We start from the raw sequence: 54,394 nt of genomic DNA on the forward strand, positions 1-54,394 counted from the left end.
ACCGCGCAGTGGATCGAGGTGTTCCGCCAGGCCCGCGCGCTGGGTGCCGCGCAGCTGGGCTTTTCCGGCGGCGAACCGCTGGTGCGCCAGGACCTGGAGGAGCTGATCCGCGCCGCCCGCGAGCTGGGTTACTACACTAACCTGATCAACTCCGGCATCGGCCTCACCGAGGCGCGCGTCAACGCCTTCAGGGACGCCGGGCTGGACCATATCCAGATCAGTTTCCAGGCCGCCGACGAGGCGGTGAACAACCTGCTGGCCGGCTCGCGCAAGGCCTTCGCGCAGAAGCTGGCGATGGCCCGCGCGGTGAAGGCGGCGGGCTACCCGATGGTGCTGAACTTCGTCACCCACCGGCACAACATCGACCAGATCGAACGGATCATCGAGCTGTGCCTGGAACTGGAGGCGGACTTCGTCGAACTCGCCACCTGCCAGTTCTACGGCTGGGCCGAGCTGAACCGCGCCGGGCTGCTGCCGACCCGCGAACAATTGCAGCGCGCCGAACGCATCACGAATGAGTACCGGGCCAAGCTGGCGGCGGAAAAGCACCCCTGCAAGCTGATCTTCGTCACCCCGGACTACTACGAGGAACGCCCCAAGGCCTGCATGAACGGCTGGGGCAACCTGTTCCTCGACATCACCCCGGACGGCACCGCCTTGCCCTGTCACAGCGCGCGGCAGCTACCGGTACGCTTCCCCAACGTCAAGGAGCATGACCTCAAGCACATCTGGTACGAGTCGTTCGGCTTCAACCGCTTCCGCGGCTACGACTGGATGCCCGAGCCCTGCCGCTCCTGCGACGAGAAGGAGAAGGACTTCGGCGGTTGCCGCTGCCAGGCCTTCCTGCTCACCGGCGATGCCAGCAACGCCGACCCGGTCTGCTCCAAGTCGCATCACCACGGCCAGATACTGGCGGCGCGGGAGGAAGCGGAGCACGCCGCCAAGGGCCCGGAACAACTGACCTTCCGCAATGAGAAGAATGCACGGCTCATCGCCTCGAGCCGCTGAATCCATGAACAGCCGACTCGCACCAGCCCCCTGCGGCGAGCCACTGGCGGCTGGTACTGCGTGGCGAACAGCGAGCCAGTGACACGCGAGCAGGGTTTCTCAAGCCATCAGCTCTCGATGGCTCGCTTCAGCGCTGCCAGGCCATCCTCATAGATGGTGGTGAAGAGCGCAGTGGCTTCCGCGTCGCTGATGCCCTCGGGGATGAAGGAACCGAACCATTCCACGCGGGCGCCCTCGCCGTCGCTGCCCGGCACCACACGCAGGGTCGACTGGTAGTCGCGCACCGGCGCCGGGCCCTGGAGGATGGTGTAGCTGTAGCTGCGCTCGGCTTCGTTGAAGTCCAGCAGGCGCTCGATGATGGTGTCGCCGGCGACGCTCTTCAGCGTGCGCACGCGGCCTCCCTCGCTCAGGCTGCTCTGCGGAATGAACGGCAGCCAGTCGGGCAGCGAGTCGAAGCCGCCGATCAGTTGCCAGACCTGGTCGATGTCGGTGTTGAGGTCGATGAAAGCAGTGGCCTTGGCCATGATGTTTCTCCCGGGGCATTGGCCCCAAATGATCCGATGATGGGTTGTGCTGCGCCGGGCCGCGAGGCCCGGCGACTGAAGGTTCACACTGTCGGGACAGGTGCTACGGCGCTGATCAGGCCCTGGGCGCGCAGGTCGTTCCAGAACGCGGCCGGGATGACGGCGCTAAGCGCTGCATGGTCTTCGTTGGCGTGCAGCGGGCGGGTCGAACCGGGAATCGCGGCGACCACGGCCGGGTTAGCCAGGGCGAACTGCAGGGCGGCGGCTTTCACGTCGACGCCGTGGTCGCGGGCGACCGAGCGGATGCGCTCCAGCTTCGCCAGCACGGCCGGGCTGGCCTTCTGGTACTCGAAGTGTTCACCGCCAGCAGTCACACCCGAGCTGTAAGGGCCGCCGACGACGATGCCGACGCCCTGCTCCAGCGCCTGCGGCATCACCCGTTGCAACGCGCGCTCATGGTCCAGCAGCGAGTAGCGGCCGGCGAGCAGGAAGCCGTCGGGGCGCGGCTCGTCCAGGTCCAGGGTCAGCTCGATGGGCTCGACGCGGTTCACGCCCAGGCCCCAGGCCTTGATCACGCCTTCTTCACGCAGGCGGGTGAGCACGCGGAAGGCGCCGGTGCGGGCGATCTCGAACTGGGTTAGCCATTCGTCACCGTAGAAGTCCTGGGCGATGTCGTGGATCCAGACGATATCGAGGCGGTCGGTGCCCAGGCGCTTCAGGCTGTCCTCGATGGAGCGCAGGGTGGCGTCGGCGCTGTAGTCGTTGACGATGCGGTTGCGGTTGCCGTGCTCGAACAGGCCGCTTTTCTCGCCCAGCTCGCGGGCGGCCGGGTCTTCCAGTTCGTCGAGGATGATGCGGCCGACCTTGGTGCTCAGTACGTATTCGTCACGCGGGCGGTTGGCCAGGGCGGCGCCCAGGCGGGTTTCGGACAGGCCGGCGCCGTAGAAGGGAGCGGTGTCGAAGTAACGCACGCCGTTGTTCCAGGCGGCATCGACGGTGGCCTGCACTTCCTCGGCGGGCACGGCACGGAACATGTTGCCCAGCGGCGCGGTGCCGAAACCAAGGCGGGAGGGGATCAGGGACTTCAGACTCATGGGGGTTCTCCGGTTGGGGGGAGTCGCTTGTGAACTCCAGTGGCGGCAATCCTATGCCCGCCCAACCGAGACCGTCCAAGTCATAATTCGACAGACTTGAGACCTAGAGCATCATCAAGTCTCTTCCACCTGTTGGTCAGACCTTGGCGCCCGCCAGCACCATTTCACGGAAGTCGCCCACTATCGGCCGCAGGTCGACGCGGTGCCAGGCGGCCCACAGACCGGTGCTCTGGCCCAGCCAGGGCAGCTCTCGCAGCACCACGTTGGGGTTGCGCTCGCCGCCGATGCTCTGCTGGATCAGCGCCAGCCCAAGGCCCGCCGACACCAGGCCGATAGCGCTCAGCGGCTCGGCGGCTTCCAGGCGGATCTGCGGGGTAAAACCGGCGGCCACACAGTTGGCGAGGAAGCGCTCGCGGCCATTGGGCTGCAACTGGCCTTCCACCATGATCCAGTCCTGCTCGTGCAGATCCGCCGGCTCGATCACCGGTTTGTCCGCCAGCGGGTGATCCAGCGGCAAGGCGAGGTGCAGTGGGTCGTCGAATACGGGAGCGGCGAGCAGATCCGGGTCGTCCTCCGCCGGCGGTTCGCACACCAGGGCGATATCCAGGCTGCGCTGGCGCAGGCCCTCGAACTGCTCCCGGGCCGAGAGGTTATAGAGCGCGATGTGGATGCCCGGACGCTCCTCGCGTACGTGGCGCAGCGCCTCGGGCAGCACGCCGGCATGGATGGCATGGCTGACGTAGCCGATACACAGCCCGCCCGTCTCGCCCCGGCCCAGGCGGCGGCCGAGGGACTCCAGGCGCTCGGCGTGCTTGAGCAGCGCCTTGGCCTCGTGCAGGAAGGTGCGCCCGTCGGAAGTCAGGCGAAGGCGCTGCTGGCTGCGTTCGAACAGCTGCAGGCCGAGGCGCTCCTCCAGCTGGGCGATCTGCCGGCTCAGCGGCGACTGGGAAATGTGCAACTGTTCCGCCGCCTTGCCGACGTGCTCGACTTCGGCCACGGCGACGAAATAACGGAGTTGTCTGAGATCGAGCATAGACCCTCAAGGACTCAAGTATGTCGAATTAAGTTATGTACGATCTTACAAGCCACTCCTAGCATGGCACCAGATCCAGACGATTACCGGCACATCCCGTGCCCCCTGGATGAGGATCAACGACATGCAGATCGATCTCGGCGGCAAGACCGCCATCATCAGTGGTTCCACCGGCGGCATCGGCCTGGGCATCGCCCGCCAATTGGCCGCATCCGGCGCCGACGTAGTCATAGTCGGGCGCAATGCTGCCTCCGTTAACGAAGCCGTGGACGGCATCCGTGCCACCAACGGCAAGGCCCGTGGCGTGGTCGCCGATCTCGGCAACGCCGAAGGCGCACAGGCGCTGTTCGCCGCCGAACCCCACGCCGACATCCTGGTGAACAACCTGGGTATCTATAACGACGTCGACTTCTATGAGACCAACGACCAGGAGTGGCTGGACTTCTACGAGATCAACGTGCTCTCCGGCGTGCGCCTGGCCCGCCACTACACCCCCGGCATGGTCGAGCGCGGCTGGGGCCGGGTGATCTTCCTGTCCTCCGAATCGGGCGTGGCCATTCCGGCGCAGATGATCAACTACGGCGTCACCAAGGCCGCCAACCTCGCCGTCTCCCACGGCCTGGCCAAGCGCCTGGCGGGCACCGGCGTCACCGTCAACGCCATTCTCCCCGGCCCGACCTTCACCGAAGGCGTGGCGAATCTCGTGGCCGACGCCGTACGCCAGTCCGGCCGCACCGCGCGCGAGGAAGCGGATGAGTTCGTGCGCCGCGAGCGCCCCAGTTCCATCATCCAGCGGGTGGCCGAGGTGGACGAAGTCGCCGCACTGGTGACCTACGTCGCCTCGCCCTACTCTTCCGCGACCACCGGCGCCGCCTTGCGCGTAGACGGTGGCGTGGTGGACAGCATGGCTATCTGAAGCCGATTGGAAAATCCCATCATGGCCAACGCCTGCGCCTCCCTGCCCAGACGTGCAAGGTCAGAAGGTGCCCGGGTAGGCTCCGCCGTCGATCAGCAGGTTCTGCCCGGTGATGTACCCGCCGTGGACGCTGCACAGAAACGCGCAGTACGCCCCGAACTCCTTGGCATCGCCGAACCGCGCCGCCGGGATCGCCTGGCGGCGTGCCTGGGTGGTCGCCTGCAGGTCGCCGCTGGCCTGGCTCGCGGCCTGCAGGGTCTTCTGCAGGCGGGCGGTGTCGAAGGCGCCCGGCAGCAGGTTGTTCAGGGTCACGTTGCGCCCGGCCAGGCGCTGCTGACGGGCGAGCCCGGCGATGAAACCGGTCAGCCCGCTGCGTGCACCATTGGACAGGCCCAGGATATCGATTGGCGCTTTCACGGCGCCCGAGGTGATGTTCACAACCCGCCCGAAGCCACGCTCGGCCATGCCATCGACCACTGCCTTGATCAACTCGATGGGCGTGAGCATGTTGGCGTCCAGGGCCTTGATCCAGTCTTCCCGGCCCCAGGCGCGAAAATCACCCGGGGGCGGACCGCCTGCGTTGTTGACCAGGATATCGACCTGCGGGCACGCGCCGAGCAGGGCTTGGCGTACCGCCGGGTCGGCCACATCGCCAGCGACCGTGCGGACTTCGATGGCCGGGAAGCGGCTGCGCAGTTCGGCGGCCGTCTGCTCCAGGGTGGTGGCGGTGCGGGCGTTGATCACCAGGTTGACGCCCTCGCCGCCCAGGGCCTCGGCGCAGCCTTTGCCCAACCCTTGGCTGGCAGCGCAGACGATGGCCCAGCGGCCCTTGATACCTAGATCCATGTTGGCTCCTCGCTGAATTGATGCCTTGGACGTTTTCACCTGCGGCAGAACACTGGCCCCTTGCGGGAGCGATGGTTCCGCTCCGATTTATCCGCAGAAGGGCCCGCGCAGGCAATACACGACAGTGGCCTCGCAGCCTGCGCCAGGCCCGGAGACGGCGCTTACAATGCGTCGCGGCTGAACACTCCATCCACCAGGCGATTGATGCCCAGCGGGTTGGCGTCCTTCAGCGCATCGGGCAACAGCGCATCGGGCAGGTTCTGGTAGCACACCGGCCGCAGGAAGCGGTCGATGGCCAGGGTGCCGACCGAGGTGCCACGGGCGTCCGAGGTGGCCGGGTACGGGCCGCCATGGACCATGGCGTCGCTGACTTCGACACCGGTCGGGTAGCCATTGACCAGCACCCGCCCGACCTTCTCCTCCAGCACGGCCAGCACATCACCCGCCTGCAACAGCTCGTCCGGCTCACCGATCAAGGTGGCGGTCAACTGCCCCCGCAGCCCGGCCAGGGCCCGGTGCAGTTCCTCGCGGTCGGCCACTTCCACCACCACGGTGGCCGGGCCGAACACCTCTTCCTGCAGCAACTCGTCGCCTTCAAGCAACAGGCGCACATCGGCCTTGAACAACTGGGCCGAGGCCTGCGGGCCATCCTGGCGGGCGGTGCTCAGGCGTTGTACGTGCGGATGCGCCTCCAGGGCGCGCACGCCTGCCGTGTAGCTGGCCAGAGTCCCGCGATTGAGCATGGCCTGGGCCGGCTGGTCGTCCAGTTGCAGGCGCAAGGCCTCGACAAACGCGCTGAACGCAGGCGAACGCAGACCAATGACCAAACCGGGATTGGTACAGAACTGCCCTGCCCCCAGCACCACCGACGCGCTCAGCTCACGGGCGATGAGCTCGCCCCGCTGGCGCAACGCCTCGGGCAGCACCAGCACCGGGTTGATGCTGCTCATTTCGGCGAACACCGGGATCGGCTGCGCACGCGCCGCAGCCAGGTCGCACAAAGCCCGGCCGCCCTTGAGCGAGCCGGTGAAGCCTACGGCCTGGATCGCCGGGTGGCGCACCAGGCGCTCGCCGACACCACTGCCGAAGATCATGTTGAACACCCCAGCCGGCGTTTGCGTGCGCAGTGCCGCGCGCTCGATCGCATCGGCCACCTGCTCGGCCGTGGCCATGTGTCCGCCATGGGCCTTGACCACCACCGGGCAGCCGGCGGCCAGTGCCGCAGCGGTATCGCCACCTGCGGTGGAGAACGCCAGCGGGAAGTTGCTGGCACCGAACACCGCCACCGGCCCCACGCCCAGGCGGCACTGGCGCAGGTCCGGACGCGGCAATGGCTGGCGCTCGGGCAGTGCGCGGTCGATGCGCGCACCGAGAAAATCGCCCCGGCGCAGCACCTGGGCGAATAGACGCAATTGCCCGCTGGTGCGCCCGCGCTCACCCTTGATGCGCGGTGCCGGCAAGGCGGTCTCGCGCCCTACCAAGGCGATGAACTCGTCACCCAGGGCGTCCAGTTCGTCAGCGATGGCCTCCAGAAAGCGCGCTCGGCGCTCCGGGGCCAGGGCGCGATAGACAGGGTAAGCCGTGGCCGCAGCCTGGGCCGCGGCATCCACTTCGGCGTCGGTAGCCTGGTGGAAGAAGCCTGGCAGGCGCTCGCCGCTGTGGGCATCGATGCTGCTCAGCAACACCGTGCCCAGGCCGCTGCGACGCCCACCGATGTAGTTGTATCCGTCGGACATGAACAATTCGCTCGCAAGAAAGGCAGGGGATTACTGGATTGGCGAGAACGCTGCCGGCATCAGCAGCTTGGACTCCATGCGGATCAGCATCGGGAACGCCTTGGGGATGAAGCGCTCGAGCCAGTCGCGGTCTTCGTAGAGCGCGGCGCGGCGGCGGATGCGGTCATCCAGGCTTTCATAGGCCCAGATGTGCACCACCTGGTTGAGCTCCCCGATTTCGGTGTACCACCAGCCCACCAGGGTGGCGTAGCGGGAGATCACGGGCAGGCCTTCTTTCTCGAAGTGCTCCAGGTACTCCTTCATCTTGCCGATGTGCAGGGTGTAGGTGCGCATTTCATAGAACATGGACAGGGCTTCCTAGGCAGGCATACCCGCAGACGGGTACGCGAAGGGGTAATGGGTTCAGAGATTGCCGTGGTAGGCGTCGGTGATCAGGCGCTCGACGTCGCGGGCCGTGGTCAGGCGCGGATTGACCCGCACATTGCCGCTGCGCATGGAGTCGCTGACCATCTGCGGCAGGAACTCCAGGTCCACGCCCAGCTCGCGGATGGTCGCGGGGATGCCGATGGCGCGGTTCAGCGCCACCACGCGCGCCACGGTGCAGGCCGCAGCCTGGTCCACGGAAAGGCCCGTGACATCGGCACCCAGGGCGACGGCGATGTCGCGGAATCGCTCCGGGCAGGCCGGCAGGTTGAACTGGATGACGTAAGGCAGCAGCGCGGCGTTGGCGATGCCGTGAGGGATGTTGAACACGCCACCGAAGGTGTGGGATATGGCGTGTACGTTGCCCAGCTTGGACTGGGAGAACGCCACCCCGGCCAGGAACGAGCCCAGCAGCATCTGCTCGCGGGCGGCCATGTCGCTGCCGACGAAGTAGCACTTCTCGAGGCTCCCGGCGATCAGGCGGATCGCGTGCAGGGCCAAGGCCTGGCTGATCGGGTTGGCCTGGCGCGACACATAGGACTCGATGGCATGCGTCAGTGCGTCCATGCCTGTGGCGGCTGTGATCGACGCAGGCAGGTTCAGGGTCAGCGCAGGGTCCAGGATGGCCATACGCGGGAACAGCTGCGGGCTGATGATGACGGTCTTGAACAGCGTCTGTGTGTTGGTGAACACCGTCGAGGCGGTGCACTCGCTGCCGGTGCCGGCTGTGGTGGGGATGGCGAAGATCGGCAGCGGCGGATTGACCAGGCGATCGTAGCCTTCGTAGTCGAGGATGCTGCCCGGGTTGGTGGCCATCGCCGCCACGCCCTTGGCGGTGTCGATACTGCTGCCGCCACCCACGCCGATCACCGCCCGGCAATCACGCTCACGCAGCAGGCGCACGGCCGCATCGAGCACGTCGGTACTGGGGTTGGCCTGCACCGCCGAGAACAGGTGGTAGTCGATACCGGCCTGCTCCAATGAGGCGAAGAACCCGCCCAGGATCCCGGCGTCGATCAGGCCCTGGTCGGTCACCACCAGCAAGGCGCCCTGGACATGGGGCTTGAGCAGCGCGCCGGCTTGGTTGGCCAGGCCTTCACCGCACTGGGTAAGGGTGGGGAAATGGAACTGGAAGTTGCTCATGGAAGATCCTCAGGCACGTAGAGCCGCGTTGTTCTTGTTGAACCCGCCGTGAGTTCGGCGAGCCGTGCCTGGCCAATCTAGGGGCGCCGCTGGCGGGCCCGATAATGAAAAGAGCTGATCCGGGAATAACCCCTGCTTATCGATAAGCCACGGTTATCCCTGGATCAGCTCTTTTCATTACCCGGTGAAAACCTGCGCCTCCAACAATCGAAGCGCACACGGCCCCGAGCGGTGTGCCTTCCGATAATCACAAGAACGGGCACTGCGATGAAGACGATCTCCTCCCCTGCTGTCCTGGCACTGGACACCGCCGCTCCCATGACCAACGTGCGCTGGCGCATCTTTCTGATCCTGTTGCTGCTCACCGCGATCAACTACATCGACCGCGCCTCGCTGTCGGTGGCCCTGCCGCTGATAGCCCCGGAATTCAACCTGACGCCGGCCATGGAAGGCCTGATGCTCAGCGCGTTCTTCTGGTCCTATGCGCTGATGCAGATCCCCGGTGGCCTGCTACTCGACCGCTTCCACACCCGCGGCATCATCGGCGCGGCCACCATCGCCTGGGGCGCGTTCCAGGCCCTGGGCGCCGCCTCGCACCACTGGCTGGTGCTGCTGTTCACACGCATCGGCCTGGGTGTGGCCGAATCACCGATCATGCCCGCAGGGGCCAAACTCAACAGCTCCTGGCTCACGCCCAACGAGCGTGGTCGCGGCGCCGTGCTTGTGGACGGTGGCGCACCGCTGGGTAGTGCCCTGGGCGCGATCCTCATCTCCGGGTTGATCGCCTGGCTCGGCTCGTGGCGCCTGGCCTTCGTGGTGGCCGGCGTGGGCACCATCCTGGCCGGCATCCTGGCCTGGAAGTACATCCGCAACCACCCGAGCGAACACACTGGAGTCAACGAGGCGGAGCTGCGCCACATCACCGAAGGCAACGCCAGCGCGCATGCAGCCGCCGCCAAAGCCCGCATCCCGTTGCGCGTGTTGCTCAAGGACCGCTCGATCTTTGCCATGTTCGCCGGTTACAGCTGCATCCTCGCGGTGTTCTACGGCCTGCTGACCTGGATGCCCAGCTACCTGCACAAAGCCCATGGCCTGGACATCTCGGCCATGGGGGGAGCGACCTTCCTGATCTTCATGTGCGGCTTCATCGGCGAGCTGGTCGGCGGCTGGATCGGTGACAAGTGGCGCGCCAGCGGCGCCTCGCCGAACCTGGTGATGCGCTCGATGTTCAGCGGCTCGGCACTGGTCGCGGCGGCGTGCATCCTCGCCGCGGCCTTCGTCGCCAGCACAGGGCCGGTGATCACCCTGCTGTGCGTGGCGATGTTCTTCATCCGCTGGTGCGGCATGTACTGGTGCCTGCCAGCGATCATCGGCGGCCCTTCGCGCACTGGCGTACTGGGCGGGACCATGAACTTCTGCGGCAACATGGCCGGCGTGCTGGTGCCGATCATCATTGGCTTGATCGTGCAGTTCACCGGCGAGTACTTCTTTGCGTTGATCTTCTTCGTGATCGCCGCGGTGCTGATTGCCCTGTTCTCCAGCCTGATCGATTACCGCGAGCGGCAGTTCTGAGCGGGTAAGGGGGCTGCTGCGAAGCCCGTCGCAGGCTTCGCCAGCTCCTACAGGTCTGGCGTAGTCCTTGAGCAGCGCGGTCCTGTAGGAGCGGGCTTGTCCCGCGAAAGGGCCGCGCAGCGGCCCCTTTGCGCTCAGGGTGCGATCAACTCGTCCACCAGCAGTTGCGCAGCATGGGACAGCGGCGAGCCGACGCGATGTACCACCCCGAACGGATCGCTCAGCGCCCGTAGCCGCACCGCCAGCGATACCAACAGCCCACGCTGCTCGGCAAAGGCCGCCACTGCGCTGGGAATCACCGCCACAAGGGTGGGGTCTTCTTCCAGCAGCATGAAGGTGGCGAAGGTGGACGAGGTTTCCAGCGGGTAGCGCGGCACCTCCACCCCCGCCTCGCTCAGCTCACGCTCCAGGGCCTGACGCATGGGCATGTTGGCCGGATACACGATCCATCGGTACTGGCTCAGATCGCCGATCTCCAGCGCCTGCGCGCCAGCCAGCGGATGCTGCGGGTGAGCCACCACCGCCAGCGGCTCCTGGGCCAACTCCAGGAAGACATAGTCCGCCGTGTTGCGCCCGACACCGGGGCGGCAGATCGCCAGATCCAGGCGCCCTTCATCCAGTTGCGCAAGCAGGTTGGCGCTGGTGTTCTCGGCGATCTCCACCGACAGCTGCGCCTGCTTGCGCCGCAACCGCCCCAGCGCGCCCACCAGCATCGGCATGGCCCCCATGATGCTGCCCACCGCCAGGTGCCCGCCCTGTCCCTGCACGATGCCCAGCATCTCATCGCGCAGATGGCCCAGGTCGCTGTGGATCAGCCGCGCATAACGCACCACGCAGCGCCCTGCATCGTTGGCCACCAGGCCACTGGGCTGGCGCACGAACAACGGCACGCCGAGGATCTCCTCGACCTCACGCAACACCTTGGTCGCGCCGGGTTGAGAGATGGCCATGGCCTCCGCGGCCTTGTGCAGCGAACCACAACGATCGAGCTCGATGAGCAGGCGCAACTGACGCAGGCGCAAGCGGGCAAAAATACTGTCCAGAGATGGAATCATGGGGTCCTTGGCGCTCCTCGCCAATCAATACGATTTGACGAAACTCGCTCACAATCGACCGCGGGTCAACGTGGCTGAAGTCGAACAAGTGAAGGCCCCGGGAGTTCTCCTCCCGGGGCCTTCTGCAATTCTGTCAGCAACAGGGTTCAATCACATACCGCCGCAGGATTGCTCGGCCAGATCGACCTCGGCGACCTTGCCAGCCCGCCCCAGCCACACCAGCAACAACCCCAGCGCAGCCAGCAGGCCACCGGCCACCGGCACGGCGACGTAGCCGAGGCCCAGGCCGATGACGCCGCCGCCAAGTGCCGCACCGAGCGCATTGCCGAGATTGAAGGCGCCGACGTTGATGGACGAGGCCAGTCCGGGCGCTTCGGCAGCAGCTTCCATCACCCGCATCTGCAGGGGCGGCACCAGGCCGAAGGTCGCGACACCCCAGACCAGCAGGCCCAGCGCCGCCGCCACGTGATGGGTCAGCGCCAACGGCAGGAGCAGCATGATGACGGTCAGCCCCGCGAGGAAAATCCGCGTCGAACCGTCGAGCGACCAGTCCGCGAGACGGCCGCCCAGGCTGTTGCCGAGGGTGAAACCAACGCCGATCAGCACCAGCGCCAGGGTGACGAAAGCGTCCGAAGCGCCGGTCAGTTCGGCGAGCACCGGTGCCACGTAGGTGTAAAGCGTGAACATCGCGCCGGCACCCAGCACCGTCGTAGCCATCGCCAGCAACACCCTCGGGCGAATGATCACGGCCAGCTCACGACGCACATCGGGAACGCTGCCCCGCTCGCCTCTGGGCAGGGCGAGCCAGAGCGCGGCCATTGCGATCAGCCCCAACACCGCAGTGCCGGCGAATGCCACGCGCCAGCCGACCTGTTGGCCCACCCAGGTCGCCGCTGGCACGCCACCGATATTGGCGATGGTCAGGCCCATGAACATGGTCGCCACTGCGCTGGCCTGCTTCTCCTTCGGCACTACGCTCGCCGCGACCACCGCCCCGAGGCCGAAGAAAGCGCCATGGTTGAGGCTGGTGACCAGGCGCGAAGCAAGCAGCGTGGCATAGTCGGGCGCCATCGCCGAAAGCAGGTTGCCAAGGGTGAAGATGGCCATCAGCGAGATCAGCGCGCCGCGCCGGCCGAAGCGGCTGAATAGCAGCGTCATCACCGGCGCGCCGAGCATCACGCCGATGGCATAGGCGGTGACCAGCATCCCCGCACTGGGAATGCTGACATCCACGCCCTCGGCAATGACCGGCAACAGCCCCATCGGCGTGAACTCGGTAGTGCCTATGCCGAACGCGCCGATGGCCAGCGCGAGCAGTACGTGACCGGACTTCATTGCCCGTCCTCCTGCGCGTCGATCTCCGTCAGCGGCCCCTGCATCCGGTAGAAGCTCAGGTCGGCGGCGGAAGCGACCTGCATGGCCAGCGGTAATGCGGTGGCCAGGGCAAGTCTGGTGAAGGTTTTCATCATGACGTTCCTGTATGCGTTCAGGCCGTCGACAGAGCGCAGGGCGCCCTCGCCTGACGGCATTCGGTGATCATCGGGATTCAGCGGCGCGCCGGAATCAGACGCGCCAGGGGAGCTGGCGTGGCCGTCAGTCCCAGACCGGAGCCAGGCCCTCGGGGCTGACTTCGCGGCCGTTGCGTTCCAGTGCGGCGATCTGCGCCATGTCCTCGGCGTCCAGGCGCAGCCCGCTGGCGAGCAGGTTGCTGGCCAGGTTCTCGCGGCGGGTCGACGACGGAATCACCGCATAGCCGAGCTGCAGCGCCCAGGCCAGCGCGACCTGCGCAACAGTGGCCTGGTGCCTGGCGGCGATTTCGGCCAGCACCGGGTCCTTCAGCACCTTGCCGTAGGCCAGGGTCATGTACGAGGTGACCGGGATGCCCTGCTCTTTCAGGAAAGCGGTCAGTGTCGTGTTCTGCAGGTAGGGGCTGAGTTCGATCTGGTTGGTGGCGATCTCGCCCTTGCCCACCGTCGCTACGGCCTGACGGGTCAGCTCGATGTTGAAGTTGGAGATGCCGATACGGCGGGTCAGACCCTGGGACTTGGCCTCCGCCAGCGCCTCCATGTACTCGGGCAGCTCGACGCCATTGCCCGGTGCCGGCCAGTGGATCAGCGTCAGGTCGACCTGATCGGTACGCAGCTTCTCCAGGCTCTCGCGCAGGCTGGCAATCAGCTTGCCGCTGGCGTAGTTCTCCACCCAGATCTTGGTGGTGAGGAACAGCTCGGAACGGGCGACACCGCTCTCGGCGATGGCCTGGCCGATGTCAGCCTCGTTGCCGTAGATCTGCGCGGTGTCGATGGCGCGATAACCCAGTTCCAGCGCGCTGCGCACCGAATCGATGACGGGTTGGCCGGTCAGGCGGAAGGTGCCGAGGCCGAAGGAAGGGATGTAAGTGGTGGACGACATGGCTGCACTCCGCGAGGTCAGTGACTCGAATGGCGCGCAGTGTGTCGGCTTTTCTTTTGTCGATTAAGCCGTCAATCAACCAAAGTTATTTGATTTTAAATCAAGAATCGGCGTGCAAGGCGGTCACTACCAGTTCTGCACGAGCAGTTGAATACCGGTGACCAGCAGCCCGGCCCAGGCGACGCGGTAGAACCAGGTGTGGTTGACCCGACTCTGCAGCCAGATGCCCAGCCACACCCCGGCGACCACGACAGGAGCCAGCGCCAGGCTGGCCGTCAGGCTGGCACGGGTGAACTGTCCCAACAGGGCGTAAGGCACCAGCTTGATGGCGTTGGTCAGCAGGAAGAAGCAGTTCACCGTGGCGACGTAGCGCACCTTGTCCATTCGCTGCGGCAGCAGATACATCAGCACGGGCGGCCCGCCGGCATGGGCGACGAAGCTGGTGAAGCCGGCGATGCCGGACAGCAGGCTGCCCTTGAGCAGCTTCGGCTCGGTGGGCGCCTGGGAATCGGCGGCATTCAGCACGTTGAGCAGGAAGAAGGCGATGGCGATGCCGCCGATCATCAGGCCGATCAGTCGTTCGCTGAGCAGGCCGAAGCTCAGTGTGCCGATCAGCACCCCCACCAGCGCACCCGGCAGCATGATCTTCAGGTTGTGCGGGTCCCATTTGCCGTAGAAGCGGCGCAGCCCGGTGATGTCCGCCATGCAGAGGATCGGCAGCATGATGGCCGCCGCCTGCGTCGGCGGCATCATCAGCGCCAGCAACGGCACCGCGATGCCACCCAGGGCGCCGCCGAAGCCGCCTTTGGAAATGCCCGTCAGCAGGACGGCGGGAATGCCCAGGAGAAAGAGCTCGGCGAATGACATCGGAAGAACGGCCTGTGCAGGTAGGGAGCGGATGAGGCGCCATTATGCGGGCTTTTCCACGGGCCTCTCCGTCCTCGCCGAGTGAATCGGGCGATCAGCGAACGCCCAGCCTTTTCACCGTTCTCAGGCCTTCGCCTTCTCCGGTACAAGCAGAACGCGCGAAATAGAGCGGACGCGATCCAATCGCGCACACCATTCAAGAAAGCACTCGCCAACCGTCCGTCTGGAAGGGCATCGGAGCGCTATTGACGTCATTTCGTCACTGCGCAAATATTACTACATCGCATGCGATTTGTTCGTATACGATCAACACCAATCAACTGCTCCAATCACCTTTTCAAACGAACGAATCCACGAGGAACACACCATGAGCCAGATCGAAAAAGTCCTGTTCACCGGCAAGACCCACACCACCGTCGCCCACCGCGAAGGCGCGTCGCGCAATGACCACGGCCGCGTCGACATCCAGCTTTCCGCACCCCGCGGTGCGAGCGAGAACCAGGATCTGCGCTTCGACGCCACCCTGCCCCACCCGACCGCCGAGCAACTGTTCGCCGGCGCCTGGTCGGCCTGCTACATCAGCGCCATCGGGCTGGTGGCCCAGCAACGGAAAGTTGCTCTGCCGAAGGATCTGGCCGTGGAAATCGAGGTGGACCTGGGCATGACCGGCAACGCCTATTTCCTCCAGGCGCGCTTCAACGTCAGCGTTCCGGGCGTAGAGCTGGAAGTCGCCGAAGCCATTGCACGGGAAGCCCATGAAGTCTGCCCGTACTCGAAGGCCACCCACGGCAACATCGACGTCGCCACGACCGTGACCGTGGGCTGATGCAACAGGAAGCCGGTTCGACCGCAAGGGTCGAACCGGTCCTGCCAACGGACTGAAAAGGAGATCCAGTGCCAGGGAGGCACCAACCGAGATGAGGGCGGCGCAAGCCTGCCCGATGAACGATCCGGGGCCTTACGCGCCCTCGGCTACCCGCGCTTCCGCCGCTTCGAAAATCGACAGGAAATCGCACAGCGTGCTTTCCAGATAGCGGCCCGCCCGATAGTCGGGCTTCACCGCATCACCGCCGGCGATCACGTCCTGCGGTCGTTCGATGAAGCGGCCCACCAGACGGAAATCCGCATCCAGCACCAGTACGACCGGAATCGGGATCCGGTCCAGCTCCAGGCGCTCGCGCAGGTCATCCTCGGCACGCCCCTTGGAGATAACGGCCACCTGAACGCGCGGCTGAATGCGCTGCAGGTAGTCGAGCACGGTGACGTTGATCTGGCAGTCCGGGCACCACATCTCGCCGGCCACCAGCAGGTGATAGCGGCCTTCGACCGCCTGCACGCGCTGCCGGCTGGCTTCGCTGATCGCGCCCGGTTCGGCCAGTTGCCGCTGCACGGACTGCACCGCAGCGATTTCCGCCGGCAGGCCGTGGCTGACGAAGGCGTCGAAGCCCTCGCCTATGGCGAAGAGTTCTTCGTAAGAAGCCATTGGCGTTCCTCTATTGCAGGGCCGGGAATGGCAATCCCGGCGGAAGTAATCTTTCAGGCTCGTAGAACATGGACTTGCTTTGGGGCGAGGGGCCTGGGGCCAGCTTCTGTAGGGTGCGCCATGCGCACCGATTCGGCGTCAGGTGAGCGATAGGCACAGCCGGATTACCAGCGGTGCGCACGGCGCACCCTACAGACCACGCACCAACCGCCTTGCCCGCAATTCACTGTTCCACTCAAAGCCTGAGTTCGAGAATCTCGTCGCCGAGGTCATCCAGCTCGCCGGTGAACACCCAGCCCAGATGGCGATAAAAGCCGTGGGAACGAACCGCGGGATCGCTCGAACAGCCGAGGAAGAGCCGCGTGAAGCCGGCAGCGCGGAAATCCTCCACCACCATCCGCAGGAGCTGCTTGCCGATGCCCTTGCCTTCGTACTCGGGCAACAGCGCCAATACGACGATCTCGCCGCTGTCCCTGTCGCCGAAGCAGTAGCCGACCACCTCGCCGTCTTCGCAATAGACGTGGCCGGGGCAGCTGTCGTCTTCGATGCCGGCGCCCCAGGAGTCGACCGTGATGCCCAACGCCCGCAGTTCCTCTGCGGAGAAGGCGTTCTCCCGCGTGCGGCCGCGAATCTCGATGCACCGGGCCGCGTCATCGGGAATGGCGTTGCGATAGGTTCTGTTCGTCATCTGCATGACCTGTTCATCCACTGAAACCGGTCGCACAGCCTACAGTAGTCACACTGCAAACGCCGATCCCGAACCAGGACGGCAAGCACCCAGCGATACAGCTCACAGCCCGGCGAACCACTGCACGGATTCCCCCGAGCACCAGCTTGGTGCAAAAATTGGCCGCCTGAGAACCTGGCCAGCCCAGGTCGTGAAGTACAGACCCTGCCGCCTGACGCAGGGAAACGAGGACCGATATGAGAGCCGATTCGAAGATGAGCGATTTCCTTGAGCCCAAGGTGCAGCGTGATGCAGACAGTCGCGGTATCACCCAACAACAGCCGGCGGTGACAGCATGATCGAAGTAACCGAAGTTTCCATCGCCAAACTGCGCGAAGCACTGGAGTCCGGCCGCACCACGTCGGTCGAACTGGTCAAGGCCTATCTCGCCCGTATCGACGCCTACGACGGCCCCGACACCGCTACCCGGCTCAATGCTGTGGTCGTGCGCAACCCCGACGCGCTCAAGGAAGCCGAGGCTTCCGACGCCCGCCGCGCCCGTGGCGAAACGCTCGGCCCGCTGGATGGCATCCCCTACACCGCCAAGGACAGCTACCTGGTGAAGGGCCTTACCGCCGCCTCCGGCAGCCCTGCCTTCAAGGACCTGGTCGCCTACCGCGACGCCTTTACCATCGAACGCCTGCGCGCCGCCGGCGCCGTGTGCCTGGGCAAGACCAACATGCCGCCCATGGCCAACGGCGGCATGCAACGCGGTGTGTACGGCCGCGCGGAAAGCCCCTACAACGCCAACTACCTCACCGCCCCCTTCGCCTCCGGCTCGTCCAACGGTGCGGGCACGGCGACCGCCGCCAGCTTCTCGGCCTTCGGCCTGGCGGAAGAAACCTGGTCCAGCGGTCGTGGCCCGGCCTCGAACAACGGCCTGTGCGCCTACACCCCGTCACGCGGCGTGATCTCGGTGCGCGGCAACTGGCCGCTGACCCCGACCATGGACGTGGTGGTGCCCTATGCCCGCACCATGGCCGACCTGCTGGAAATCCTGGACGTGGTGGTAGCCGAAGACGCGGACAAGCGCGGTGACCTGTGGCGCCTGCAACCCTGGGTGCCGATCCCCAGCGTCGCCTCGGTACGCCCGGCCTCCTACCTGGACCTGGCTGCCAAGGCCGATGCCCTGAAAGGCAAGCGCTTCGGCGTGCCGCGCATGTTCATCAACAAGGATGAAGAAGCCGGAACCAGCGAAAACCCCGGCATCGGCGGCCCGACCGGCCAGCGCATCAACACCCGCGCCTCGGTCATCGCGCTCTGGGAAGCAGCCCGCAAGGCCCTGGAAGCAGCCGGCGCCGAGGTCATCGAAACCGACTTCCCGCTGGTGTCCAACTGCGAGGGCGACCGTCCCGGCGCGCCGACCGTGTTTAACCGCGGCATCGTCTCCAAGGAGTTCCTCAACGATGAATTGTGGGAACTGTCGGGCTGGGGCTTCGACGACTTCCTGCGAGCCAACGGCGATCCCAAGCTGAACAAACTGGCCGATGTCGACGGCCCGCAGATCTTCCCCCACGACCCCGGCACCCTGCCGAACCGCGAGGGCGACCTCGTCGCCGGCATGGACGAGTACGTGAACATGGCCAAGCGCGGCCTGAAGACCTGGGACCAGATCGAAACCCTGCCGGACGGCCTGCGCGGCCTGGAGAAGACCCGCAAGCTCGACCTGGAAGACTGGATGGATAAGCTCGGCCTCGACGCCGTGCTGTTCCCCACCGTGGCCGACGTTGGCCCGGCGGACGCGGACGTCAATCCGGAGTCGGCGGACATCGCCTGGAGCAACGGCATCTGGGTTGCCAACGGCAACCTCGCGATCCGCCACCTGGGCGTCCCCACGGTCACCGTGCCGATGGGCGTGATGGCGGATATCGGCATGCCGATCGGCCTGACCTTCGCCGGCCGCGCCTACGACGACTCGGCGCTGCTGCGTTTCGCTTCGGCCTATGAGTCGACCGGTTCGAAGCGCATGATCCCCCCGCGCACCCCACCGCTGCCGCGCGGCTGACGGGGAAAACGGGCTGTAGATATCAAAGAAAATCGGAGCCCCGGTCGGCTAACCACCAACCGGGAACTCCGAGGGACACGACTCTTCACACTACTGAGCCGTTATGGAGTCGGACCTGCGACCACCGGGGCGCCAGGAGCGTCCTCGGCAGCTTCTCGGGCCGCATCTGCAGCGTCTTCGGCTGCTTCGCGGGCAGCGTCACCAACATTTTCTGCTGCTTCACGAGCTGCATCGTCAGCGTCTTCGGCTGCTTCGCGGGCTGCATCGTTAGCATCCTCGGCGGCTTCACGGGCTGCATCGTTAGCGTTCTCGGCGGCTTCACGAGCTGCATCGTCTGCGTCCTCAGCAGCCTCTCTGGCAGCATCTGCGGCGTCGTCGTTATCGTCGTTCGCTGCTGCTTTTGCAGCGTCCCTGGCTGCATCCGCTTCAGCTCTCGCAGCGTCTCGGGCTGCATCCGCAGCTGCCCGGGCAGCGTCTCTGGCCGCATCCGCTTCAGCCTTCGGCACGCCTGCCGCCCTGGCGGCATCTCGGGCCGCATCCGCTTCGGCTCTTGCAGCATCACGGGCTGCGTCCGCTTCAGCTCTTGCGGCGTCTCTGGCTGCATCGGCCTCGTTCCTGGCAGCGTCTCTGGCGTCGTTGTCGTTATCGTCGGCGTCATTGTCGTTGTCATTGCCTCGACCCGGTCCCTGGTTACCAGCCATGCCACCGTGGTCAGCGTCACCGTGTCCCGGACCGCCATGGCCATTGCCGGCATGACCGCCGCCGTCACCGCCATGTCCGTTACCACCATGGCCTCCTCCGCCATCGCCGTGACCACCATGGCCGCCGCCGCCGCCATCACCACCGTGGCCGCCGCCACCGCCTCCGCTGCCGCTACCGCCACCACCGTGGCCGCCGCCTCCACCTCCACTACCGCTGCCGCCGCCACCGCCGTGGCCGCCGCCTCCGCCTCCACTACCGCTGCCACCACCGTGGCCACCTCCTCCACCTCCACTACCACTGCCGCCACCACCGTGGCCGCCACCTCCACCACCGCTGCCACCGCCTCCGTCTTGGGCATGGGCACTGGATGAAGTCGAAATGTAGTCAGGCACCAGCACGCTGGATGCCGAGAGAACGCCACCAATCGCTAACGCGAGTAGGCACTTTTTGAAAGACATATTCAGGCCTCCGTCTCATTTCTCTTGGGTCCCCTCCCCTACGAAAACTCTTTCCGTTTGAACTTCCAGTAAGCCCCTTTACATGGCTGGCCAGAGTGTTTTGGACGGACGGGAGGCTTGCCGCATCAAGTCTGCGAGGAATTTCTTGCTGCTATGGGCAATAACGGAACGGCCTGCTTAGAGCGGGTCTTTTTAACGGCGAGCGATTTCGCGGGAAATTTTCCCACATTGAATCACCAGGGAAACACACGAGGATTTTTCACGAGGGGTTTTGGAGTTCCGATGAAGCTTTACATGCAGGTATGCAGGTGACGAACGGTAGGCCGCGCACCTGAAAATAGCTACGCGGCATGTCGTTGATGCGGTCGAGTTCGTGTCGGGGAATCCGCCACTGCGTCGCACTCAGCCACTGGTGCGCACGGCGCACCGATCTCGGCATCGGCACCGTACAGCGATCGATTGTTGAAGGTCTTGTGTGGGAGCGAATTCATTCGCGAATGAATTCGCTCCCACAGGCAGAGCAAGGCCCAACCTACCCGCCGGAACGACGGGCTTGATAACCTGCCCCACCTCGCGCATCGACAACCCTCCCCATGCAGCAGCTTGCCCAGCTAAAGGCCATCATCGCTTCCGATCCCGCACGCATGCGCATCCTGCGCCTGGTGAGGGACCTTGAGCTGCCGGATTGCTGGGTAGCCGCAGGCTTCGTGCGCAGCGCGGTGTGGGATCACCTGCATCAACGTACCTATTCCCCCTTGCCGCCGGACATCGATGTCATCTGGTTCAATGCGAAACAAGCCGGCGCGGATGTGGACGCAGGTATCGAGGCATCGCTGCGCAACAGGGCCCCCTCGCTCGACTGGTCGGTGAAGAACCAGGCTCGCATGCATCTGCGCAACGACGACCTGCCCTACTCCTCGGCCACCGACGCCATGACCCGCTGGCCGGAGACGGCGACCGCGGTGGCCGTAAGACTTGGTGCAGGGGGTGAACTCGACGTCGCAGCGCCCCTGGGCCTGGATGATCTTTTCACCCTGGTTGTCCGACCCACCGCGAGGTTCCAGGCCGAGAAACGCCACGTCTATCTCGATCGCCTGGGCTCGAAGGACTGGCTCACCACGTGGCCGAACCTGAAGGTTCTCACGGCGGATTGAAGCATTCCCCCGTCCACGCCGACGCAGAAAACCTTGCGCCTCGTTCGCCGTCTACTAAGGTTGGAGGCCGTCGAGGCACTGCTCTCGGACGAGTCGGAATCAAGGTCGGAAATCCAAGGGAGATTGCAGCGTGGACGCAACGCAATGCGAGGCATTGATGGGCACATTGAAGGCCCGTTTCGAAAAGAACATGGGCCGGCACAAGGACATCGATTGGCCGAAGGTTCAGGCAAGGCTGGAATCCTCACCGGAGAAGCTGCGCTCCCTCGGCGAGATGGAGAGCACCGGTGGCGAACCGGATGTGGTGCTCCAGGATAAGGACAGTGGCGAGTTCATCTTCGTCGACTGCTCCGCCGAGAGTCCTTCCGGCCGCAGGAGCCTGTGCTTCGACCGGGAGAGCCTGGATTCGAGAAAGGAGAACAAACCCACTGGCTGCGCCACGGAATTGGCCGCGGCCATGGGCGTCGAGATCCTCACTGAGCAGCAGTACCGCGCGCTGCAGGAACTGGGGACCTTCGATACCAAGACGTCCAGCTGGGTGCAAACGCCTCCGGCCATCAGAAAGCTTGGCGGCGCGCTCTTTTGCGACCGTCGCTACGACTGCGTTTTCCTCTATCACAACGGCGCGCAGTCCTACTATGCCGCGCGCGGATTCCGTGGCGCGCTGAGGGTCTAGCGTTACAGCTGCGAGCGAAGCCCGCCCCGACTTCCGGCCAGGGCGGGCTTCTTCATGACGCGGTCCCGCCTCAGGTCCCGCTGCGGACTTTGCTCCATACCCGCGTCCTCACCCGCTCCAGCTTCAGCGGCAGCGGCTCGAGGGGGAACAGGGTTGCCATGGTTTCCTTCGATGGGTAGGCACCGGGGTTGCTGCGCAGCTTCTCCTCGACATGGGCAGTGGCGTCCTTGTTGGCGTTGGGGTACCCGAGGTAGTTGGAGCTACGGGCGACCACCTCCGGGCGCAGCATGTAGTCGATGAAGTCCATGGCCGCTTTCGGGTGCGGGGCGTCCTTGAGCAGGACGAAGCTTTCCACCCACACCGGCGCGCCCTCGCGGGGAATCTGGTAGGCGATGTGGCGGCCATTGTTGGCGCGCTCGGAGTTGACCTGGGCGTCATACACGCCGCCAGCCCAGCCGACCACGGCGCAGATGTTGCCGTTGGCCAGGTCGGTGATGAACTTGGAGGAGTCGAAGTAGCGCACGTGGGGGCGGATTTTCATCAGCAGTTCTTCGGCCTTGCGGTAGTCCGCCGGGTCCTTGCTGTTGGGCGGCAGGCCCAGGTAGTGCAGCGCGATGGGAATGATCTCGCTGGGGGAATCGAGCATGGCCACGCCGCACTGGCCGAGCCTGGCGATGTTCTCTTCCTTGAAGATCAGGTCCCAGGAGTTCACCGGGGCGTCCGCTCCCAGCACCTGGGCGATCTTGTCGACGTCGTAGCCGATACCCGTGGTGCCCCACATATAGGGCGCCGCATAGCGATTATCGGGGTCGTTGCTGTGCACCTTGGCGAGGATTTCCGGGTCCAGGTGGTTCCAGTTGGGGAGCTTGCTGCGGTCCAGCTCCGCCAGCACGCCGGCCTTGATCAGGTTGGGCAGTGCATCACCGCTGACCACCACCACGTCGTAGCCGGTATGCCCGACCATGAGCTTGCTCTGCATCACGTCGATGCTGTCGAAGGTGTCCAGCACCATGGAAACGCCGGACTCCTTCTCGAAGGCCCTGGGCGTTTCCGGCTCGATGAAGTCGTACCAGTTGTAGAGGTGGACGCTGGAGGTTTCCGCCGTGGCCACGCCGCCCATCATTCCCAGCAGCAGGGCCAGGCCGAGTTTCACTGACTTCGATTGCATGTGTTCGCTCCTGGCTGGCCGCCGGCATCAGGGCGGCGACCAGCACCTTCAGGTTTCTTGTTGTTGGATGGCGAATCGGTCCCGTTCAGGGAATCAGCAGCTCGCGGCGACCATCGGGGTGCTCGATGCGTTCGCCCGGCAGCCGGAAGCGCTGCTCGGCCTGGTAGTCATAGAGGGCACGCGCTTGGGTGAGCTGCGCCATGTCCAGTTCGATCACGTGGCGGCACTCCTGGCGACCGGCCTCCAGCAGCACATGGCCGAAGGGGTCCACCACGGCGCTGCCGCCGGCGAAGAGGGTGTCGTCATCGCCCTCCCCGACGCGGTTCACCACCACGGCGAATACCTGGTTCTCCTGGGCGCGGGCGCTGACCGAGGTACGGTGCACATGGCCGTAGGGTTCCATGTTGCCGTCGGTGATCAGGATGATCTGGGCGCCGAGCGCAGCCACGGCCCGCGAGGTTTCCGGGAACTCGGTGTCGTAGCAGATCAGCAGGCCCACGCGCACCCCACGCCATTCCACGGTGGCGAAGCGGTCGCCCGGCAGCACCACCTCCGGTTCGCCCACCCAAAGGTGAGTCTTGCGGTAGCTGAGGGCAACGCCCTCGGGCGTGATGAGCACCGTGGTGTTGTAGAAGCGGCCGCCGTCGTTCTCGATCAGCCCCACCACCACGGCGAGGTCGCGCTCGCGGGCCGCTGCGTGGATGGCGCGGACGCTTGGGCCGTCGAGGGGCTCGGCCCGCTCGGCGATGTTCTGCCGGTTGAGGAATCCGGTGATCTGCGCCTCGGGGAATACCACGATGTCGGTACCGGGCGCGCATTGGGCAATGGCATCCAGGGTGCGCGCGAGGTTGTAGGCGGTATCGCCATCGCGACCCGCGAGCTGTACGAGTTCGAGCTTCATTATCAGACCTTGTTGTCGAGCTGGGCCCCGGCCGGGAAGTGAGTGACTTTTGCAAAAGGTCGATGCCAGTATGCGTCCCGCTTGCAAAATTCCTATCACGTCGAGTGCTTAACCCCATGGGGGTAGATACATGATTCCAACCCTGCAGGACATGGCCTGGCATCGCGCCGCCGGCCAGTTGATCGAGCGCCTGGACAAGCCGGACTTCTGGCTCGCCCTGACCCGCCTGGTCAGCGAATACGTCCAGGTCGACAGCTGGGCGGTCCTGCTGTTCAGCGATTCCCGCCCCCTCGCCTTTGCCGAAAGCCCCTATGAGGGCGATGGCCCCGACCCCTTCATCCACGACTACCTGCAGGGGCTCTACCTGCTCGACCCCTTCTACATCGCCAACCGGGAGCATCCCGCCACCGGGCTGTTCCGCCTCGCCGACGTGGCGCCCGAGCGATTCAAGCAGACGGAGTATTACCAGCTCTACTTCACCCACTTCGTGGAGGAAGACGAGGTGCATTTCAACGTGCAACTCGACGAGGTACGGAGCCTGTGCCTGTCCCTGGGAAGCCGCCAGCGCTTCACCCCGGAGCAGATTTCGCTTCTGGAGATGATCCGCCCCTGGGTGGCGGGACTGATGCGCCAGCGCATGTTCTTCGAGGGGACGAAGGCGGAAAGCGCGCCACGCCCGGCAGCGCGCTGGCAGGACAACCTGGAAGAGGCCATGGAACGCCTCGGGACGCCGCTCACCGCGCGCGAACTGGATGTGATCCGACTGATCCTGAGTGGCTGTTCGAACAAGGAGGTGGCCGGCAAGCTGGCGATATCCGCCGAAACGGTGAAGGTCCACCGCCGGCACATCTACGCCAAGCTGAACATCAAGTCGCCCCAGGAACTGTTCTCGCTGTTCCTCAAGGCACACACGGAGGCCTGAACGGCCCCTAGTCCATCGCCAGCATCAGGAACAGCCCGATCATCAGCATCGCCGACGCGGCCAGGGCGGTGCCTGTGCGCACATGGTTCCAGCGCGTCCACTCTTCCAGATAGGTGCGCCAGGGCACGGAGGAGTCCGGATTGCTGGCATCCAGCTTCGCCAGGGCGTTGTTGCGCGGGACGTTGCAGAACAGGGTCACGCCGAAGTTGCCCACCAGATACAGCAGGCTGCCGAGCAACAGGAAGAAGGTGCCGGACACCTCCCAATGCACGAAGGCGTACAGCGTAAGCAGCGCGCAGACAACCGTCGTGCCCAGGAAGGCGCCGAGGAAAATACGGTTCAGCACCGTGCGGTTGATCGCCTGCATGGCGGCGATGCCTGCCTCTGGCGAGAGGCGCGCGAGGGCTTGCATCACGAAGTTGGAAAAAGCGAAGAACAGCCCGCCCATCAGCCCGCAGCTGATCACGGCGAGGAAGGCGAGCAGGAAAGCCAGGTCATCGATGAAGGGCATGGTCGGTTTCTCCGAAGTCCATCCATCTCAACAACTTCAGGACCCCTATTCCAGACGTCATGGGTACTCGATTTCGTATATCACCGGAAAGTGGTCGCTACGCAGCTTCTTGCCTCGATAGATTCGCTGTACCTGCGAATACACCTTGTCCTTCTGGAAGTAGTAGACGTGATCGAGCTGTTTGTTCTCGAATTTCAGGGTCGTGACCTGGACTGATGCCTCGCAGGCCGATTTCCAGCGGCATTTCTCAGCAATGAAGGCGTAGTCCAGCAGAGATGGAATGGCCAGGTCACCCCAAGCGACATCCGTTCCCATGCAATTGTTGATGAACGTGCTCTCACTCATGCCCGGCGTGCCGCCAGTATTGCGGCACACCTCCTGGTACATCGCCTTGGCCAGCGACAGGGAACTGCGGATCGAAACATGCGTGAATCCACAGGTTCCGGGAAGGCATCGCAACATTGTATTGCCGTTGGTGACCTTGACCTCGGCAAGCGAGTCGCCAGGCTGGTGGTTCAAATCCCCTCCGAAGAACACCAGGTCGGCATTTCCCCCGACAAAGCGGATGTCGTCGGTCACCTGCTCGAAGGCGGTCGGGCCATGGGCATTGGCATGGCAAAAGGCGAACAACTGGCCGCCCTCGGCTTGCAGAAGCAGAGTGCTGCGATTGCCCTTGGACCCCAGCGGCACCTTGTAGGGCTCATGGAATTTGTCGGCCATGTCGTTGGCGACGAAGACCATGGCCCCGAGCGTGGTGTTCTTTTTCTTACCGCCCTCCTGGTCCAGCGAAGCCTTCAATTCGTAGATGCCGGTCAGGTCCTTGACCAGTTGATTGTTTGGCCTGGCCGTTGTACCGACCTCGAACAGCGCGATGATGTCCGGTGAGAAGGCGCTCACCGCAGTGGCCAAGGCATCCAGCTTCTCTTCGTATGCCTCGCTCATCGGTAGCCTTTGGTTCTGGTCGTTAAGGTGCTGGGTGTTCCAGAGCATGATTGTGATCGTCGGCATATCTCTCCTGCCTGTCCGGGTCTTCCCTGTGATTGGCCCCATCCCGCGTTCCCGGCCAGGTAGTTCAGATATGAAGGCGCCGGGGGACGAAGGGCCGATTCAAGGTTAGTCAGCTTTGTGGAAAGCGGCGGACGGTTTCGCGAGAAACCCGTCGCAATCCGGTATCAGCCAAGCCCACTTGTCGCCCATCCACCCGACAGCCGCCGCCCCATGCATGCTGATGAATACTGGGAATGCCCGTAGTCCAGTGGCCAATGGAACCTGCGAGGACCTACGCATGATTGAAGAAAACGAATCCAACCGACACCTCAGCGAGGTCCGCCAGTCGCCGGTCTTTCGCTGGGCCGAGGGGCTGCAATGGTTCGGAGGCGTGATGTTCCTACTGGCCATCGGCCTGGCGCTGTTCACCGAAGTCACCTCCACACCCGGTGGCGTCACCCTGATCGCCGCGTTCGGCGCGCTCGGGCTGCTGTCGCTGGTTCCAGCTCGCTTCATTCTCACCGTTTACCTGATGAGCCCCGACAAGAAAGCCGGAAAGGGCCAGACGCGGAGCTGACCGCTCATCACGGCAGCTGAACGTGCCATGGGGTTGGCCGGTCAGGATTCAAACCACCCCGGGAGGATTCGCACCATGGACAACCAATGGCAGATCAACGGTCCGGCCTATGAACAGAATGTCCACGGCCTGGAGCGGGCGGGCTCGGTCATCTCCGGCCTGCTCCTGGCCCGTCACGGCCTGCATCGTGGCGGCGTACTGGGCATCTGGGACATTGGCCTCGGCGCCGCCCTGCTGCTGCGCGGGCTGACCGGCCACTGCTATGTGAAGGAAGTACTCCACGACCGCCGCGAGGCTTTGCATCACCTGCGCGCCGATCTGGAACGCCTGCAGCGCGCCGTGGACAAGCTGGCGAGGGAAGGCAAGGCCTAGGGTCGCTCCGGGGTCAGCGCGCTGGCTTGCAAGTCATCTGCGTGCCGTACCACTCCACCTTGGCTTCGCCCTGGTGCTCCCAGAAATCCACGCCATCGTTGCTGTAGCGGGCGCCGCTGGCGGTACGTTGGCTGATCGCGATGGCGTGATCGCCACCATAGGTGAAGACGGCGGCACCGGGCTCGGTGTCGTTGTAGAAGGCGGCGGTAAAGGCCTTGCCGGCATCACCACAGGCGAACGCCACGGACTTGGGCGCCGCCACCGCGCCGGACTGGATCTGCAACTCCACCAGGCGCGTCTGGTAGCTCAGGGTCAGGCACTGGTTCTGGTCGGTGGCCTTCCAGCAGTCGTCGCGGCCCTTGAGCCAGCCGCGCTGCTCGGCGCGCAAACGCTTCTGGGTCGCCGCGTCGGTGGCGGCCAGAGTGTCCTTGTAGACATCCGCCATCTGCCGGTCCAGCGCGCTCAGCTCGGCGCTCGCACACACCTGCTGTTCCACGCCCTGGGCCTTGGTGCAATCGAAAGACGGGCCGGCATCGGCCATGGTGAGCGGGCTGGTGGCGCTCAGCGCCAGAATCAGTCCTTTTGCGGGGATCATGTCGGCCTCCGTGCCTGGGGTAGTTTGACCAGAAGTTAAGACCAAACCATGGGAAAAATCCCTCCTCCTTGTAGGGGCGATTTCAATCGCTGAGCAGGCCGAAGGTCTGCCCTGGAGTCTCCGGGGGCCGCTGCGCAGCCCTTGGCGAATGAATTCGCCCCCACAGGACGCAGCTAAACCTCACCGTAAAGCTTGTCGCTGACCAGCATGTGGCCCGGTGCATGGGTGATGTAGAGCTCGGGCTCGGCTTCGGCCAATACCGCCTGAGGGGTGACACCACAGGCCCAGAACAGCGGAATCTCATCGGCAAGCACCGGCACCGCGTCGCCGTAATCCGGTGCGGCGAGGTCGGCAATGCCGATGAGGGACGGATCGCCGATATGCACGGGCGCCCCGTGGGTCATGGGGAAGCGCGCGGTGATTTCGATGGCACGCACGGCGTCGGCGGCCTTCATCGGGCGCATGGAAACCACCGTCTTGCCCGCAAGGCGCCCCGCCGGATGGGTGTCGATGGCGGTGCGGTACATGGCGACGTTGCGCCCCATCTCGATGTGGCGCAGCTGAATGCCGGCATCCAGCAGGGCCTGCTCAAAGGAGAAGGAGCAGCCGATGGCGAAGGCGACGAAATCCGCCTCCCAGAATTCGCCGATATCGGTCACTTCCTCGAACGCCCGCCCACGCCGGTGGATGCGATAACGCGGCACGTCGCTGCACACATCGACATCCACACCGAGCTTCTCGAAGTACGGCGAGCCCGGTTCGGTGACGTCCAGCAGCGGGCAGGAACGCGGATTGAGTACGCAGAAGCGCAGGAACTCATCCGCCCAGGACTTCTGCAGGATCACGATGTTGGCCTGCAGATGGCGCTGGCCGAGACCGCTGGTGTGGCTGTCGTAGTCGCCACGGCGGATCAGGCGACGCAATTCGCGAGGGGAAAGTTGGGCGAGTTCAGCAGTCATGGAGCGGCTCCGATTGTTGTTCTGAGCGTTTTGTAGGGGCGCTGCGGCCAGGCCGTCCAACAAGAATTTTCCGGGGCCGGGCATCGGGAAAATTGAACATCCACGCTGGAAGAACCTGGCTCCGCACCCTGCCCGATCGTAGGGTGCGCCATGCGCACCGCCTCGGCGTCAGAACAGGGATACAAGCTCAGAGGCTGCGCGGGTGCCCGTCGCCGGTCCTCAGCTCGGCCGGTACGAAGCAATCCATGCCCACGTTCTCGGCGTAGTGCGCCACCACGGCCTTGCTCACGTCCGCGATCTGGTCCACCAGCTCCAGGCCGGTTCCGCCGCGCCAGGACATCACCAGCGGTAGGCCCGGCGGCATCGTGCCGATGCTCAGCCGGGTCAGCTCGCCACGCTCCAACTCCTGGGCCACCAGGGCAGGCGGCAAGGCGCCGATGCCGAAACCGTCGCGCAGCAGCCGGGTCATGGCGGCCACCGAGTTCACGCAACTCAGGTGCGGTGTCATCACGCCGTTGGCGTGCAGCAGGCCAAGCACATCCTGGTGGGGCCGCGAGTGCTTGGAGAAGGTCACGATGCGCTCGCGGGCGAGTTCGGCCAGGGAGGCGTAGTCGCGGTGATAGATGGAGCCGGTGGAGACGATCCAGCACAGCGGATAACTGCCCAGTTCCAGGTTGAGCACCGACTCATGACGCAGCGGGTCGGTCTGGAAAATCAGGTCCAGGTAGCCCTTCTGCAACTGCTCGGAGAGGTTGCGCGCGGTGTCGGCCATAAGCTCGATCTCCACCGCCGGATACAGCTCGTTCACCTTCGACACCAGGGGACTCAGCCAGGTGTGGATCACCGTGTCCATGGCGCCGATACGGATGCGCCCCTGGGTGGCGGCGCTGGTGTCGATGGCCTGCCGCAGGGCGTGCATGGTGTCCATCATCTGCTCGGCGTACTCCAGCACCTTGTGCCCCTCGGGCGTCAGCGTCACGCCCCGGGAATCCCGCACGAACAGCTTCACGCCCAGTTCGTCCTCCAGAACGGCAATACGACTGGAGATGGAGGCCTGGGTGCTGAACAGCTTCTCGGCGGTCAGGCGGAAGCTTTTCAGGCGGGCGACCCAGACGAACGTTTCAAGGAACTTCAGGTTCATGGCGGTTACCAACAAACAAGGGGCCAAACGCAGCAAAGGCGAAAAGATACAGTAGATTCAAGCACTTCCTGCGCCAGAGCGATTCCGGAACGACGAACGCCGCCCATCGGCGGGGCGGCATCTTCAACCCTGGTGCCGTTGATCGGGTATCGGAAATTCTTATCCCCTGCGGCCGCTTTAATTAGTTGGACGGTCCCGCAACCCCGGCACAAGAATCCGCCCACTGGCTGCGGGCGCCGACTCCGCATCCGCCGAATGCTCAAACAACGCCAAGAACAGCGATCGGAGAACCCCATGCAAAAACACGCGACCCACGCGGGCGGCGGCCTGGACATCGACCAGGGCGGCCATTTCGGCTGGTACCGGGCCCTCAGCAAGCAGGAACGCCGGACCTTCTGGAGCTGCAAGATAGGCTACGGCCTGGACGGCATGGACACCCAGATGCTCAGTTTCGTCATCCCCACGCTGATCGCCATCTGGGGTATCAGCACCGGTGAAGCCGGCCTCATCCACACCCTCACCCTGCTCGCCTCCGCCGCTGGCGGCTGGGTAGCCGGCATTCTCTCCGACCGCATCGGTCGCGTGCTCACCCTGCAACTGACGGTGCTCTGGTTCGCCTTCTTCACCTTCCTCTGCGGCCTCGCACAGAGCTACGAACAACTGCTGATCGCCCGCACCCTGATGGGCTTCGGCTTCGGTGGCGAATGGACCGCCGGCGCGGTACTGATCGGCGAAGTCATCAAGGCCAAGGACCGTGGCAAGGCCGTGGGCCTGGTGCAGTCCGGCTGGGCCCTCGGCTGGGGCATGACCGCTATCCTCTACTCGCTGATGTTCAGCATCCTGCCGCCGGAAGATGCCTGGCGCGCGCTGTTCATGCTGGGCCTGCTGCCGGCGATCTTCGTGATCATCGTCCGTCGCCTGGTGAAAGAGCCGGAAATCTACAAGGAAGCCCGCAAGCACAACCAGGGCGCCGAGAAGGTCAATTTCTACGAGATCTTCGCCCCCGGCATGCTCAGCATCACCCTGCGCGCATCCTTGCTGACCACCGGTGCCCTGGGTGGCTACTACGCCATCACCTCCTGGCTGCCGACCTTCCTCAAGGCCGAACGCGGACTGACCGTGCTGGGCACTGGCGGCTACCTGGCGATGGTGATCCTCGGCTCCTACGTGGGCTATGTGATCAGCGCCTTCCTCACCGACCTGATCGGCCGCAAGAAGAACTTCATCCTCTTCGCCGTCGGCTCCTTCGTCGTGGTGCTGCTCTACACCAACCTGCCGGTGAGCAATACCGCCATGCTCTGGCTGGGCTTCCCCCTGGGCTTCTTCGCCTCGGGCATCTTCAGCGGCATGGGCTCCTTCCTCACCGAGTTGTTCCCTACCCGCATCCGGGGTTCGGGCCAGGGCTTCTGCTACAACATCGGCCGCGCCGTGGCCGCGCTCTTCCCGATGCTGATCGGCATCCTCAGCCAGCACGTCTCGCTGGGTGTGGGCATCGGCAGTTTCGCTGCGGTGTCCTACGGGGTGGTCATCCTCGCCGCCCTCAGCCTGCCGGAAACCCGCGGCAAGCAACTCGAGCTCTAACCCCCTATCTCTTGTCCCGCCTGCTGCCGAGCCCGTGGCCGGCGGCAGGCCTTCGCCTGCCTGGAGAACAGACCATGAGCAGACTGCTGCTGAATTGCGATATCGGCGAAAGCTTCGGAGCCTGGAGCATGGGCCTGGATGCCGACGTGATGCCCCTGATCGACTGCGCCAACATCGCCTGCGGATTCCACGCCGGCGACCCCGGCACCATGCGCCGCACCATCGGCCTGGCGGTCAAGCACCGGGTGAGCATCGGCGCCCACCCCGGCTACCCGGACCTGGTGGGCTTCGGCCGCCGCTCCCTGGCCTGTTCGCCGGCCGAAGTGGAAGACCTGATGCTCTACCAGATCGGCGCCCTCGACGGCCTGTGCCGCGCCCAGGGTGCCCGCGTCAGCTACGTGAAGCCCCATGGCGCGCTGTACCAGGACATGATTCGCGACCCGGCCATCCTCGCCGCCGTGATGCGCGCCGTGGCCGCCTACGACGCGCAACTGCCGCTGATGCTGATGAGCACCCGCGACAACAGCGCCGCCCAGGCCATCGGTGATGAACATGGCGTGAGCCTGTGGTTCGAAGCCTTCGCCGACCGTGCTTACGACGGCAATGGCTACCTCGTGTCACGCAACCTGCCCGGTGCGGTGCACCACGACCCGGAACAGGTGGTGGCCCAGGCCATCACCCTCGCCCGTGGCGAGTCCCTGCGCGCCAGCGATGGCAGCGACCTGCCGCTGAAGGCCCATACCCTCTGCGTGCACGGCGACAACCCCGGCTCGATCGCCGCGGTCAAACGCATACGCGAAGCACTGGAGGCCCAATGAGCACCCCGCAGTTGCGCATCGAAGTGGCGTCCATCGACGCCTTCATCCTGCGCCTGTTCGACCGCATCGACGAAGCCAACATGCCATGGATGCTGGCCGCTGGCACTCGTCTGCGTGAAACCTTCGGCGATGCACTGGTAGACCTGGTGCCCTCCTACACCACCCTGCTGCTGCACTACGACCTGCAGCAGCTGGACCCGCGCCAGGCCCGTGAGCTGATTGCCGGCGCCCTGTCCGACCTCAGCCCGGAAACCCGCGCCAGCGGCCGCAGCCACGTCATTCCCACCTGGTATGACCCGAGCGTCGGGCCGGACCTCGAACCCCTGGCCCAACGCAAGCACATCGGCGTCGCTGAACTGGTGCAACGACACAGCCAGCGCGAATACCAGGTATTCGCCCTCGGTTTCACCCCCGGCTTCGCCTTCATGGGGCTGGTGGAGGAAGCGCTCGCTGCGCCGCGCCTGACCACGCCACGCAAACGCATCGCGCCCGGTAGCGTCGGTATCGCCGAACGGCAGACGGCGGTCTACCCGGTGGAAAGCCCCGGCGGCTGGAACCTGCTGGGACGCACGCCGGTGCGTCTGTTCGACTTGAATCTTCCCGGCTACAGCCTGCTGCAGGCCGGCGACCGGGTGCGCTTCGAGCCCATCGACCGCGCCGAATTCATCCGCCTGGGCGGCGACGACACCCCGCTGGAGAGCCTGCAATGAGCCTCGTGATCGACAACAGCACGCCGTTCATCCTCCTCCAGGACAAGGGCCGCTTCGGCTGCCGGCACCTGGGCGTAACCCAGGGCGGTGCACTGGACTGGGTGTCCATGGGTTGGGCCAACTGGTTGCTGGGCAACGACCTGGATGCCGCCGTGGTGGAAGTCGGCCTGGGCGCGTTCAGCCTGACCTGCCAACGGGACGGCGTCCTGGCCATCGCCGGTGCCGACCTGGGCGCCACGCTGGACGGCCAGCCGCTGCCGGCCTGGGGCGCCTTCAGGGTGCGCAGTGGCCAGCGCCTGGCCTTCGCCCATCCGCGCCGGGGTGTTCGTGCCTATCTCGCCGCACCGGGCGGCTTCCGTGGCGAACATCAGCTGGGCAGCGTATCGACCGTAGCCCGTGAAGAGCTGGGAGGCCTCAACGCGAACGGCAAGGCCCTGGCCAACGGCGACCAGCTGCATTGGCAAGGCGAGGCCGTGCAGATGCGCGACATGCCTCGCGCACAGATTCCCGACTTCAGCGCTGACGCCCGTCTGGAGCTGATCCTCGGCGCGCAGATCGGAGACTTCTCCGGCCAAAGCCTGTTCGATGCCTTCAACAGCCAGTGGACGGTGGACACCCGCGCCGATCGCATGGGCGTGCGCCTGCTCGGCCCGAAACTGGAATGCCGGACCCAGTCGATGATCTCCGAAGGCATCGCCCTGGGCGCCGTGCAGGTCCCGCCGGATGGCCAGCCCATCGCCCTGCTCAACGACCGCCAGACCATCGGCGGCTACCCCCGCCTCGGTGCCCTCACCCCACTGGCCGCGGCGCGCCTGGCGCAATGCCTGCCCGGCGCCACGCTGCACCTGGTGCCGACGGTGCAGGAAGCGGCCCATCAGGAACACCGCAAGGCCCTGTCTGGATGGTGGAGCTGAGCGCTCCTCTTGTGGGGGCGATTTCAATCGCGATGCAGACCGCAGGCCTGCCCCTTGAGGCTTGCTGGGGCTGCTTCGCAACCCTTGGCGATTGAAATCGCCCCTACAGGCAGGAAGCCCACAGGAAAGCGTCCAAAGGGTTTACCATTGCGCCCTTTCCCCTCTGCTGGCTGCCTCCATGACCGATCCCATCCGCCTGTCCAAACGCGTTATCGAACTCACCGGCTGCTCTCGCCGGGAAGCCGAGCTGTACATCGAAGGCGGCTGGGTGACGGTGGATGGCGAAGTGGTGGAACAGCCGCAGTTCAAGGTGGAAGGCCAGACGGTGGCCCTGCTGCCCGGCGCCACGCCCGAACAACTGGAGCCGATGACCCTGCTGCTCAACCAGCCAGCCGGACTCTCCTTCGAAGCCGCCCAGCGCGTGCTCACCCCCGAAAGCCGCTGGCCGGACGACCGTTCCAATGTGCGCTTGCGGCGCGGCCACTTCTCCCGCCTGTCCACCGCCCTGCCCCTGCAGCCGGGCGCCGGCGGCCTGCTGGTGCTGACCCAGGACTGGCGCGCCCTGCGCAAGCTCAACGAAGACGCCGGCAAGCTGGAGCAGGAGTATGTGGTCGAGGTCAGCGGAACGATGACGGAGAACGGGCTGGACAAGCTCAAGCGCGGCATCCGCGTGAAGTCCGGCGAACTGCCGCCGGTGAAAGCCAGCTGGCAGAACGAAACCCACCTGCGCTTCGCCCTGAAGAATCCCCGCGCCGGCCTCATCGCCTCCTATTGCGAAGCCGTCGGCCTGAAGGTGGTCAGCATGAAGCGCATCCGCATCGGCGGCGTGCCCATGGGCAAGGTGCCGGTTGGGCAGTGGCGGTATCTGGGGCTGGCAGAGAAGTTCTGACAGGACGCCGTCCTGCCGTAGGTTGGTCCGCGGAACGAGGCCCACCAGTGCAGAGCCCGGGGGGGGCGGAGACTGGTGGATGGAAAAGCGCCATCCACCCTACGGGCCGAGGCACCACCGCTCTTGTAGGGGCGAATTCATTCGCCAAGGGATGCGAAGCATCCCTCGCCCCCAAGGGCAGTCCTTCGGCCTGCATGGCGAATTCATTCGCCCCTACAGTTGTTGTTCCTGCCGGCTGCGAGCGTCCTGCCGGGGCTGTTGCCCGGACGAAGCCGTCCGCTCAGCGGGATTGGCACTCAGGCGCTGGAATTCGAATACCGGCGTTGTTGCCGGCCTGCTCTGCGCAGGGGCGCTGCCCGGGCCACGGCCTGAGTACTGACCGTAGACACCCAGCAGGAACATCCCGATCACCATGAAGATGGCGACACGTTCGACCGACCTGGGACTCTTGCCGGAAGGCTGGTGCAGCACCTGCAACTTCGGCGAATGGGACTGGCGCATCATCAGTCGTCCAGAACCCGATCCATCAATTCCAGGCCCAGTCGCTGGGTGCTGGACACATCCTGCAGCTCCCGCTGGCTGATGCCGGCCACCTTGGTTCGCGGTATGGCGAGATGGTGGTTGCTGAGGGTGATGGAGCAGCTGCCATCGGACTCCCACAAGCACTCGAACTGAAACGTGACGCTCATCTTGTTCAAGGTGTCCTCAACCTGGCGAAGCATCAAATTATTCATTCTCAGTCCTCCCCACCAATCGAGTGGCCGGACTGAAAAACCTAGCAGGGAAACCCGCCGCGTAAATGTCATCGGGCGGTTATTCATCGGAAAGCATCCCTCGGCTGCATGACACCCCCGTTGCAGAGCCTTTGCTGACAAACGGTCCTTGCAACCTTCCCTGGCGGGTACGTCACTTGCACTAATGCAAGATCGAGGGGGCCGGCATGCCCAACGATCATCTCGCACCCGGATTCGGCGTCGCGGAAACTTTCTTCCTGGTGGACAGGCGCAGCCGCAATCTCCCCGCGCAGCTGCCGGATGGTTTCCTCCAGGCCGCCCGGGATGCATTCAAGGAAGGCTTCAGCCAGGAGATGTTCCAGAGCCTGGTGCGCCTGGACATGGCCCAGCCCAGCCTGCTGGAAATCGCCGAGGCCCGCGCCAGCCTGCTGGAACGGCGCACCCGCCTGGTAGCCATCGCTCGGGAATATCAGCTGGCGCCGGTCTGCGCGGGCACCCATCCCTTCGCGGACTGGCACTCACAGACGCCGTCGGATGACCCGCACAACCAATCGTGCTTCGAAGACCATCGGATGATCGCCCACCGCAGCCTGGCCTGCGGCCTGCGTGTCCAGGTCGTCTTGCCTGAGCACGTCGACCGCATCCTGGTGATGAACCGGGTGCTGGACTGGCTGCCCCTGCTGCTGGCGCTGAGCACCTCATCGCCCTTGTGGGGTGGTCGCCCGACGGGGCTGATGAGCTATCGCCAGGCGCTCTGCGCGGAATGGCCGCACAAGGGCATCCCCGAGCACTTCCCGGACGAACCGGCGTTTGCCGCCTACATGCAGTGGCTGATGGCGTCAGGGTCGATCCGGCGAGAGAGCGATCTCAGCTGGCGCATCCGCCCTTGCCCACGTTTTCCAGCCCTGGAGTTGCTGGGCGTCGACGCCTGCCCATCGGTGGAGGATGCCCTGTGTGTGGCCTCACTGTTCCGCGCCCTCGTGGCCTGGTCCATGGAGCGGACGGAAGATGTCCCGCACGACCCTCTGCTGCAACGCCTGATACTGAAGGAGAACCACTGGCGCGCCATGCGCTTTGGTATCCACGGTCTGTTCCTCGACGCCTCGGGCGAGGCCAGCCTGTCGGCCGGCGCCTGGCTGGCACGCGCCCATGCCTGTTTTGGCGCACTGGCAGAAGCCGAAGGTGACGGCCTGGCCTTCACCCGTGGCCGCCACATCCTGCGCTACGGCAGCAGCGCCGACCGCCAGTTGCAGCGTTACCGGGAGGCCCTGCAGGCGGGCCTGCCCCGACAACAGGCGCTGGTTTCGGTAGTGGATGGGCTGATCGCCGAAACCAGCGGCGATTAACCTACCTGGCTCATTTTGAGGACGTGGGAAATGCTCTGCGTACGGCCATCCCAGAGGTAGCGGAAGTGCGGCCCCTGCACCGGCAGGGTCACCGCCGGCGGGCGGAAGGCAGCCACGCACTCGTGGCCCGGCAGGCGCACGCTGTTGTACAGCAGCCCCCATTTGCCGGCGTTGCGGTGCTGCCCGGCAAAGGCCTGGCTGGCGCCGTAAGTGGCCGGGTCCGGGTCATGCAGCTCGACGCGATCACGCACGTCGAGCATCGGCTGGACCACCTTGTTCACGTAGGCGCGCAGGGTGATCTCGATGCTCGCCTCCTGGGTCGCACGCCAGAAGCGCTCCTGGTGGTAGCGGGTTTCGGCGATGGCGGCGTCGATGGAGTTGGCGCAGTAATAGACACCGAAGGAACCATCGGAAAAGCGGCTGGCACGGCCGATGTGGGTGAACACGGCCATCACCACCGTGGCTCCGGCGCCGCTGACACGATCCTCGGGCGCCACGCGGGAAATCTCGCCTACCTGGTCGCGCAGCCGGTCATTGGTCATGGACTCGATGGCGTAGGCGATTTCCAGGTCATCCGGGTCGAGGGTGTCCTCGAACACGGAGATGGGCGGAAAGCAGCTGTTGATCAGGCGGTAGGCCTTGCTCCATTCGGGAATCCGTTCAACCAGAAGCTCCTGGGTCATCAGCCACGCACTCCATCGAGATAGCGACGCACATCAGCCACATCCACCACCTGGCCACCCAGCATGTAGTCCAGCGCGCTGCGGCCGTTGAAGGGCGCGGCGCTGTTGGGCTTGTGCACCCATTCGTAAGCCCGTGCTTCCTGGTTGCTGAACAGGATGCGCAGGGACTTGTGAATGCCCATCAGGTAGGAAATGCGCTCCAGGGTGTCATGGGGCAGGCGCACGCTGGGCAGCTTCTTGTAGCTGAAGTAGGTGGTATTGCCGATAGAGCCCAGCAGGGTGCGCTGCTGCTCCTTGGTGCAACCCCACTTATCCATCAGGTTGAAGAAGAACTTCAGGGCCACGCGGCCCGCTTCGCCACCCTGGATATCCGGGCTGGCATGGCTGGCGGGAATGCTCATGACGTTTCCTCGAGCAGATGTCTTGCTTGTAAATTTAATCCTTATCCGAATTATTTCAAGCATTCAGTTCGGATAAGTATCTACCACCTCCCCTCCTTGGTGGCTCCGGGGCCAATCAATGGAAAAAAGCGCCAATGTGCCAGAGCGCTTTCGACCTAGGCCCCGGCAGCCGCGCTGGCTAGAGTGCCGACGCACGCCACTCGCGAGGGCCACCGCCATGCTCGACGCCACCACCGCACGCCGCTCCCGCTACATGGAGAACCGCCACCTGGCACTGGCCCTGTTCGCCGAGCAGGGCTACGGCCAGGTGAGCATGCGCGACCTGGCGGCGCAGCTCGGCATCAAGGCCGGCTCCATCTATCACCATGTCGAAAGCAAGGAAGCGCTGCTGTTTGAGTTCATCGAAGAGCTCTACGAGCAGTTGCTGGAGAATGCCGACCTGGCCGCCCGCGTGCACCGCGAACCGGCGGCACGCCTGGCCGCGCTGATCGACGCGCACCTGGCCCTGCACGAGCCCATGGGCTTGCACTTCCGCCTGGCCGAACTGGAAGCGCGCTGCCTGTCCGGGGAGCGTCTGGAACAGGCACGCGACCTGCGCGCGGCTTATGAAGAGGCCTTGCTGGAACCGCTGCAGGAACTCGCCGCCCAGCCCCTGGACGCTGCCGGACGCGGCGCGGTGGCCGGCATAGTGTCCCTGCTCAATCAGCTGCCGGCCTGGCTCGACGCCAGCGGCCTGCCAACGGAGCAAGGGCAGGAATTGATGCAACGGATGATCCTCGGCACGGTACGCGGAGCCCTGCGCTTGCCCTGATATGGGGATCTTGTGGGGGCGAATTCATTCGCCAAGGGACACGCTGTGTCCCCTTGGGAAGCGTTCGCTTTCCGCCATAACCAGTCAGACGAAACAGGCTATTACGCATTTAGCGCGGGCAGGGAAATTCGACAGGCGCTTGGGGAAAGCGCCTACGTGGGGACTGCATTGCTGGCTTACAGGGGCCTTGGATAGGGTTTGCGGAGCTGTGACCCGAGGGTCATGGCCGGGTGTGGAAGCCCGTGCTTGGAGAATCGAGCTCGCCATAGCGACGCGTTAATTGTCGGCAGTCTATGGCGGACCGTACGAGGGGCTTCGGCCCGACCGGTCTTAGCTCTGTTCTCCCGGTTCTTCCACACTCGTACGGTCCGCCACCCTTCAAGGATTTGGTGGCGGCTCCACAACCCAATGGATGGAGCTTTCCCATGACCCTTCCCGAAATCACGCCCCAGACCTTCCGCCGCCACCGCCGCCCGCTGCGCGCCTTCCTTATCGGGCACGAAGCCTGGTTCTCCACCCGCGACCTGCGCCGCCTGCTCAACACCGACATCAACGACCGCCTTATCGGCCGGCTCTGTGATGACCAGTGCCAGCGCGTGCTGTTGCTCAATGGCAGCGGCCGCTTCAACGAAGAAACCGTGATCAGCGAATCCGGCCTGCACACCCTGCTCTGGATGTACTGCTACCACCCGGAAAACCGGTTGTTGCGCCAGTGGGTGAGTCAGGAGGTGCTGCCGGTGCTTTGGAATGGGAAATTGCGTGCTGCATAGTTAGCCCTCTCCCCCGCCCTCACTCCCTGAAAGGGAGAGGGGGCGGGGGCAGTCCGGAACCAACGCCCTTCGCTATAATCCTGCCATCGCGCCAGGTAAGAGACTTGCCAAATGCCACCGCTTTCACTCCGAGCCAAGCAGGCGTATTGCGCCAAAACCCGTCGTTCCAACTATGCCGCCAGCCTCCGTCTGGAGGGTTTCGATACTTCCCCGGCGGACGCTGAACGCAAGCTTCCCAGCCGGGAAGAAATCCTCGAGCGCTATCGCAATCGACAAGGCTGATGCGCGACAAGTACGGCGCTGACCAGGACCCTTATTGCTACCCAGGTTCTCTCGTCCTACGCAATTTGCTGGATATCAGGGACGAGCCGACGCTGGATGAGGCAGAACGCGCCCTGTCTGAGGTCGCCGCAGGCGAAATCGACTTCACCCCTCCGCCTTACGACCTCAATTACCTCGCACGTATACACCTCGCGCTCTTTCGCGATATCTACGAATGGGCTGGCGAACTTCGCACCGTGGACATCGCCAAGGGCGGTACGTACTTCTGCAATGTCACAAGACTGGAGCCAGAAGCGAACAAGCTTTTCCGCGCTCTCGCGGATGCCAACTGGCTAGAGGGACTCGACCGTCCTGCCCTTATTGCCGCAGCGGCCGAACTTTACGGCGATATGAACATGCTCCATCCCTTCCGTGACGGTAATGGGCGGGCTCAGCGCATCCTTTTCGAGCACCTGATCGCCAACGCCGGATTCGAAATCGATTGGTGGGTGGTGGAAAGGCAAGAATGGATCCAAGCCAATATCGACGCAGTAGTCTGCGATTACCGGGGGCTGATACAGATATTCGAGCGGTGCGTTGGACAAGCGCTGCCTGAACTGGACCGTTGAGGCCGCCACCCGTTGTTTCAATATCCGAGGGAGTGCAGACCACCAGCATCGCAAGCTCCACCCATCCTACGGACTGCATCCGGTTAGCTTCCTGAAACCATCTTTTCGCTCACATTGCCTACTGTTTAAGTACCAGCAGCAGAGATATCGCGATGTACGAGCCCATCAATGCAGTTGTAGTCATGGGTGTTGCCGGTAGCGGGAAGTCGGCCGTGGCGCGTGCACTGGAGGTGCGGACCGGGGCCAGGCTGATCGAGGGTGATGCGTTCCACCCCGACCGCAACATCCAGAAGATGAGCAGCGGGCAGCCCTTGACCGACAAGGACCGCGCCAGTTGGCTGCGCGCGCTGGAAAAGCGATTGCACCGGGCCAAGGTCGATGGCGAGCGTCCGATCCTCACCTGCTCGGCGCTCAAGCGCAGCTACCGCGACGGCCTGCGCCACGCCATGCCCGGCGTGGGCTTTGCCTATCTGCAGCTCTCCCCCGCCGCCGCCGCCGAGCGAATGGCCCGGCGTCATGGGCACTTCATGCCGTGCAGCCTGCTGGAAAGCCAGTTCGTCGACCTGGAAGAACCGCTGGGCGAGCCGCTGACCCTGATCCTCGACGGCACCCTGTCGGTGGGCGAACTGGCCAGCGCCATCCACCAGTGGTGGCAACAGCACGCGCCGGCTTGAAGAACGAATCGGTGCCCAGTGGTAGGGTGCGCCGCGCGCACCGAGCATTGTCATTTGTGCGCACGGCGCACCCTACGGGCATTGGACTGGTGCCGAGTCCAGCCTCGATTGGCGGACAAAGGGAGCGTTCTCCTCCCTGTGGGAGCGATTTCAATCGCGAATGAATTCGCTCCCACAACGTAGACGCAGTACCGCCACAGCATTCCGCCATCATCCAGTCTTCGGGGAAAAGCGCTTAGAATCCCGCGCTTTGCCGTGGTTACAGGGATCGATCCAATGCTGTCTGCCATGAAACGCGCCCTGGCGCGTTACTTCCCGCGAACCACCGAGTACCTGCGCGCCGAGCGTGAAGCCGCTGACCAACTGCGCAAACCCACGCCTCGGGCGAAGAAATCCGCCAGCACCGGCAAGACCAAGGCGACCGGCACCAAGAAAGCCGCCGCTGGCGATGGCCCCGCCAAACCGGAAAAGCCTGCCGACGAAGGCATCTACGCGGGCGCCCGGATGAAAGCGACCGACGCCCAGCTGCAGGCCATGCGCGAACGGGTGGCCCAGGCCGTGGCCGCTGGCGTGGTCAGCCCGCCCTCGGACGAGCAGTGGGCGATGATCCTCGGCCGCGCCCCGCTCACCCGCATCTTCGCCGGCGCCGGTTCCGGCAAGTCCACCACCCTGGTACTGCGGGTGGTGTTCATGCTTTGCCACATGGGCGTGGCGCCGGAGCGGCTCACGGTCATTTCCTTTACCAATGCCTCCTGCGCCCAGCTGCGCGAGCAACTGCTGAAGGTCCTGGCCTTCTGGCAATTCCCCTTCGACACAGCCCAGGCGCGCCAGTGCGTGCGCACCTTCCATTCGGCCATGGGCACTCTGGCCAAGGAGCTGCTGGGTAACCCGCGCTGGTTCGAACAACTGGACGACGCCGGCGCCGGCGAGTTGGACAACCCGCTGCTGGCCGGCCGCCTGCGCCCGGCCCAGCAACGACTGCTGCAACAGGCCTACCAGGATTGCTATGCCGCAGACGCGGGGTTCCGCGAGCGGGTCCACGATCTGCTGGGCCTGCCGCCACTGCCCGCCCCGGTCGAAGGCCAGCCGGCGCGAATTCCGAAGGCGCCCATGGACAGCTTCAAGCTGGCCGGCGAGTTCACCCCGCTGCCACTGTTCGAGGCCTTCTACGTGCAGGCCGGTTTCATGGAAAGCATCGGCATCCGTGTCGACCAGCTGAAACCTCGTGCCCTGGCCTGTTCGGCGCGGGAGCGCACCTTCGTCGAGGCCCTGGCGCAGTTCTGGAAGCACTTCGAGGCCCTGCTGCAACAGCAGGGGCTGATGACCTTCAACGCTGCCTTCCAACGCCTGGGCGAAGTGCTGGCCAAGGGTAACGGCCTGCCCAGCGCGGCACTGGCGCCCTACTGTCATCTGCTGATCGACGAGTTCCAGGACATCTCGCCGCAGATCGTCCAGTGGCTTCAGGCCCTGCATCGCGGCCTGGCACGCCAGGGCGAGGCGGTGAGCCTGATGGCCATCGGCGACGACTGGCAGTCCATCTACGGTTGGCGCGGCAGCTCGCCGGAGCTGTTCATGGACTTCGACCGGCACTTCCCCAGCAAGGGCAAGACGAAGAAAAGCACGGTGCTGACGCTGGAAACCAACTACCGCTCCATCGAGCCCATCCTGCGGGACGGCGAGGCGGTGCTGGAGGGCGTGGCCTTCAAGCAGACCAAAGCCAGCAAGGCGTTCAAAGCCGTGCAGCCCGGCGACCACGGGGTGAAGCTGGTTTCGCGCTTCGACCTCAAGACCCGCATGCCGGAGCTAGTGCAGGAAATCCAGGCCCAGTGCGCCCATGTCGCCAGCCGCACGAATGCCGACCGCAATCCGGTGCTGCTGCTCTCCCGGCGCAACGAGCCGCTCCGGCAGATCCAGGGCCAACTCGATTCGGCGCTGCCGGTGCGGGCCTACAGCATTCACCGCGCCAAGGGCTTGCAGGCGGAGGTGGCGATCATCGTCGACGACTGCGCGCCGCCGGAGAAACATCCGCTGCGTAATGCGCTCTATGCCCACTCCGGTTTCTTCCGCAACAGCTACGACCAGGCGATGCAGGACGAAAGCCTGCGCCTGGCCTACGTGGCCATTACGCGGGGCGTGAGCCGGGTGATCTGGTATTCGAACAAGGTGCAGGGCGCGGTCGAGGTGCTGTCGCGACATGGACATCGCGAATAAATCGTCGCCACGGTGTCCACAAGTAGGGTGCGCCATGTGCACCGACGCGATGTTTGTGACGCGAGCCACCTTTCTGGTGCGCGCGGCGCACCCTACGGGACCGGCAAACCGCTCTTTTCGTCGGCCCGTTCAGCCGATGTCATGAAATGAAAAACCGCTGTCGCCGGATGCAAGGTGCCTGGGTTTCCTTGGGCCCTAGAGTTTCTGCCATTCACCGCAGGCAGGGCCAAGGGCCCGGAAACTCGAGAGTCGCAATGAGCAAATCCACTCAAACGTCCCAGAACACAACAACAACCAAGCGACGTCCGGCAGCCGGCAAAACCCGCCGCAGCCAGAAGGATGCCGACCTCCCGGGAGACGCCCAGCAGCACGAGCTGATCGGCACTGCCACCAACCAGACCCTGGCCGGCAATCCGCTGGTCAGCGTGCGCGCCGCCGACCTGGCCAGCTCCGCCGGCTACCTGCTCAAGGCCGTGGGCAAATCGCCGCTCAAGGCCGGCTATCACCTTGGCGGGTACCTGAAGGAGATGGGCGCCATCGTCAGGGGCAAGTCCAGCATCGCGCCGGACCCCAAGGACAAGCGCTTTGCCGATCCTGCCTGGCAATCCAACTTCCTCCTGCGTGGCCTGCTGCAGAGCTACCTGGCCGGCCAGAGCGAATTCAACCGTTTCATCGAATCGGCCGATCTGCCGCCCCTGGAAAAGAGCCGCGCCCAGTTCGTCGCCTCGCTTCTGGCCGATGCGGTGGCACCCAGCAACTCGCCGCTGACCAACCCCACCGCCCTGCGCAAGCTGGTGGACACGGGCGGCATGAGCCTGGCCCGGGGCGTTCGCCAGTTCACCCATGACATGCTGAACAATCGCGGTCTGCCGGCGCAGGTCGACAGCACGCCGTTCAAGGTCGGGGAGAACATCGCCACGGCCAAGGGCGAGGTGGTGTACCGCAACAAGATGTTCGAGCTGCTGCAGTTCGCGCCGACCACGCCGAACATGTTTGCGCGCCCGCTGGTGATGTCTCCGCCGCAGATCAACAAGTACTACGCCATCGACCTCTCGCCGGAGAAGAGCCTGATCAAGTGGGTGCAGGACAGCGGCGTGAACCTGTTCGTCATCAGTTGGCGCAACCCCACCGCCAAGCACCGCGAATGGTCACTGTCCGACTACGCCCTGTGCCTTGACCAGGCCGTGGATGTGGCACGCCAGATCACCGGCAGCCCGGACGTGAACATGTGGGGCTCCTGCTCCGGTGGCATCACCCTGGCAGCCTACCTGGGCTGGCTGGCGGCGCGCGGCGAAGGCCACAAGGTGGCTAACACCTGCTGGGCCGTGTGCGTGCTCGACATGCCCTCGGCGCTGGGCGACACCACCCTCGGTCTCTTCACCACACCGTCTGCCCTGCGTGCGGCCAAGGCCAGTTCGCGACACAAGGGGGTACTGAGCGGCCAGGACATGGCGCGCATGTTTGCCTGGATGCGGCCCAACGACCTCATCTGGAACTACTGGGTGAACAACTACCTGCTGGGCAACAAGCCGCCGGCGTTCGACATCCTGGCCTGGAACAACGACACCACGCGTCTCCCGGCCCAGTTGCACGCGGACTACCTCGACCTGGTGCAGCAGAACCCCTACAGCAATCCGGGCACCCTTTCGATTGCAGGCGAATCCATCGACATGACGCAGGTTCAGGTCGGCGCCTACGTGATCGGCGGCACCACCGACCACATCACGCCCTGGCAAGGCTGCTACGGCACGGCCCGACTGTTCGGCGAAGACGCCACCTTCGTGCTGTCCAACGCCGGTCACCTGCAGAGCCTGGTCAACCCGCCCGGCAACCCCAAGTCGTACTTCTATTCGGCGCCGGCCAACGCCGATGATCCGGAAACCTGGCTGCAGAACGCCGGGGAACGCCACGAAGGCAGCTGGTGGCCCCATTGGCGCGAGTGGATCCAGCAGCGGTCGGGCGAAAGCCAGACGGCACCGAAGAAGCTGGGCTCGCGCAAGTACCCGCCGCTCTGCCCCGCCCCCGGCATGTACGTGCTGGAACGCTGAGGGCACAAGGCAGAACAACGCCGGGGCGAATTCAGCCCTGGCGTTGACGCATCTGGATGAACAGGGCTTCGACCTTTTCCCGCGCCCAGGGCGTCTTGCGCAAGAAGGTCAGGCTGGACTTGATGCTCGGGTCGCTCTTGAAGCAACGGATGTCGATGCGCTTGGCCAGGCCGTCCCATCCGTAGTGCTCCACCAGTTCGTTGAGCAGCTTTTCCAGCGTGACCCCATGCAACGGATTGTTCGGGGTTTGGGTCATGGCGGGCCTCGTTCAGTTTGCGAAAGCGGTGGAGCTTAGGGCCACGCATCACAGAAGGCCACTCCCGCCGCTGTGCCGACCCAGGACAAGGCCTGCCGGTGAACCCGGTCCGTCCATTCATCGCCAACAGTCATGCAATTCCGCCGTGCATGTACGCTCAACAAAGTCCCGGAGAGGATAAAGCTTGGTCACCACGGATCACCGCCTCCGTCTCAGGCACCTTCTCCGTGCCCAGGTCCGTGGTGACCTTTCTTCCCCTTAGGTCACTCCTGTTGGTCACCAGGCCGCCTCAAGGGAAGCGCGGCGTCAGCCGGCTGGCTTCTGGCACCGGGAAGGGGAAGCCGAGCACTGGGTACTTGCCGCGAACGCGGTTCTGCGCCTGGCAGTTCTTGACGCAGCTCGTCGGCGGCGGGGCAACCTCGACCGAGTCCTCGCCCAATACGCCCCCCATGCGACCACCACTGGACACACGCCACACGGATACGCCGCCGAACTGGCTGATGCGGGTAGCAACCTGCGGGCTGTCCCGTCCGACCAGCTTGGGCGACAGGTCGTTGGCGAAATTGATCCGGGGCGTCACCGGCACCGGGTAGCACTGCGGGGTGAAATTGGGCGGCGTGCAAAGCGGCAGCGGGGGCGGATTTCGGAAATTGGGGTTATCGAAGTAGAACACCCCCTCCGCCAGTACATGGGTGAAGTCGGTCGGGAGGCCATCCGCACGCGACGGCTCCATCTGGAAGATGCCGCCCTGGGCACAGTCCTTGGCCTGGATCTTCATGCTGACGCCGGAGCCACTCCGTTGCAGCAGCACATCGTTGCCCTCCACCTCCACCGTCAGATTGCCACTCAACGCCACGCCACCGAGATTTGGCGTTTTGCTGGCGAACAAAGTGGTCGGTACGCCACCGGTCATGTCCAGCGGATTCGGTGCGCCGGTCAGGGTGTAGTTGCGAACGCCGAGCGTGGCCGCATCGACTTCGAATGTCACGAACTTGCCCTGGACCAGGAAGCTGGCGCCCACCGAACTGGCGGGCACCACGGTGTCCGTGGGGCTGGAAAACGTCCCGCCGAGAAGCACGACGGAGAATCCGCCGCCCTCGCAGCCGGCATCCTTGGCGGCCTGGGCCTGCTGGCCGATCAGGCCGAGCGAAAGCGCCAGGAAAGCGGTCAGCGGAACGCGTAGTGGAAAGGCCTTAGTGGGGCTGAAGGCAGTCGCAGCGTCAGATGGAACAGTTCGGGAGTTCATTTCGTCACCTCTTGTCGGATGAGTCTTTGATTTCCTCACCGCTCACAGGAGCGGCCGGCCAACCAGCGCGGGCATCTGACTTCAGCTTGAAATGCAACAGCGGTGTATCCGCACGATCCTTCTGGACCAGTCAGCACCATCAGTGGGAAATTTTCCCACGTCGGGTAACGCTAGCCCCATGTGCCGGAGAGTCAACGACCGAATATCGGAGTCGGAATCATTTCGCATAGGGCCGCTATCGAGCTGGATGGCTTCCGACAAATGGACGCTCCCTATCGTGGATCGGGTCGGGCCCTCAAACAGCTGTGAGAAACGGGTAACGGGTGGGCGCTCAGGTCGCCCGCCCTTCCCCGCCGCTTACTTGAACAGCTCGGCGTTGGCAGCCAGGACTTCGTCCGCGCACTGCGCATCGAGGTGGCCGCCCGGAGCGCCGGCCACGCCGATGGCACCGATCACGGCATCGCCAGCCTTCACCGGCACACCACCGCCCAGCAGCAGGAAGCCGGGAATGTCGGTCAGGTTGGCGGCGACCTGGTTCTTCTGGGCGTTTTCCATGATGGCCAGGGTCGGGGTCTTGGCGGAGGCGGAGGTGAAGGCCTTGGCCTGGCTGGCTTCGATGGTGTGCGGGCCGGCGTTGTCGGCGCGGGCGAAGGCCTTCAGCAGGCCGGCGCGGTCCACCACCGCAGCGCTCACGTTGTAACCCTTGGCCTGGCAGGCCGCGACGGTGGCGGCGGCCAGCTTCTGGGCGTCGGCAGTCGAGATATTGCTTTCTTTCAGCACGGCGGCATTGGCGGCGCCCGCGAAGGTCAGGGAGCAGAGCAGCGCGGCAAGCGAATAACGAGACATGGTTACGTCCTTTTCGGGATCGATTTCAGGAGTAGCCAGTGTGGCGAGCGCGCGCCGGGGGCGGTATTCGCCCGATTACGCTGCAGCCTCCGTAGCGCTACGGAGACGGTGAGTCCAGCAGGGTCGCGTACTGGCGGATGAGCTGCGCCAGGGAGTCGGCCTCGAGCTTGGCGAAGACGTTGGCCCGATAGGTTTCCACGGTGCGCGGCGACAGGTCGAATTCGCGCGCGATTTCCTTGTTGCTCATGCCCTGGACGATGCGCACCAGCACGTCGCGCTCGCGCCCGGACAGGCGTGCCAGCCGCTCGACAGCCGCCTGGGTCACTGCCTGGCGCTCGCGGCTGGCGACGTGGCTGCGCACGGCGGCCTGCACCGCATCCAGGAACACATCGTCATCCACCGGCTTCTGCAGGAATTCCATGGCGCCGCCCTTGAAGGCACGGCGGCACAGGTCGACGTTGCCGTGACCGGTCAGCATCACCACCGGCAGATCGGACACTTCCGCCAACCGTGCCAGCACGTCCAACCCGCCGATACCCGGCATGCGGATGTCCAGCACCACGCAACCGATGGACTGCGGCGACAGCGAGGCGAGGAAGGCCTGGGGATCGCCATGCCCCTCGCTGCGCAGGCCGACGCTACGCAGCAACAGCGCCAGCCCCTCGCGAACGGCATCGTCGTCGTCCACCAGGTATACGAGCGGGGAATGTGCGGGCAGGCTCATGCGTCGGCTCCGGCAAGGGGCAGGCGCAAGGTGAAGCAGGCGCCCCGGGGTTCGAGGTTGCGGACGGTCATACGGCCGTCCATGGCGCCGGCCAGCGTCTCGCACAGCGCCAGGCCCAGCCCCATGCCTTGGGGCCGCGTGGTGTAGAACGGCTCGAACAGTCGCGGCATGGCTTCGGCATCGATGCCGGGGCCGTCATCGCTGACGCTGAATACGTATTCGCTGCCTTCGACTGCACCCTTCAGGACGATGCTCCGGGTGCCCGGTGCGTCGGCGGCGTTCTGCACCAGGTTGTGCAGGATCTGTTCGAGGGCCACCCGGTCACCCAGCGGGCGGGCGCCGGGACTTGCGTTGCGCCAGGCCAGTCGGATGCCGCGTCGGGCCAGTTCGTCTTCGCGCAGGAACAGCAGCGAAGCCGCCAGCGCGTCGGGGTCCACCGCCCTGCGCGGCGAAGGCGAACTGGGTTTCACCAGTTCGCGCATACGGCTGATGATGTCGGCCGCACGGCGGGCCTGGCCGGCGCTGGCAAGCAGGGCCTGACGTACCGTCGGGCGCTCTTCCTCGTCATCCAGCAGGCGTTCGGCAGCGCGCACCTGGGCGAGGATGGCGGTCAGCGGCTGGTTCAATTCATGGGCGATACCCGCAGCCATTTCCCCCAGGGTGCTGAGGCGCGTCATCGCCGCGAGGCGGACCGTCTCCTGCTGCCGCCTGGCCTCGGCGCGCGAGCGCTGCCAGGCAGTGGTGCCGGCCGCCAGCAGGCAACTGGCGGCGGCCCAGGCCAGCCACTCGACCCAGGGCCAGTCGGCGGGCGTCAGCGTGCGCCAACTGTGCACGGGAAAGGGTTGGCTGACGGCACCCAGTGGTTTGTGCAGGTCGATCTTCAAGCCCGGTGAGCTGTCGGACTGGCGCGCCAGCAGCGTGAGCGGCCCCGCCCCCACGTCCAGCGTCAGCATGGCCAGCGAGGGCGGAAAGTCAGCGGCCGGAATGAGATGCCGGGCGTCCAGCAACAGGCTCCAGCCCGATGGGGCCACCAGCCAGTAGCGGGCCTCGTCCAGCGCCAGTGTGACCGGCCTCCCCAGTTGCTTCGCCTGCTCGACGGCAGTCGCCAGCCCCGGCGGAGATTCGGTACTGCCCGCCCAGGCGCCATCGCGCAGGTAACCCAACCCCAGCAACTGCGGCATGGACGGTTGCAGGCTGGGCAGCAGACGCTCAGGAATGGGGGGATGCGACAGCGCGGCCAGGGTAGCCAGCACTGCTTCGTGCTGCACAGTCTTCTGACTGAGCATGCGCTGGGCAATGCTGGTGTCCTGGAAAAAGCGCTCGTAGCGGTCGGCGTAGTCCTGCCAACCGATCCAGGCAGCGATGGGACAGAACAGGACCAACCAGAGAACGAAGGTACGGGGAATCGTCAGGGGTTTCACGACCGGCATCATGCCCTGCCGCCTCGAAAATCGACCATCCGTACGGCTACGGAGGCAGGACGCGAGCAGCCGAGCGGCGCGTCGATAGCGTGACCCGGTAGTGACATGTCGATTGCTTGCATCCATTCAGCCCGGTTGCGGAAATGCGCCATTGTTTCATGGCCGCAGTGAGCATGGACGCGTCCGGGCGCGATGGCCAACGCGGGCTTCGCTGTGGGGGGCGATTTCAATCGCGAACGAATTCGCCCCCACAGGGCAGGACTGCGCCCTGTTTGGCGAATGAATTCGCCCCTACAGGATTGCGCGAGAGGTGGGCCGGGAGTCACCCCTCTCCACTTCAGGGAGAGGGGATGGGGGTGAGGGGTCGCGTGTGGAAACGGCCTACGCCACGGGAATTCGTGGGTCGGCAGCCGCAAGGGCGGTGGCGCGATCGGCTGCCGGCGGGTAGATCCACAGGGTGTTGATCTGCGTCTTGAGCTCCTTGGCTTCCTGTTTGACCAGTTTGAGCTGGCGGTCCCAGCCTTCGGTGAACACCGCGCCCCAGGCGCCGAGGTCCAGGCAGGTCACGTACTTGGGCTGGCGGTACGGCGTCGGGAGAACGCCGAGCAAGTCGGCGGCGGCATTGTTGCCCGCATGCCGGCCGAGGGAGATTGCGTGCTGGCAGGACATCACCGCGAAATTGCCGAGGTCGTCGGTGGCGGCATAGGCCACATCGCCGGCGGCGAATACCTTGTCCTGACCGGACACCTTGAGGTGCTCATCGACGTGCAGCCGCCCCTGCGCATCGCGCACGCTGGTCAACTGTTCGGTCAGCGGGCTGGCACGGAAGCCGACGGTCCAGATCACCGTTGCGGCCTCGATGCGTCGGCCATCGGCCAGGGTCACGCCGTTCGCGTCCACCGCAGCCACGGTGGCGTTCAGCACCCATTCGATGCCCAGGTGCCGGGACGCTTCGATGATCGACGGGCGAATCCCGTCACCCATGGCGGCGCCAATCTGCGGGCCACGGTCGATGACTATCACCTGGATGTCCTGGTCGTCGCCGAGCACGGCTTTGAGGCGTGCCGGCATCTCCGTTGCGGTTTCGATGCCGGTGAAACCTCCACCGGCCACCACCACTGTATTACGGGCGGCGCTGTGGGGCCGGTCCTTGAGGGAGCGAACGTGATTCTCCAGGCGTACCGCCGATTCGATCTGGTCGACGTCGAAGGCATGGGTGGCCAGGCCTGGCACATTCGGGCGCACGAGCTGGCTGCCGGTCGCCAGCACCAGGCGATCGTAATGCAGTTCGGCCTGCTGCCCCGCCTCGTCGAGGTAGCCGAGGGTCTGCGCCTGCTCGTCGATGCGGTTGGCCGTGCCCATGACGAAGCGAATGCCCACCGAGTCGAACAAGTCCTCCAGCGGCGCGAACATCCGGTGCACGTCCGGCTCGTAGAAACGCGGACGTATCCGCAGCTCCGGCTGGGGCGCCAGCAGGGTGATATGCACGTAATCGCAATCGTATTTGTCCAGCAGGCGGGCGGCGCTCAAGGCGCTCCAGACTCCACCGAATCCCGCACCGACAATCAGAATGTTTTTCATGGTCTGCTCCGGAGACAAGGTCAGATAACGACGGATGTTCAGCCGGGCAGATAGTCGGTCTCGTGCCGGGGCCGACATACTCAATTCGATTGATAGCTGGTCTTGTGCGGAATGATGGCGCAGCTTGCGATGGCTGCTATGGGGCGCGGTTCAGCGGGCCTCATTCTTCACGTGGAGGCTCCCTCTCCGACCATGCTCAGCGCAAAATAAGAACCCTCATTTCCCTTCGTGTTTCCCGCTACAAGGCAGACCCTGGATGAAGACCCCCGGCGGCATGTTGCTGACCGGCATCGAGCTGGACCGTTCCAGTCCTGTGCCGCTCTATCGCCAGCTTTACCTGCAGGTGCGCAAGCAGATTCTCTCCGGTCGGCTTCCCGGCGGGACCCGGCTGCCCTCGACGCGCACCCTGTGCAAGGAACTGGGGTTGTCGCGCATCACGCTGCTCAATGCGTTTGACCAGCTGACCGCCGAGGGCTTCCTGGCATCGCGGACGGGCGCTGGCTCCTATGTCGGCGATGAGTGGGAAGGACGCAATGCCGCCGCCGACAAGCCGCGCAAGCCACCGCGTCTGTCCAGCATGAGCCAGGCGGTGCATTCCCTGCGCAGCGACCACTTCAGTGGCATGTCCTACAGCGCCTGGGCGCCGGACTGCCCGACCTCGTTCCTGCCCAGCCACCCGGCCTACGACGCGTTTCCCATGCTGGTGTGGAAGCGCATGATGAACCGCCACCTCCGCAAGCCCGGCAAGACCGATCTGGGCTACGGAGAACTGAAGGGCCTGCTGCGCCTGCGCGAGGCGATCGTCGAGTATGTGGCCGACGCCCGTGGCATCGAGTGCAGCGTGGACCAGGTGGTAATCACCTCTGGCGCCCAGCAGGCCTTCAACCTGCTCGGCATGCTGCTGCTCAACCCCGGCGACAACGTGTGGATGGAGGACCCCGGCCATATCGCCGCACGTATCGCCTTCCAGGCGCTGGGCTGTCAGCTGGTGCCATTGCGAATCGACGACCAGGGCCTGGACGTGATGCAGGGCCTGCGCGATTGCCCGGACGCGCGCCTGGCCTTCACCACGCCCTCTCGCCAGCACCCACTGGGCACCACCATGAGCTACGCGCGGCGCCAGGAGCTGATCGACTGGGCCGGACGCAGCCAGGGCTGGATCATCGAGGACGATTGCGACAGCGAATTCCGCTACGTCGGCCGCCCCCTGCCGGCGCTCTACGCCATGGACCAGTGGGACAAGGTCATCTACGTCGGCACCTTCAGCAAGGTGCTCTACCCTTCGCTGCGCCTGGGCTACGTGATCCTCCCGGAGGATCTGGTGGAGCCGTTCTGCGCCATTCGGGCGGTCATGGACCGCAGCCCCTCCACGCTGCACCAGGCCACCACCGCCGACTTCATGCAGGACGGCCACTTCCTGGGCCACATCCGTCGTATGCGCAACCTCTACCAGGCGCGCCAGGCATGCCTGGTAGAGGCCTTGCAGCGCCACTTGGGCGGTTTCCTGTCTGTCACGCCGGTGGAAGCCGGCCTGCACCTCATGGGCTGGTTGCCCGAGGAGATGGATGACGACGCCCTGGCGCGAGGGCTCGCCGACCATCAGGTCTACACCTATGCCCTGCGTGACTACTGCATCCGCCACTACCTGCCACCGGGGCTGCTGCTCGGATTCGCCGCCACACCGGAAACGCAGGCTGAACAGCGTGTGCAGGAGTTCGCCCAGGCCCTGCGCGCCATCGGCGTGCGAGTTTGAGCCCGCGCCGTGCGGGCGGCCAAAGTGGCTATAAGAACTAAACATTAATGGCTATAGGTATAGCGCCATTCCGGAGCGATAAAAGCACTGCCGGCCACCCCGGCGCCGCTATCAGGAATGACAATAATGAACGCTATCCAAGCCCGATTCGCCGCCCTGCTGAGTCATAACGCCGGGGCGGACAGCGCGCCCCCGCTACTCACCCCCGACCTTGCCCGCCGCCTGCTGGAACGCCTGGACAGCCTGCGCCTGTTCGCCCACGGCTATCCGCTGCTGACCAACCTCACCCAGGGACGTGTCACGCCCGAAGACATGCTCGACTTCGCTTACCGGCATGAACTCGACGGCCTCTCGCTGCACCTGCTGGATGGCGAGCACAACAGCCTTTCGCGCATGACCGCCGAGCAACTTGCCGCCTTCGCCGACAAAGCCCGCTCGCTGGAGCTGGACGTGCATGTGGAGATCAGCAGCACCCTGCCCGAGGACGTCGATCAGGCAGTGGCGGTGGCCCGTGCAATCGGCAGCCGCAACATCCGCGTCTACTCCCGCTACGAGGGCCACCTTTCACGCGTGATGGACCTGATCGAAGACGACCTGCGGCGCCTGGCGCGGCTGGCCGACGAGCACGACCTCAACTTCGACTTCGAGCAACACGAAGAACTCAAGAGCGCAGAGATCGCCGCCCTGCTGCGCCGGGTTGGCCACCCGCGCCTCAATGCCCTGTTCGACTTCGGCAACATGATCAACGCCTGCGAACAACCGTTGCCGGCCCTGACCAGCCTCGCCCCCTTCATCCGCCAGGTCCATCTCAAGGGCGTGCGCGTGGTCCCCGAGCAGAATGGCTTTGGCCACTATGGTGTGCTCCAGGGCAGCGCCGATGACCAGTTGCCTGGCGCGCGGATGTTCCTGGAACTGCTGCTGTTGGGCGAAACCGCCCCGCAGGTCGTGGCCTTCATCCTCGAACAGGAAAACCACTACATCGCGCCGGCCTTCCGGCAGACCGGCGAAGACGCCGATCCCTTCATTCCTTACCGCGAAATGAGCGAGACGCCGCTGCCGCCGGGCTACAGCCTCGAACGCATGCTGGCCGACGAGCATCGTTGGGCCAACAACCAGGTGCGGT

At 65.0% G+C, this 54,394-nt stretch carries 58 protein-coding genes (1 of these 58 cut by a window edge); 26 read left to right on the forward strand and 32 right to left on the reverse strand.

What is annotated here, in order from left to right:
- The coding region (gene pqqE, locus E8E91_RS15010) for a pyrroloquinoline quinone biosynthesis protein PqqE (protein WP_280376401.1) at positions 1–1,008 on the forward strand (1,008 nt) is incomplete at its 5' end.
- A 107-nt stretch (positions 1,009–1,115) separates the two neighbouring features.
- Here the strand turns inward: pqqE and E8E91_RS15015 are convergent.
- The 3 genes from E8E91_RS15015 to E8E91_RS15025 form a co-directional block, all read right to left on the reverse strand.
- On the reverse strand, positions 1,116–1,532 hold the full coding sequence (locus tag E8E91_RS15015; RefSeq protein ID WP_280376403.1) for an SRPBCC family protein: 417 nt from the start codon (positions 1,530–1,532) through the stop codon (positions 1,116–1,118).
- Positions 1,533–1,615: 83 nt separating this feature from the next.
- Positions 1,616–2,626: an aldo/keto reductase gene (locus E8E91_RS15020; RefSeq protein ID WP_280376405.1), complete on the reverse strand. Its 1,011-nt coding sequence runs from the start codon at positions 2,624–2,626 to the stop codon at positions 1,616–1,618.
- A 136-nt stretch (positions 2,627–2,762) separates the two neighbouring features.
- Entirely contained in the window at positions 2,763–3,659 is an 897-nt protein-coding gene (locus tag E8E91_RS15025) for a LysR substrate-binding domain-containing protein (protein WP_190831935.1), read from the reverse strand.
- Positions 3,660–3,783: 124 nt separating this feature from the next.
- Here E8E91_RS15025 and E8E91_RS15030 point away from each other — a divergent pair, with 124 nt between their 5' ends.
- Positions 3,784–4,575: an SDR family NAD(P)-dependent oxidoreductase gene (locus tag E8E91_RS15030; protein WP_280376406.1), complete on the forward strand. Its 792-nt coding sequence runs from the start codon at positions 3,784–3,786 to the stop codon at positions 4,573–4,575.
- A gap of 60 nt (positions 4,576–4,635) precedes the next feature.
- On the opposite strand, the gene E8E91_RS15035 is transcribed toward E8E91_RS15030, so the two are convergent.
- From E8E91_RS15035 to E8E91_RS15050, 4 genes are all read right to left on the reverse strand, one after another.
- Positions 4,636–5,421: an SDR family oxidoreductase gene (locus tag E8E91_RS15035; RefSeq protein ID WP_190831939.1), complete on the reverse strand. Its 786-nt coding sequence runs from the start codon at positions 5,419–5,421 to the stop codon at positions 4,636–4,638.
- Between the two features lie 161 nt (positions 5,422–5,582).
- Positions 5,583–7,157 carry an aldehyde dehydrogenase (NADP(+)) gene (locus E8E91_RS15040; RefSeq protein ID WP_280376413.1) on the reverse strand — a complete coding sequence of 525 codons (1,575 nt, stop codon included), beginning with the start codon at positions 7,155–7,157 and terminating at the stop codon, positions 5,583–5,585.
- A 30-nt stretch (positions 7,158–7,187) separates the two neighbouring features.
- Positions 7,188–7,502, reverse strand: a complete 315-nt coding sequence (locus tag E8E91_RS15045) for an NIPSNAP family protein (protein ID WP_190831942.1) — start codon at positions 7,500–7,502, stop codon at positions 7,188–7,190.
- A 57-nt stretch (positions 7,503–7,559) separates the two neighbouring features.
- Entirely contained in the window at positions 7,560–8,723 is a 1,164-nt protein-coding gene (locus E8E91_RS15050) for an iron-containing alcohol dehydrogenase (protein WP_280376416.1), read from the reverse strand.
- Between the two features lie 267 nt (positions 8,724–8,990).
- Here E8E91_RS15050 and E8E91_RS15055 point away from each other — a divergent pair, with 267 nt between their 5' ends.
- Positions 8,991–10,295: an MFS transporter gene (locus E8E91_RS15055; RefSeq protein ID WP_271472462.1), complete on the forward strand. Its 1,305-nt coding sequence runs from the start codon at positions 8,991–8,993 to the stop codon at positions 10,293–10,295.
- A gap of 134 nt (positions 10,296–10,429) precedes the next feature.
- Here E8E91_RS15055 and E8E91_RS15060 read toward each other — a convergent pair whose 3' ends face one another.
- The 5 genes from E8E91_RS15060 to E8E91_RS15080 all read right to left on the reverse strand — a co-directional run bounded on the left by E8E91_RS15060 (position 10,430) and on the right by E8E91_RS15080 (position 14,626).
- Complete coding sequence (locus E8E91_RS15060; protein ID WP_280376421.1) at positions 10,430–11,350, reverse strand: LysR family transcriptional regulator; 921 nt, start codon at positions 11,348–11,350, stop codon at positions 10,430–10,432.
- 150 nt (positions 11,351–11,500) lie between these two features.
- Positions 11,501–12,685, reverse strand: a complete 1,185-nt coding sequence (locus E8E91_RS15065) for an MFS transporter (RefSeq protein ID WP_280376423.1) — start codon at positions 12,683–12,685, stop codon at positions 11,501–11,503.
- Positions 12,682–12,816, reverse strand: a complete 135-nt coding sequence (locus E8E91_RS15070) for a hypothetical protein (RefSeq protein WP_280376425.1) — start codon at positions 12,814–12,816, stop codon at positions 12,682–12,684. The genes E8E91_RS15065 and E8E91_RS15070 overlap by 4 nt, the downstream gene beginning before the upstream one ends.
- A 127-nt stretch (positions 12,817–12,943) precedes the next feature.
- Positions 12,944–13,759, reverse strand: coding sequence for a 2,5-didehydrogluconate reductase DkgB (gene dkgB / locus E8E91_RS15075; RefSeq protein WP_280376426.1), 816 nt, complete (start codon positions 13,757–13,759; stop codon positions 12,944–12,946).
- Positions 13,760–13,885: 126 nt separating this feature from the next.
- Positions 13,886–14,626 carry a sulfite exporter TauE/SafE family protein gene (locus E8E91_RS15080; protein WP_280376429.1) on the reverse strand — a complete coding sequence of 247 codons (741 nt, stop codon included), beginning with the start codon at positions 14,624–14,626 and terminating at the stop codon, positions 13,886–13,888.
- Positions 14,627–14,993: 367 nt separating this feature from the next.
- Here E8E91_RS15080 and E8E91_RS15085 point away from each other — a divergent pair, with 367 nt between their 5' ends.
- The gene (locus E8E91_RS15085; RefSeq protein ID WP_280376431.1) at positions 14,994–15,452 is read left to right on the forward strand and encodes an Ohr family peroxiredoxin; all 459 of its coding nucleotides are present in this window, start codon (positions 14,994–14,996) and stop codon (positions 15,450–15,452) included.
- Positions 15,453–15,584: 132 nt separating this feature from the next.
- Here the strand turns inward: E8E91_RS15085 and E8E91_RS15090 are convergent, their stop codons facing one another.
- Positions 15,585–16,109 carry a thioredoxin family protein gene (locus E8E91_RS15090; RefSeq protein WP_280376434.1) on the reverse strand — a complete coding sequence of 175 codons (525 nt, stop codon included), beginning with the start codon at positions 16,107–16,109 and terminating at the stop codon, positions 15,585–15,587.
- A 235-nt stretch (positions 16,110–16,344) separates the two neighbouring features.
- Positions 16,345–16,797: a GNAT family N-acetyltransferase gene (locus tag E8E91_RS15095; RefSeq protein ID WP_280376437.1), complete on the reverse strand. Its 453-nt coding sequence runs from the start codon at positions 16,795–16,797 to the stop codon at positions 16,345–16,347.
- Positions 16,798–17,131: 334 nt separating this feature from the next.
- Between E8E91_RS15095 and E8E91_RS15100 the strand changes: the two genes are divergently transcribed.
- Positions 17,132–18,841 (forward strand): amidase, encoded by a 1,710-nt coding sequence (locus E8E91_RS15100; RefSeq protein ID WP_280376439.1) that lies wholly within the window; start codon positions 17,132–17,134, stop codon positions 18,839–18,841.
- Positions 18,842–18,926: 85 nt separating this feature from the next.
- Here E8E91_RS15100 and E8E91_RS15105 read toward each other — a convergent pair whose 3' ends face one another.
- Positions 18,927–19,445 (reverse strand): hypothetical protein, encoded by a 519-nt coding sequence (locus E8E91_RS15105; protein WP_280376441.1) that lies wholly within the window; start codon positions 19,443–19,445, stop codon positions 18,927–18,929.
- Between the two features lie 118 nt (positions 19,446–19,563).
- Between E8E91_RS15105 and E8E91_RS15110 the strand changes: the two genes are divergently transcribed.
- The 3 genes from E8E91_RS15110 (at position 19,564) to E8E91_RS15120 (ending at position 21,831) form a co-directional block, all read left to right on the forward strand.
- Positions 19,564–19,914, forward strand: coding sequence for a hypothetical protein (locus E8E91_RS15110; RefSeq protein ID WP_280376444.1), 351 nt, complete (start codon positions 19,564–19,566; stop codon positions 19,912–19,914).
- A 680-nt stretch (positions 19,915–20,594) separates the two neighbouring features.
- On the forward strand, positions 20,595–21,155 hold the full coding sequence (locus E8E91_RS15115; RefSeq protein ID WP_280376446.1) for a nucleotidyltransferase family protein: 561 nt from the start codon (positions 20,595–20,597) through the stop codon (positions 21,153–21,155).
- 130 nt (positions 21,156–21,285) lie between these two features.
- On the forward strand, positions 21,286–21,831 hold the full coding sequence (locus tag E8E91_RS15120) for a DUF4256 domain-containing protein (protein ID WP_280376448.1): 546 nt from the start codon (positions 21,286–21,288) through the stop codon (positions 21,829–21,831).
- 70 nt (positions 21,832–21,901) lie between these two features.
- Here E8E91_RS15120 and E8E91_RS15125 read toward each other — a convergent pair whose 3' ends face one another.
- Both E8E91_RS15125 and E8E91_RS15130 read right to left on the reverse strand, forming a co-directional pair.
- Positions 21,902–22,954 carry a polyamine ABC transporter substrate-binding protein gene (locus E8E91_RS15125; RefSeq protein WP_280376564.1) on the reverse strand — a complete coding sequence of 351 codons (1,053 nt, stop codon included), beginning with the start codon at positions 22,952–22,954 and terminating at the stop codon, positions 21,902–21,904.
- A gap of 130 nt (positions 22,955–23,084) precedes the next feature.
- Complete coding sequence (locus E8E91_RS15130; protein ID WP_280376450.1) at positions 23,085–23,900, reverse strand: carbon-nitrogen hydrolase family protein; 816 nt, start codon at positions 23,898–23,900, stop codon at positions 23,085–23,087.
- Positions 23,901–24,030: 130 nt separating this feature from the next.
- Here E8E91_RS15130 and E8E91_RS15135 point away from each other — a divergent pair, with 130 nt between their 5' ends.
- Positions 24,031–24,822 carry a helix-turn-helix transcriptional regulator gene (locus E8E91_RS15135; protein ID WP_280376452.1) on the forward strand — a complete coding sequence of 264 codons (792 nt, stop codon included), beginning with the start codon at positions 24,031–24,033 and terminating at the stop codon, positions 24,820–24,822.
- A gap of 7 nt (positions 24,823–24,829) precedes the next feature.
- On the opposite strand, the gene E8E91_RS15140 is transcribed toward E8E91_RS15135, so the two are convergent.
- Both E8E91_RS15140 and E8E91_RS15145 read right to left on the reverse strand, forming a co-directional pair.
- On the reverse strand, positions 24,830–25,333 hold the full coding sequence (locus E8E91_RS15140) for an anthrone oxygenase family protein (RefSeq protein WP_280376453.1): 504 nt from the start codon (positions 25,331–25,333) through the stop codon (positions 24,830–24,832).
- 57 nt (positions 25,334–25,390) lie between these two features.
- A complete protein-coding gene (locus tag E8E91_RS15145) occupies positions 25,391–26,323 on the reverse strand; it encodes a hypothetical protein (protein WP_280376456.1) in 933 nt (310 codons plus the stop codon).
- 295 nt (positions 26,324–26,618) lie between these two features.
- Between E8E91_RS15145 and E8E91_RS15150 the strand changes: the two genes are divergently transcribed.
- Positions 26,619–26,897: a hypothetical protein gene (locus E8E91_RS15150; RefSeq protein ID WP_280376458.1), complete on the forward strand. Its 279-nt coding sequence runs from the start codon at positions 26,619–26,621 to the stop codon at positions 26,895–26,897.
- A 75-nt stretch (positions 26,898–26,972) separates the two neighbouring features.
- A complete protein-coding gene (locus E8E91_RS15155; protein ID WP_280366629.1) occupies positions 26,973–27,269 on the forward strand; it encodes a YgaP-like transmembrane domain in 297 nt (98 codons plus the stop codon).
- Between the two features lie 13 nt (positions 27,270–27,282).
- Here E8E91_RS15155 and E8E91_RS15160 read toward each other — a convergent pair whose 3' ends face one another.
- The 3 genes from E8E91_RS15160 to E8E91_RS15170 form a co-directional block, all read right to left on the reverse strand.
- Positions 27,283–27,864: an MliC family protein gene (locus E8E91_RS15160; RefSeq protein ID WP_280376461.1), complete on the reverse strand. Its 582-nt coding sequence runs from the start codon at positions 27,862–27,864 to the stop codon at positions 27,283–27,285.
- Between the two features lie 173 nt (positions 27,865–28,037).
- Entirely contained in the window at positions 28,038–28,823 is a 786-nt protein-coding gene (locus tag E8E91_RS15165) for a putative hydro-lyase (RefSeq protein WP_280376463.1), read from the reverse strand.
- A 187-nt stretch (positions 28,824–29,010) separates the two neighbouring features.
- The gene (locus tag E8E91_RS15170) at positions 29,011–29,964 is read right to left on the reverse strand and encodes a LysR family transcriptional regulator (protein ID WP_280376464.1); all 954 of its coding nucleotides are present in this window, start codon (positions 29,962–29,964) and stop codon (positions 29,011–29,013) included.
- Between the two features lie 294 nt (positions 29,965–30,258).
- Here E8E91_RS15170 and E8E91_RS15175 point away from each other — a divergent pair, with 294 nt between their 5' ends.
- From E8E91_RS15175 to E8E91_RS15195, 5 genes are all read left to right on the forward strand, one after another.
- Positions 30,259–31,545: an MFS transporter gene (locus E8E91_RS15175; RefSeq protein WP_280376466.1), complete on the forward strand. Its 1,287-nt coding sequence runs from the start codon at positions 30,259–30,261 to the stop codon at positions 31,543–31,545.
- A gap of 74 nt (positions 31,546–31,619) precedes the next feature.
- A complete protein-coding gene (locus tag E8E91_RS15180; protein ID WP_280376468.1) occupies positions 31,620–32,363 on the forward strand; it encodes a 5-oxoprolinase subunit PxpA in 744 nt (247 codons plus the stop codon).
- The gene (locus E8E91_RS15185; RefSeq protein ID WP_280376470.1) at positions 32,360–33,073 is read left to right on the forward strand and encodes an allophanate hydrolase subunit 1; all 714 of its coding nucleotides are present in this window, start codon (positions 32,360–32,362) and stop codon (positions 33,071–33,073) included. Before E8E91_RS15180 ends, E8E91_RS15185 begins: the two co-directional genes overlap by 4 nt.
- Entirely contained in the window at positions 33,070–33,987 is a 918-nt protein-coding gene (locus E8E91_RS15190) for a biotin-dependent carboxyltransferase family protein (protein WP_280376472.1), read from the forward strand. The genes E8E91_RS15185 and E8E91_RS15190 overlap by 4 nt, the downstream gene beginning before the upstream one ends.
- 178 nt (positions 33,988–34,165) lie before the next feature.
- Positions 34,166–34,876, forward strand: coding sequence for an rRNA pseudouridine synthase (locus E8E91_RS15195; protein WP_280376475.1), 711 nt, complete (start codon positions 34,166–34,168; stop codon positions 34,874–34,876).
- Between the two features lie 213 nt (positions 34,877–35,089).
- On the opposite strand, the gene E8E91_RS15200 is transcribed toward E8E91_RS15195, so the two are convergent.
- Both E8E91_RS15200 and E8E91_RS15205 read right to left on the reverse strand, forming a co-directional pair.
- Positions 35,090–35,380: a hypothetical protein gene (locus E8E91_RS15200; protein WP_280376478.1), complete on the reverse strand. Its 291-nt coding sequence runs from the start codon at positions 35,378–35,380 to the stop codon at positions 35,090–35,092.
- The gene (locus E8E91_RS15205) at positions 35,380–35,610 is read right to left on the reverse strand and encodes a hypothetical protein (protein WP_280376479.1); all 231 of its coding nucleotides are present in this window, start codon (positions 35,608–35,610) and stop codon (positions 35,380–35,382) included. Before E8E91_RS15205 ends, E8E91_RS15200 begins: the two co-directional genes overlap by 1 nt.
- 206 nt (positions 35,611–35,816) lie before the next feature.
- Between E8E91_RS15205 and E8E91_RS15210 the strand changes: the two genes are divergently transcribed.
- Positions 35,817–36,956 (forward strand): YbdK family carboxylate-amine ligase, encoded by a 1,140-nt coding sequence (locus E8E91_RS15210; RefSeq protein ID WP_280376482.1) that lies wholly within the window; start codon positions 35,817–35,819, stop codon positions 36,954–36,956.
- Here E8E91_RS15210 and E8E91_RS15215 read toward each other — a convergent pair.
- Both E8E91_RS15215 and E8E91_RS15220 read right to left on the reverse strand, forming a co-directional pair.
- Positions 36,953–37,639 (reverse strand): RES family NAD+ phosphorylase, encoded by a 687-nt coding sequence (locus E8E91_RS15215; protein WP_280376484.1) that lies wholly within the window; start codon positions 37,637–37,639, stop codon positions 36,953–36,955. The two genes, E8E91_RS15210 and E8E91_RS15215, sit on opposite strands and share 4 nt — an antisense overlap.
- On the reverse strand, positions 37,639–38,040 hold the full coding sequence (locus E8E91_RS15220; protein ID WP_280371035.1) for an MbcA/ParS/Xre antitoxin family protein: 402 nt from the start codon (positions 38,038–38,040) through the stop codon (positions 37,639–37,641). The genes E8E91_RS15215 and E8E91_RS15220 overlap by 1 nt, the downstream gene beginning before the upstream one ends.
- A gap of 217 nt (positions 38,041–38,257) precedes the next feature.
- Between E8E91_RS15220 and E8E91_RS15225 the strand changes: the two genes are divergently transcribed.
- From E8E91_RS15225 to E8E91_RS15255, 7 genes are all read left to right on the forward strand, one after another.
- On the forward strand, positions 38,258–38,851 hold the full coding sequence (locus E8E91_RS15225; protein WP_280376486.1) for a TetR/AcrR family transcriptional regulator: 594 nt from the start codon (positions 38,258–38,260) through the stop codon (positions 38,849–38,851).
- A gap of 425 nt (positions 38,852–39,276) precedes the next feature.
- Positions 39,277–39,621, forward strand: a complete 345-nt coding sequence (locus tag E8E91_RS15230) for a Bro-N domain-containing protein (protein WP_280376489.1) — start codon at positions 39,277–39,279, stop codon at positions 39,619–39,621.
- Positions 39,622–39,732: 111 nt separating this feature from the next.
- Positions 39,733–39,903: a YhfG family protein gene (locus E8E91_RS15235; RefSeq protein WP_280376490.1), complete on the forward strand. Its 171-nt coding sequence runs from the start codon at positions 39,733–39,735 to the stop codon at positions 39,901–39,903.
- Positions 39,903–40,511, forward strand: a complete 609-nt coding sequence (locus E8E91_RS15240) for a putative adenosine monophosphate-protein transferase Fic (protein ID WP_280376493.1) — start codon at positions 39,903–39,905, stop codon at positions 40,509–40,511. The genes E8E91_RS15235 and E8E91_RS15240 overlap by 1 nt, the downstream gene beginning before the upstream one ends.
- 152 nt (positions 40,512–40,663) lie before the next feature.
- Positions 40,664–41,185, forward strand: coding sequence for a gluconokinase (locus E8E91_RS15245; protein ID WP_280376496.1), 522 nt, complete (start codon positions 40,664–40,666; stop codon positions 41,183–41,185).
- A 276-nt stretch (positions 41,186–41,461) separates the two neighbouring features.
- Positions 41,462–43,396 (forward strand): DEAD/DEAH box helicase, encoded by a 1,935-nt coding sequence (locus E8E91_RS15250; protein WP_280376499.1) that lies wholly within the window; start codon positions 41,462–41,464, stop codon positions 43,394–43,396.
- A 254-nt stretch (positions 43,397–43,650) separates the two neighbouring features.
- Positions 43,651–45,444: an alpha/beta fold hydrolase gene (locus tag E8E91_RS15255; protein ID WP_280376501.1), complete on the forward strand. Its 1,794-nt coding sequence runs from the start codon at positions 43,651–43,653 to the stop codon at positions 45,442–45,444.
- Positions 45,445–45,475: 31 nt separating this feature from the next.
- Here E8E91_RS15255 and E8E91_RS15260 read toward each other — a convergent pair whose 3' ends face one another.
- The 6 genes from E8E91_RS15260 to E8E91_RS15285 form a co-directional block, all read right to left on the reverse strand.
- A complete protein-coding gene (locus tag E8E91_RS15260; protein WP_190832017.1) occupies positions 45,476–45,700 on the reverse strand; it encodes a VF530 family protein in 225 nt (74 codons plus the stop codon).
- 289 nt (positions 45,701–45,989) lie between these two features.
- Complete coding sequence (locus E8E91_RS15265) at positions 45,990–46,946, reverse strand: hypothetical protein (protein ID WP_280376505.1); 957 nt, start codon at positions 46,944–46,946, stop codon at positions 45,990–45,992.
- Positions 46,947–47,303: 357 nt separating this feature from the next.
- Positions 47,304–47,792: a heme-binding protein gene (locus tag E8E91_RS15270; protein WP_280371016.1), complete on the reverse strand. Its 489-nt coding sequence runs from the start codon at positions 47,790–47,792 to the stop codon at positions 47,304–47,306.
- A gap of 97 nt (positions 47,793–47,889) precedes the next feature.
- Positions 47,890–48,516 carry a response regulator gene (locus E8E91_RS15275; protein WP_280376507.1) on the reverse strand — a complete coding sequence of 209 codons (627 nt, stop codon included), beginning with the start codon at positions 48,514–48,516 and terminating at the stop codon, positions 47,890–47,892.
- Positions 48,513–49,949, reverse strand: coding sequence for a HAMP domain-containing sensor histidine kinase (locus E8E91_RS15280; protein WP_280376509.1), 1,437 nt, complete (start codon positions 49,947–49,949; stop codon positions 48,513–48,515). Before E8E91_RS15280 ends, E8E91_RS15275 begins: the two co-directional genes overlap by 4 nt.
- Before the next feature lie 369 nt (positions 49,950–50,318).
- Positions 50,319–51,518 (reverse strand): NAD(P)/FAD-dependent oxidoreductase, encoded by a 1,200-nt coding sequence (locus E8E91_RS15285; RefSeq protein ID WP_280376512.1) that lies wholly within the window; start codon positions 51,516–51,518, stop codon positions 50,319–50,321.
- A 256-nt stretch (positions 51,519–51,774) separates the two neighbouring features.
- Here E8E91_RS15285 and E8E91_RS15290 point away from each other — a divergent pair, with 256 nt between their 5' ends.
- Both E8E91_RS15290 and E8E91_RS15295 read left to right on the forward strand, forming a co-directional pair.
- Positions 51,775–53,271 carry a PLP-dependent aminotransferase family protein gene (locus E8E91_RS15290; RefSeq protein ID WP_280376515.1) on the forward strand — a complete coding sequence of 499 codons (1,497 nt, stop codon included), beginning with the start codon at positions 51,775–51,777 and terminating at the stop codon, positions 53,269–53,271.
- Positions 53,272–53,394: 123 nt separating this feature from the next.
- Positions 53,395–54,394, forward strand: the 5' portion of a protein-coding gene (locus E8E91_RS15295; RefSeq protein WP_280376566.1) for a TIM barrel protein. Its footprint extends 71 nt past the window's final position; only the first 1,000 of its 1,071 coding nucleotides appear in the window; its start codon is at positions 53,395–53,397; its stop codon lies off the right edge, out of view.

This window comes from Pseudomonas sp. BN515 (assembly GCF_029873155.1).
GTDB lineage: Bacteria > Pseudomonadota > Gammaproteobacteria > Pseudomonadales > Pseudomonadaceae > Metapseudomonas.

Coding starts and splice junctions, on each gene's coding strand:
- E8E91_RS15080 (WP_280376429.1), bottom strand. CDS start 14,626: ATGTCATTCGCCGAGCTCTTTCTCCTGGGCATTCCCGCCGTCCTGCTG.
- E8E91_RS15165 (WP_280376463.1), bottom strand. CDS start 28,823: ATGACTGCTGAACTCGCCCAACTTTCCCCTCGCGAATTGCGTCGCCTG.
- E8E91_RS15090 (WP_280376434.1), bottom strand. CDS start 16,109: ATGGCTTCTTACGAAGAACTCTTCGCCATAGGCGAGGGCTTCGACGCC.
- E8E91_RS15175 (WP_280376466.1), top strand. CDS start 30,259: ATGCAAAAACACGCGACCCACGCGGGCGGCGGCCTGGACATCGACCAG.
- E8E91_RS15225 (WP_280376486.1), top strand. CDS start 38,258: ATGCTCGACGCCACCACCGCACGCCGCTCCCGCTACATGGAGAACCGC.
- E8E91_RS15275 (WP_280376507.1), bottom strand. CDS start 48,516: ATGAGCCTGCCCGCACATTCCCCGCTCGTATACCTGGTGGACGACGAC.
- E8E91_RS15070 (WP_280376425.1), bottom strand. CDS start 12,816: ATGAAAACCTTCACCAGACTTGCCCTGGCCACCGCATTACCGCTGGCC.
- E8E91_RS15140 (WP_280376453.1), bottom strand. CDS start 25,333: ATGCCCTTCATCGATGACCTGGCTTTCCTGCTCGCCTTCCTCGCCGTG.
- E8E91_RS15130 (WP_280376450.1), bottom strand. CDS start 23,900: ATGAAGCTCGAACTCGTACAGCTCGCGGGTCGCGATGGCGATACCGCC.
- E8E91_RS15100 (WP_280376439.1), top strand. CDS start 17,132: ATGATCGAAGTAACCGAAGTTTCCATCGCCAAACTGCGCGAAGCACTG.
- E8E91_RS15230 (WP_280376489.1), top strand. CDS start 39,277: ATGACCCTTCCCGAAATCACGCCCCAGACCTTCCGCCGCCACCGCCGC.
- E8E91_RS15245 (WP_280376496.1), top strand. CDS start 40,664: ATGTACGAGCCCATCAATGCAGTTGTAGTCATGGGTGTTGCCGGTAGC.
- E8E91_RS15260 (WP_190832017.1), bottom strand. CDS start 45,700: ATGACCCAAACCCCGAACAATCCGTTGCATGGGGTCACGCTGGAAAAG.
- E8E91_RS15055 (WP_271472462.1), top strand. CDS start 8,991: ATGAAGACGATCTCCTCCCCTGCTGTCCTGGCACTGGACACCGCCGCT.
- E8E91_RS15280 (WP_280376509.1), bottom strand. CDS start 49,949: ATGATGCCGGTCGTGAAACCCCTGACGATTCCCCGTACCTTCGTTCTC.
- E8E91_RS15160 (WP_280376461.1), bottom strand. CDS start 27,864: ATGATCCCCGCAAAAGGACTGATTCTGGCGCTGAGCGCCACCAGCCCG.
- E8E91_RS15215 (WP_280376484.1), bottom strand. CDS start 37,639: ATGACCCAGGAGCTTCTGGTTGAACGGATTCCCGAATGGAGCAAGGCC.
- E8E91_RS15195 (WP_280376475.1), top strand. CDS start 34,166: ATGACCGATCCCATCCGCCTGTCCAAACGCGTTATCGAACTCACCGGC.
- E8E91_RS15170 (WP_280376464.1), bottom strand. CDS start 29,964: ATGAACCTGAAGTTCCTTGAAACGTTCGTCTGGGTCGCCCGCCTGAAA.
- E8E91_RS15135 (WP_280376452.1), top strand. CDS start 24,031: ATGATTCCAACCCTGCAGGACATGGCCTGGCATCGCGCCGCCGGCCAG.
- E8E91_RS15065 (WP_280376423.1), bottom strand. CDS start 12,685: ATGAAGTCCGGTCACGTACTGCTCGCGCTGGCCATCGGCGCGTTCGGC.
- E8E91_RS15025 (WP_190831935.1), bottom strand. CDS start 3,659: ATGCTCGATCTCAGACAACTCCGTTATTTCGTCGCCGTGGCCGAAGTC.
- E8E91_RS15040 (WP_280376413.1), bottom strand. CDS start 7,157: ATGTCCGACGGATACAACTACATCGGTGGGCGTCGCAGCGGCCTGGGC.
- E8E91_RS15155 (WP_280366629.1), top strand. CDS start 26,973: ATGGACAACCAATGGCAGATCAACGGTCCGGCCTATGAACAGAATGTC.
- E8E91_RS15200 (WP_280376478.1), bottom strand. CDS start 35,380: ATGATGCGCCAGTCCCATTCGCCGAAGTTGCAGGTGCTGCACCAGCCT.
- E8E91_RS15210 (WP_280376482.1), top strand. CDS start 35,817: ATGCCCAACGATCATCTCGCACCCGGATTCGGCGTCGCGGAAACTTTC.
- E8E91_RS15255 (WP_280376501.1), top strand. CDS start 43,651: ATGAGCAAATCCACTCAAACGTCCCAGAACACAACAACAACCAAGCGA.
- E8E91_RS15190 (WP_280376472.1), top strand. CDS start 33,070: ATGAGCCTCGTGATCGACAACAGCACGCCGTTCATCCTCCTCCAGGAC.
- E8E91_RS15150 (WP_280376458.1), top strand. CDS start 26,619: ATGATTGAAGAAAACGAATCCAACCGACACCTCAGCGAGGTCCGCCAG.
- E8E91_RS15265 (WP_280376505.1), bottom strand. CDS start 46,946: ATGAACTCCCGAACTGTTCCATCTGACGCTGCGACTGCCTTCAGCCCC.
- E8E91_RS15045 (WP_190831942.1), bottom strand. CDS start 7,502: ATGTTCTATGAAATGCGCACCTACACCCTGCACATCGGCAAGATGAAG.
- E8E91_RS15220 (WP_280371035.1), bottom strand. CDS start 38,040: ATGAGCATTCCCGCCAGCCATGCCAGCCCGGATATCCAGGGTGGCGAA.
- E8E91_RS15125 (WP_280376564.1), bottom strand. CDS start 22,954: ATGATGGGCGGCGTGGCCACGGCGGAAACCTCCAGCGTCCACCTCTAC.
- E8E91_RS15050 (WP_280376416.1), bottom strand. CDS start 8,723: ATGAGCAACTTCCAGTTCCATTTCCCCACCCTTACCCAGTGCGGTGAA.
- E8E91_RS15285 (WP_280376512.1), bottom strand. CDS start 51,518: ATGAAAAACATTCTGATTGTCGGTGCGGGATTCGGTGGAGTCTGGAGC.
- dkgB (WP_280376426.1), bottom strand. CDS start 13,759: ATGTCGTCCACCACTTACATCCCTTCCTTCGGCCTCGGCACCTTCCGC.
- E8E91_RS15035 (WP_190831939.1), bottom strand. CDS start 5,421: ATGGATCTAGGTATCAAGGGCCGCTGGGCCATCGTCTGCGCTGCCAGC.
- E8E91_RS15115 (WP_280376446.1), top strand. CDS start 20,595: ATGCAGCAGCTTGCCCAGCTAAAGGCCATCATCGCTTCCGATCCCGCA.
- E8E91_RS15020 (WP_280376405.1), bottom strand. CDS start 2,626: ATGAGTCTGAAGTCCCTGATCCCCTCCCGCCTTGGTTTCGGCACCGCG.
- E8E91_RS15250 (WP_280376499.1), top strand. CDS start 41,462: ATGCTGTCTGCCATGAAACGCGCCCTGGCGCGTTACTTCCCGCGAACC.
- E8E91_RS15030 (WP_280376406.1), top strand. CDS start 3,784: ATGCAGATCGATCTCGGCGGCAAGACCGCCATCATCAGTGGTTCCACC.
- E8E91_RS15085 (WP_280376431.1), top strand. CDS start 14,994: ATGAGCCAGATCGAAAAAGTCCTGTTCACCGGCAAGACCCACACCACC.
- E8E91_RS15060 (WP_280376421.1), bottom strand. CDS start 11,350: ATGATTCCATCTCTGGACAGTATTTTTGCCCGCTTGCGCCTGCGTCAG.
- E8E91_RS15095 (WP_280376437.1), bottom strand. CDS start 16,797: ATGACGAACAGAACCTATCGCAACGCCATTCCCGATGACGCGGCCCGG.
- E8E91_RS15015 (WP_280376403.1), bottom strand. CDS start 1,532: ATGGCCAAGGCCACTGCTTTCATCGACCTCAACACCGACATCGACCAG.
- E8E91_RS15185 (WP_280376470.1), top strand. CDS start 32,360: ATGAGCACCCCGCAGTTGCGCATCGAAGTGGCGTCCATCGACGCCTTC.
- E8E91_RS15105 (WP_280376441.1), bottom strand. CDS start 19,445: ATGCAGCCAGAGACGCCGCAAGAGCTGAAGCGGACGCAGCCCGTGATG.
- E8E91_RS15270 (WP_280371016.1), bottom strand. CDS start 47,792: ATGTCTCGTTATTCGCTTGCCGCGCTGCTCTGCTCCCTGACCTTCGCG.
- E8E91_RS15145 (WP_280376456.1), bottom strand. CDS start 26,323: ATGCTCTGGAACACCCAGCACCTTAACGACCAGAACCAAAGGCTACCG.
- E8E91_RS15205 (WP_280376479.1), bottom strand. CDS start 35,610: ATGAATAATTTGATGCTTCGCCAGGTTGAGGACACCTTGAACAAGATG.
- E8E91_RS15290 (WP_280376515.1), top strand. CDS start 51,775: ATGAAGACCCCCGGCGGCATGTTGCTGACCGGCATCGAGCTGGACCGT.
- E8E91_RS15180 (WP_280376468.1), top strand. CDS start 31,620: ATGAGCAGACTGCTGCTGAATTGCGATATCGGCGAAAGCTTCGGAGCC.
- E8E91_RS15235 (WP_280376490.1), top strand. CDS start 39,733: ATGCCACCGCTTTCACTCCGAGCCAAGCAGGCGTATTGCGCCAAAACC.
- E8E91_RS15240 (WP_280376493.1), top strand. CDS start 39,903: ATGCGCGACAAGTACGGCGCTGACCAGGACCCTTATTGCTACCCAGGT.